50 protein-coding genes and 1 pseudogene are annotated in these 49,391 nt (G+C 27.2%); 6 read left to right on the top strand and 45 right to left on the bottom strand.

The genetic code is table 11. From position 1 onward, the window contains the following. Positions 1 to 87: 87 nt before the first annotated feature. The 27 genes from BM027_RS18405 to pseB all read right to left on the bottom strand — a co-directional run bounded on the left by BM027_RS18405 (position 88) and on the right by pseB (position 24,448). Positions 88 to 243, bottom strand: a complete 156-nt coding sequence (locus BM027_RS18405) for a hypothetical protein (RefSeq protein WP_242943262.1) — start codon at positions 241 to 243, stop codon at positions 88 to 90. A gap of 321 nt (positions 244 to 564) precedes the next feature. Further along, entirely contained in the window at positions 565 to 1,278 is a 714-nt protein-coding gene (locus tag BM027_RS01320; protein ID WP_175559917.1) for a DUF1266 domain-containing protein, read from the bottom strand. Positions 1,279 to 1,447: 169 nt separating this feature from the next. Further along, positions 1,448 to 2,917 (bottom strand): nicotinate phosphoribosyltransferase, encoded by a 1,470-nt coding sequence (locus BM027_RS01325; protein WP_090088045.1) that lies wholly within the window; start codon positions 2,915 to 2,917, stop codon positions 1,448 to 1,450. 2 nt (positions 2,918 to 2,919) lie between these two features. Continuing rightward, positions 2,920 to 3,468: a cysteine hydrolase family protein gene (locus BM027_RS01330; RefSeq protein WP_090088047.1), complete on the bottom strand. Its 549-nt coding sequence runs from the start codon at positions 3,466 to 3,468 to the stop codon at positions 2,920 to 2,922. 12 nt (positions 3,469 to 3,480) lie between these two features. Next, a complete protein-coding gene (locus tag BM027_RS01335; protein WP_090088049.1) occupies positions 3,481 to 4,278 on the bottom strand; it encodes a ribose-phosphate diphosphokinase in 798 nt (265 codons plus the stop codon). A 19-nt stretch (positions 4,279 to 4,297) separates the two neighbouring features. Further along, positions 4,298 to 5,188, bottom strand: coding sequence for an NUDIX hydrolase (locus BM027_RS01340; RefSeq protein WP_090088051.1), 891 nt, complete (start codon positions 5,186 to 5,188; stop codon positions 4,298 to 4,300). A 182-nt stretch (positions 5,189 to 5,370) separates the two neighbouring features. Further along, positions 5,371 to 6,339: an alpha/beta hydrolase gene (locus BM027_RS01345; protein WP_090088053.1), complete on the bottom strand. Its 969-nt coding sequence runs from the start codon at positions 6,337 to 6,339 to the stop codon at positions 5,371 to 5,373. A gap of 219 nt (positions 6,340 to 6,558) precedes the next feature. Beyond that, positions 6,559 to 8,799 (bottom strand): histidine kinase dimerization/phospho-acceptor domain-containing protein, encoded by a 2,241-nt coding sequence (locus BM027_RS01350; RefSeq protein WP_090088055.1) that lies wholly within the window; start codon positions 8,797 to 8,799, stop codon positions 6,559 to 6,561. Next, the gene (locus BM027_RS01355; RefSeq protein WP_090088058.1) at positions 8,777 to 9,469 is read right to left on the bottom strand and encodes a response regulator transcription factor; all 693 of its coding nucleotides are present in this window, start codon (positions 9,467 to 9,469) and stop codon (positions 8,777 to 8,779) included. Before BM027_RS01355 ends, BM027_RS01350 begins: the two co-directional genes overlap by 23 nt. Before the next feature lie 387 nt (positions 9,470 to 9,856). After that, positions 9,857 to 11,191, bottom strand: a complete 1,335-nt coding sequence (locus BM027_RS01360; RefSeq protein WP_090088060.1) for a CCA tRNA nucleotidyltransferase — start codon at positions 11,189 to 11,191, stop codon at positions 9,857 to 9,859. A 250-nt stretch (positions 11,192 to 11,441) separates the two neighbouring features. Continuing rightward, entirely contained in the window at positions 11,442 to 12,338 is an 897-nt protein-coding gene (locus BM027_RS01365; protein WP_090088063.1) for a MurR/RpiR family transcriptional regulator, read from the bottom strand. Positions 12,339 to 12,493: 155 nt separating this feature from the next. Next, positions 12,494 to 13,204, bottom strand: a complete 711-nt coding sequence (locus tag BM027_RS01370) for a pseudouridine synthase (RefSeq protein WP_090088066.1) — start codon at positions 13,202 to 13,204, stop codon at positions 12,494 to 12,496. A 779-nt stretch (positions 13,205 to 13,983) separates the two neighbouring features. Then, positions 13,984 to 14,253 carry a ground-like protein gene (locus BM027_RS01375; RefSeq protein WP_090088068.1) on the bottom strand — a complete coding sequence of 90 codons (270 nt, stop codon included), beginning with the start codon at positions 14,251 to 14,253 and terminating at the stop codon, positions 13,984 to 13,986. Positions 14,254 to 14,412: 159 nt separating this feature from the next. Next, on the bottom strand, positions 14,413 to 15,462 hold the full coding sequence (locus BM027_RS01380) for a hypothetical protein (protein WP_090088070.1): 1,050 nt from the start codon (positions 15,460 to 15,462) through the stop codon (positions 14,413 to 14,415). Beyond that, positions 15,443 to 16,339, bottom strand: coding sequence for an ABC transporter ATP-binding protein (locus tag BM027_RS01385; protein WP_090088073.1), 897 nt, complete (start codon positions 16,337 to 16,339; stop codon positions 15,443 to 15,445). Before BM027_RS01385 ends, BM027_RS01380 begins: the two co-directional genes overlap by 20 nt. Then, a complete protein-coding gene (locus BM027_RS01390) occupies positions 16,336 to 16,722 on the bottom strand; it encodes a GntR family transcriptional regulator (protein WP_090088075.1) in 387 nt (128 codons plus the stop codon). The genes BM027_RS01385 and BM027_RS01390 overlap by 4 nt, the downstream gene beginning before the upstream one ends. After that, positions 16,709 to 17,257, bottom strand: coding sequence for a hypothetical protein (locus BM027_RS01395; protein ID WP_090088077.1), 549 nt, complete (start codon positions 17,255 to 17,257; stop codon positions 16,709 to 16,711). The genes BM027_RS01390 and BM027_RS01395 overlap by 14 nt, the downstream gene beginning before the upstream one ends. Positions 17,258 to 17,737: 480 nt before the next feature. Further along, entirely contained in the window at positions 17,738 to 18,400 is a 663-nt protein-coding gene (locus BM027_RS01400) for an amino acid ABC transporter permease (RefSeq protein ID WP_423230309.1), read from the bottom strand. A gap of 12 nt (positions 18,401 to 18,412) precedes the next feature. Next, on the bottom strand, positions 18,413 to 19,195 hold the full coding sequence (locus BM027_RS01405) for a transporter substrate-binding domain-containing protein (RefSeq protein ID WP_090088166.1): 783 nt from the start codon (positions 19,193 to 19,195) through the stop codon (positions 18,413 to 18,415). 337 nt (positions 19,196 to 19,532) lie between these two features. Next, positions 19,533 to 20,075 carry a UDP-4-amino-4,6-dideoxy-N-acetyl-beta-L-altrosamine N-acetyltransferase gene (gene pseH / locus BM027_RS01410; RefSeq protein ID WP_090088081.1) on the bottom strand — a complete coding sequence of 181 codons (543 nt, stop codon included), beginning with the start codon at positions 20,073 to 20,075 and terminating at the stop codon, positions 19,533 to 19,535. A gap of 187 nt (positions 20,076 to 20,262) precedes the next feature. Next, positions 20,263 to 21,885 (bottom strand): motility associated factor glycosyltransferase family protein, encoded by a 1,623-nt coding sequence (locus tag BM027_RS01415; protein ID WP_090088084.1) that lies wholly within the window; start codon positions 21,883 to 21,885, stop codon positions 20,263 to 20,265. Between the two features lie 36 nt (positions 21,886 to 21,921). Next, complete coding sequence (locus BM027_RS01420; RefSeq protein ID WP_090088086.1) at positions 21,922 to 22,212, bottom strand: carboxypeptidase regulatory-like domain-containing protein; 291 nt, start codon at positions 22,210 to 22,212, stop codon at positions 21,922 to 21,924. After that, on the bottom strand, positions 22,199 to 22,408 hold the full coding sequence (locus tag BM027_RS01425) for a hypothetical protein (RefSeq protein ID WP_090088088.1): 210 nt from the start codon (positions 22,406 to 22,408) through the stop codon (positions 22,199 to 22,201). Before BM027_RS01425 ends, BM027_RS01420 begins: the two co-directional genes overlap by 14 nt. 19 nt (positions 22,409 to 22,427) lie before the next feature. Continuing rightward, positions 22,428 to 22,691 carry a hypothetical protein gene (locus BM027_RS01430; protein WP_090088090.1) on the bottom strand — a complete coding sequence of 88 codons (264 nt, stop codon included), beginning with the start codon at positions 22,689 to 22,691 and terminating at the stop codon, positions 22,428 to 22,430. A gap of 77 nt (positions 22,692 to 22,768) precedes the next feature. Continuing rightward, positions 22,769 to 23,074 (bottom strand): hypothetical protein, encoded by a 306-nt coding sequence (locus BM027_RS01435; RefSeq protein ID WP_090088093.1) that lies wholly within the window; start codon positions 23,072 to 23,074, stop codon positions 22,769 to 22,771. Between the two features lie 44 nt (positions 23,075 to 23,118). After that, positions 23,119 to 23,433, bottom strand: a complete 315-nt coding sequence (locus BM027_RS01440) for a hypothetical protein (protein ID WP_090088095.1) — start codon at positions 23,431 to 23,433, stop codon at positions 23,119 to 23,121. A gap of 16 nt (positions 23,434 to 23,449) precedes the next feature. Then, the gene (pseB, locus tag BM027_RS01445; RefSeq protein ID WP_090088097.1) at positions 23,450 to 24,448 is read right to left on the bottom strand and encodes a UDP-N-acetylglucosamine 4,6-dehydratase (inverting); all 999 of its coding nucleotides are present in this window, start codon (positions 24,446 to 24,448) and stop codon (positions 23,450 to 23,452) included. Positions 24,449 to 24,877: 429 nt separating this feature from the next. Between pseB and BM027_RS01450 the strand changes: the two are divergent. After that, positions 24,878 to 25,230, top strand: a pseudogene (locus tag BM027_RS01450) (SAF domain-containing protein); the annotation flags it as partial. A gap of 170 nt (positions 25,231 to 25,400) precedes the next feature. On the opposite strand, the gene BM027_RS01455 reads toward BM027_RS01450, so the two are convergent. Together BM027_RS01455 and BM027_RS01460 are read right to left on the bottom strand one after the other, a co-directional pair. Beyond that, positions 25,401 to 26,174, bottom strand: a complete 774-nt coding sequence (locus BM027_RS01455) for a hypothetical protein (protein WP_090088099.1) — start codon at positions 26,172 to 26,174, stop codon at positions 25,401 to 25,403. A 168-nt stretch (positions 26,175 to 26,342) separates the two neighbouring features. After that, on the bottom strand, positions 26,343 to 26,969 hold the full coding sequence (locus BM027_RS01460; protein ID WP_090088168.1) for an epoxyqueuosine reductase QueH: 627 nt from the start codon (positions 26,967 to 26,969) through the stop codon (positions 26,343 to 26,345). Positions 26,970 to 27,399: 430 nt separating this feature from the next. Between BM027_RS01460 and BM027_RS01465 the strand changes: the two genes are divergently transcribed. Further along, positions 27,400 to 27,807 (top strand): secondary thiamine-phosphate synthase enzyme YjbQ, encoded by a 408-nt coding sequence (locus tag BM027_RS01465; protein WP_090088101.1) that lies wholly within the window; start codon positions 27,400 to 27,402, stop codon positions 27,805 to 27,807. Between the two features lie 148 nt (positions 27,808 to 27,955). On the opposite strand, the gene BM027_RS01470 is transcribed toward BM027_RS01465, so the two are convergent. The 3 genes from BM027_RS01470 to BM027_RS01480 form a co-directional block, all read right to left on the bottom strand. Next, positions 27,956 to 29,086, bottom strand: coding sequence for a glycerate kinase family protein (locus BM027_RS01470; RefSeq protein WP_090088102.1), 1,131 nt, complete (start codon positions 29,084 to 29,086; stop codon positions 27,956 to 27,958). Between the two features lie 184 nt (positions 29,087 to 29,270). After that, positions 29,271 to 30,527 carry a GntP family permease gene (locus tag BM027_RS01475; RefSeq protein WP_090088104.1) on the bottom strand — a complete coding sequence of 419 codons (1,257 nt, stop codon included), beginning with the start codon at positions 30,525 to 30,527 and terminating at the stop codon, positions 29,271 to 29,273. Between the two features lie 401 nt (positions 30,528 to 30,928). Further along, entirely contained in the window at positions 30,929 to 31,993 is a 1,065-nt protein-coding gene (locus tag BM027_RS01480; RefSeq protein ID WP_090088106.1) for a CdaR family transcriptional regulator, read from the bottom strand. A 203-nt stretch (positions 31,994 to 32,196) separates the two neighbouring features. On the opposite strand from BM027_RS01480, the gene BM027_RS01485 reads away from it, so the two are divergent. Both BM027_RS01485 and BM027_RS01490 read left to right on the top strand, forming a co-directional pair. Then, a complete protein-coding gene (locus BM027_RS01485; RefSeq protein ID WP_090088108.1) occupies positions 32,197 to 33,186 on the top strand; it encodes a sulfide/dihydroorotate dehydrogenase-like FAD/NAD-binding protein in 990 nt (329 codons plus the stop codon). Beyond that, positions 33,183 to 34,460 carry an FAD-dependent oxidoreductase gene (locus BM027_RS01490; RefSeq protein WP_090088110.1) on the top strand — a complete coding sequence of 426 codons (1,278 nt, stop codon included), beginning with the start codon at positions 33,183 to 33,185 and terminating at the stop codon, positions 34,458 to 34,460. The genes BM027_RS01485 and BM027_RS01490 overlap by 4 nt, the downstream gene beginning before the upstream one ends. A gap of 717 nt (positions 34,461 to 35,177) precedes the next feature. Here the strand turns inward: BM027_RS01490 and BM027_RS01495 are convergent. Beyond that, a complete protein-coding gene (locus BM027_RS01495) occupies positions 35,178 to 36,053 on the bottom strand; it encodes a D-alanyl-D-alanine carboxypeptidase family protein (protein WP_090088112.1) in 876 nt (291 codons plus the stop codon). 215 nt (positions 36,054 to 36,268) lie between these two features. Here BM027_RS01495 and BM027_RS01500 point away from each other — a divergent pair, with 215 nt between their 5' ends. Together BM027_RS01500 and ytfJ are read left to right on the top strand one after the other, a co-directional pair. Then, positions 36,269 to 36,826 (top strand): DUF2953 domain-containing protein, encoded by a 558-nt coding sequence (locus BM027_RS01500; protein WP_090088115.1) that lies wholly within the window; start codon positions 36,269 to 36,271, stop codon positions 36,824 to 36,826. Between the two features lie 10 nt (positions 36,827 to 36,836). Further along, complete coding sequence (gene ytfJ / locus BM027_RS01505; RefSeq protein WP_090088117.1) at positions 36,837 to 37,319, top strand: GerW family sporulation protein; 483 nt, start codon at positions 36,837 to 36,839, stop codon at positions 37,317 to 37,319. A gap of 441 nt (positions 37,320 to 37,760) precedes the next feature. Here the strand turns inward: ytfJ and scpB are convergent, their stop codons facing one another. The 12 genes from scpB to BM027_RS01565 form a co-directional block, all read right to left on the bottom strand. Next, positions 37,761 to 38,366, bottom strand: a complete 606-nt coding sequence (gene scpB, locus BM027_RS01510; protein ID WP_423230306.1) for an SMC-Scp complex subunit ScpB — start codon at positions 38,364 to 38,366, stop codon at positions 37,761 to 37,763. After that, positions 38,353 to 39,105: a segregation/condensation protein A gene (locus tag BM027_RS01515; RefSeq protein WP_090088121.1), complete on the bottom strand. Its 753-nt coding sequence runs from the start codon at positions 39,103 to 39,105 to the stop codon at positions 38,353 to 38,355. The genes scpB and BM027_RS01515 overlap by 14 nt, the downstream gene beginning before the upstream one ends. Positions 39,106 to 39,788: 683 nt before the next feature. Beyond that, positions 39,789 to 40,979 (bottom strand): D-alanyl-D-alanine carboxypeptidase family protein, encoded by a 1,191-nt coding sequence (locus tag BM027_RS01520; RefSeq protein WP_090088123.1) that lies wholly within the window; start codon positions 40,977 to 40,979, stop codon positions 39,789 to 39,791. 138 nt (positions 40,980 to 41,117) lie between these two features. Next, positions 41,118 to 41,996 carry a tyrosine-type recombinase/integrase gene (locus BM027_RS01525; RefSeq protein WP_090088125.1) on the bottom strand — a complete coding sequence of 293 codons (879 nt, stop codon included), beginning with the start codon at positions 41,994 to 41,996 and terminating at the stop codon, positions 41,118 to 41,120. A gap of 166 nt (positions 41,997 to 42,162) precedes the next feature. Then, positions 42,163 to 42,792, bottom strand: coding sequence for a stage II sporulation protein M (spoIIM, locus tag BM027_RS01530; RefSeq protein ID WP_090088128.1), 630 nt, complete (start codon positions 42,790 to 42,792; stop codon positions 42,163 to 42,165). A 259-nt stretch (positions 42,793 to 43,051) separates the two neighbouring features. Further along, positions 43,052 to 43,477 carry a hypothetical protein gene (locus BM027_RS01535; protein ID WP_090088130.1) on the bottom strand — a complete coding sequence of 142 codons (426 nt, stop codon included), beginning with the start codon at positions 43,475 to 43,477 and terminating at the stop codon, positions 43,052 to 43,054. 277 nt (positions 43,478 to 43,754) lie between these two features. Further along, positions 43,755 to 44,555, bottom strand: a complete 801-nt coding sequence (locus BM027_RS01540; protein WP_090088133.1) for a metalloprotease family protein — start codon at positions 44,553 to 44,555, stop codon at positions 43,755 to 43,757. A 123-nt stretch (positions 44,556 to 44,678) separates the two neighbouring features. Beyond that, positions 44,679 to 45,842 (bottom strand): iron-containing alcohol dehydrogenase, encoded by a 1,164-nt coding sequence (locus BM027_RS01545; RefSeq protein ID WP_090088135.1) that lies wholly within the window; start codon positions 45,840 to 45,842, stop codon positions 44,679 to 44,681. 161 nt (positions 45,843 to 46,003) lie between these two features. Further along, on the bottom strand, positions 46,004 to 46,558 hold the full coding sequence (locus BM027_RS01550) for a nitroreductase family protein (protein WP_090088137.1): 555 nt from the start codon (positions 46,556 to 46,558) through the stop codon (positions 46,004 to 46,006). 104 nt (positions 46,559 to 46,662) lie between these two features. Continuing rightward, positions 46,663 to 46,950: a putative quinol monooxygenase gene (locus BM027_RS01555; RefSeq protein ID WP_090088139.1), complete on the bottom strand. Its 288-nt coding sequence runs from the start codon at positions 46,948 to 46,950 to the stop codon at positions 46,663 to 46,665. Positions 46,951 to 47,455: 505 nt separating this feature from the next. Then, positions 47,456 to 48,082, bottom strand: a complete 627-nt coding sequence (locus BM027_RS01560) for a DsbA family protein (RefSeq protein ID WP_090088141.1) — start codon at positions 48,080 to 48,082, stop codon at positions 47,456 to 47,458. Positions 48,083 to 48,105: 23 nt separating this feature from the next. Next, complete coding sequence (locus BM027_RS01565; protein ID WP_090088143.1) at positions 48,106 to 48,741, bottom strand: NAD(P)-dependent oxidoreductase; 636 nt, start codon at positions 48,739 to 48,741, stop codon at positions 48,106 to 48,108. Positions 48,742 to 49,391: the final 650 nt, after the last annotated feature.

Below are 49,391 nucleotides of genomic sequence, written 5' to 3' on the forward strand. Positions count from 1 at the left end.
ACTATTACAGTAAATTATATAAATGTTTAACTATTACTATGCGTTAATTGGTATATAATGTGTATTAAAGCTTTTTATTTTTCCATTTTAAAAGTCAATAATTTCTCTGAACATTTCTGTATTCTCATATATATTTATCTCATCACAAATTTCAATAATCTCTTTTAAGTTATTAAGTGAATCATAGTAACAGGATAAACTATTTTCATCAGTATATTGAAGATTTGGTATTCCTGAAACCATCTCTATAACATCATCTCTTATCTCTAGAGTATTATATTTAAAATATAATTTGCTTAATTTAAGTGTTTTAAACACTTAAATTTATTTTGGTTCTCCACAAGCACGCTTCACCATACCGTAAGTGAAAATAAATACTTCTCCGTACAGTATCTTTAGTCCTATTTTAAAATTCAAATTTCATTTACACAATGGAAAGAGGCCCATTCTTCTATTAATTACCTGACTCCTAATCAATGTGAATTAATAGCTAAAAATGCAGCCTAAAAAGTTCCACTTTTTGTGTTTAAAGTATTGACATAAATCCAATATCCCTTAAAATTTTTATTTGAAATTACACTTTTTCCAAACACTATCTGAATTTTTAAACAAAGCTTTTCCAGTACCAATAAGTTCGTCTATATCTCCTTCATATGCTATAGCACGTCCATAAGCACAAGATATGTAATATTCTTCCCAAGAATTAAATGAAGACTTGGCCATACTTACAGCCTTATTAATATAATTCCAAGCTTCTTCTTCAGTTATGTAATCTGCAGAATAACTCCATCTTGCAACAGTTACCAAACGATCTGTATCCCATGCAGCCACAGTTTTAACATTATTAAAGCTTTCATCCTTAAAGCCTAACTGAGCTTTCATTGTAGAATTGGCTTTATCATATAACTGAATAGTCTTATTTAAATCTGGATAATTTCCTCCTTCTCCAGATTTAATTACATTGTACACTTCATCAGCCTCTTCTCTATGACCTTCATTAACGAGCCATTCTAATGCTTCTATAGCAGTTTCTTTACTAGTAACATCCCAGCCTTCCTTTAAAACCTCCTTTACTCCTTCATTTGTTGTTTTTAGTTCATCAAAAGCCATATTATTTCTTGATGAAAGAACGGCTCCGTATGCTAAAAGCCTTTGTTTTTCATTTAGTACTTCATTCTTTTTTGAACTACTTGAATTGCTTGAAGCACAAGAAACAAATAGAATTGAACTAATTAGCCAAGCTACTACTATTGATGATAATTTTCTTAAGTTTTTCATGTTTTCCTCCCTAAAATATAAAGTAATTTGTATAATTTCTACAAGTATAATCACCATAATCAAAATTTCTACTTTATTATTATCGTATTTATACAGGAAAAATTTACATCTATTTCTTTATTTTTTAAATTCATTTTATTTTACCTGTTTCTATTCCTCAAAAATGTGGTTAAAAGTTTCCGTGCAATCTATCTCTTATTTCCGATAATGAATACTCTTTTATTAATTTACCATCCTTAAATACAATTTCTAATAGGTTATCCTTAAATTCATCTTGCTCTTTTATTGTTAATTCATCTTTATATAAAATATTTTGTCCCTCTCTATACACATAACACATTCCCTTTTGTGACTTTTTAAAATTGCCTGTATCAGTTTTAGGATCCTTAAAGATAAACTTTTCTTCTCCATCTATTACTGCATGAGTAGCCTTTAATGCAAATCCAAAAGTATCTCTAGTATTGTACTGATAGGTATATGATCCTATACCAAACACACAGTTATTTACTGCAAAGCCCTTTTCCTCTAGACCCTTACAAATTTCCTCGCATCTTTCCACAGTTATACTATCTCCATAAATTGTTCCAATCTTACTATTTAAGACCTTGTACCCTTTTGAATTAATTTCCCCTCCAAAAATATCCCATAGTAACTCAACAGTGCCCTTATATTCAGGACTATTCTTTAGCTCATCCTTGTATCCACAAATTATTTTTACTGGGTCTCCACTATCGCCTCTAATAACAATTTTTCCATTTCTCTTTATAATGTCTTCTTTCAATTTAGGAAGTATATTTGTTATTACATTCCAATAATCATAAGTGTCAGATACTATACTTAAAGTTCCACTTGGGAATACCTCAGTAATCAATCTCTTATAGGCTTCAAGCTCATCCGTACCATAGCTACTCATTATACTGTGCTCTGTAGATGGAGTTCCCAAGCCAACCATTTCTTCTTCTATATTGCAATTGTAATATTCTTCTAAATAGGCAATCGAAGATATTGTTGCCGTTCCCAAAAATGAAAGCAGATGCGCTGCACCACTAATCTCTGCACTTTCCAGAGAACTAAAACCTCTCATGCTAAAATCTCCACAGGCTTTTCTTATATCTCCAGTTTCTACAGTAAGATTAAAATAATTTTCTATTATTTCTCTATACCTATATGCAATAGTGGCACTTGTCATTGGTTGCCATATATTACAACTAATAAAAGTTTCTAAATAATTTACAAGCCATGCAAAATCTTCATGTGTATTAGTAATTTCAATCATTGGTGTTTTAATATTTACTCTTAAACCCTCTGCTACTGCTTTAATTTGTATTGGCAAATATCCTAAATCATGCAAAGCTTCAATGTGCTTTGTATCTGCTGCTATATCTCCCATAGTTTTAGAAATAATTCTTCTATACTCACAAACTACAGCTTCCTTCTCTTTATTAAAGAAGTTTTCATTAAAGTACTTAATTAAATACTTCTTTAAAAAAGGCTGAAGTCCAAACATAACAACTTTGTCCATATTTTCTTTTCTAGACATCCTAGGAGTCCAATAGCTTACTAATTTAGTCATTCCTTTTGCATAACACATATGATGAATTGTTTTATAAAAATCTGTTAATAATAATGGATTTATCATTTTCAATTCCCCCTATTAATTACTTTTACTTGCAAAGCTTCAATAACATCTAATGCCTTTTCATGTAATACATCATCAAAACTAGCACAAAGACTTGCATCAACTACAATATCAGCATTTTTATATTGTGACTGAAACATTACCACATTGCTAATTACACATATATTGGTAACAATCCCAATAATACCAATTTTATTAATATCTTCTCCTATTTCATTGGTTAATTTAATCATATCCTCTGGTGATATTCCAAAACCTTCTTTTGTATAATGTAATGTATTTTTAAGATTTATAAAATCATTTATTTTTCCATACAACTGATGTCCATGAGTATTTTTTATACAATGTGGCACAGGTAAATTTTTACCTTCTCTAGTTTCTAAATAATCTTCGTAATGAGTGTCATAGGTAAATAATACCTTATCACCATTTTGCAAATATTTAATAACCTTATCATATATAGATTGCTCTAATGTTTTAGCCTTTTCAAAGCCTAACGTTCCATCTACAAAGTCATTTTGATAGTCAATAACTACTAAAAGTTTAGCCATAATATATACCCCCTAAATTTCATACACTTTAATTTTTTCATGGTTTTTACTTAAAATACTATTGGTTGTATATATCTTTGTTATTAAATCGCTTGTTAATAAATCTCCTTCAAAAATTGTATTTTCACAATGCGTAACTACTAAGTATATTTCCGTTGCTCCCATATCCTTTAACTTAGACGCTGTTAGCATAAAGGTTCCACCCTTTGAACATAAATCATCTACTATAATAGCTTTAAAACTTTTGCTTTCAACGTTTCCATTAATTTGTAATTTTTTTATAAATCCTGTTTTAAAATCCCGCTCTTTGTTAGCAGTTAGAATTTTTTCATAGCCTATTTCTTTACCGTATCTCTTTGCTGCACCTGCATCTGGATAAACTAAATAGACATCTCCCTTCCCATTATTAACCTCTTTTAAAAGCTCTTTAGTTAAAGTTTGGGACATGTTAACTATCTTAACCCTATCTAATAATGCAGTGGATACATCTGAATGTGGTTCATAAATCGTTACACTCTCAAAATTCAAATTATTAATTAGTTTACATAAATGCTTTAATGTGAAAACCGTCATGCCTTCTGTTCTATCCATTCTGCTGTAAGGCATATATGGAAGTGTTAAATTACATTTTATTTTAAATTCATCTAAATGACTTTTCAAAAATATTAAATGAATTATATCCTCATCACTTTCAAAATTAACCCTAATTTCATTATCATTGCTTTTTAATTTTAAATTTTCACTATTAATTAAAGATTCACCATTTGGAAATTTCTTAACCTCTACTATCTCGTCATTTAAATAAATCATTTTATATCCTCCTCTATTTTTAAAAATTATGCTCCCAATTTTCATTAAACTTAAATATCTTAGCTGGTCTAAAAGGTTTACCTTCTATTTTTTCATCAGTTTCTATAATCATTTCTGCCATTTTTCTTCTGAAGTTTAAAATTTCTCTTCCCATTATTGCTTCATATACATTCTGCAATTCCTTTACGGTAAATAATCTTGGCAAAAGATTAAACGCAATTGGAGTATACTCTACTTTATTTCTTAATCTATCTAGTCCATAATCTAATATCTTATAGTGATCAAAAGCTAATTCCTCTGTAGAGTTATTTAATAGTTTATAAACTATTTCCTTTCTTCTAAAGACGTTTCTTTCGATTTTTTCTGTTATTTCATAATTAATTTCTATTTTTTTATCAACAGATTTAAGAGATAGAAAATGCTTATTTTCTACATATTTTTCATGTTTTTCACAACTAATAAGAGTCTTATCTATCCAAAACCACTCACTTTTCTTTAGAGAATCCACATCTTCAAACTTTATGCTATTCTTTTCTACTAAAGCAATATGTCCTACACTAATAACCCTTGTTCTTTTATCTCTATCAACGTCTCCAAAAGTATAGAGCTGTTCTGTATAAACATTATCTATTCCTGTCTTTTCCTTAAGTTTTCTCTTAGCACCTTCATCTAAGCTTTCTTTTATATCAAAAAAACCCCCTGGAAGTGCCCACTTTTCTATATATGGATAGTCAACTCTTTTAATTAAAATAACCTGCATTCCTTTTTTAGGTAGCTTTCGAAGATTATCTTCTTCCTTATCAGCTGTTGTAAATATTATCATATCATTTGTAACACTTGGTCTTTTATAATCATTCTCATTATAATTTTTTAAGAATTCTTCTTCCTTATCTATAAAATGTTTATCCAAACTTCTTTTCACCTCAACTTATTTTCTGTTAGATAATATCATATTGATACTATGTATTTATAATATGCTTTTTTCTATTATCTGTCAATAAATATTTTGAATTTTTATAAAATACATATAATAAGTCCTAATAAAAAAATGGCACTGTCTTAAAATAGACAGTGCCTACAAAAATAAAAAAATTAATTAACATACTTATCAATAAATTTTTTTATAGTAGTCCAATATAATTCTGGATTAATTTTGTGAGCCTTGCAATGTGCTGCTCCCTCTACTATTAATATTTCCTTTTTAGATTTGGCTGCATTATATACCTTATCTAACATAAAATATGGAACAAATTTATCTTCATCACCATGAATAAATAATATAGGAGTATTAGATTTACTTACTTGCTTTATAGCTGAAGCTTCCTTTAAAAAATACCCTGATCGTATTTTAGTAACAAGACTTGCTGCATGCATTATTGGAAATTTAGGTAATTTAAACATAAATTTTAATTGATATGAAAATTCATCCCAAGCTGATGTATATCCACAGTCTTCTATTACCGCCTTAACATTGCTTGGAAGGTCTTCTTCACCCGCTGTCATCATAACAGTACTTGCTCCCATTGAAATACCATATAACACAATCTCACAATTTTTGTCATGTTTTATTATATAATTAGTCCATTCAATAATATCTTTTCTATCATGCCATCCCATTCCAATATAATTACCTTCACTTTTACCATGGCCTCTTAAATCTGGTATTATAACATTATAGCCCATTTCATAAAAAACCTTTGCTCTACTCCCCATTTTGATACCTTCACCTGTATATCCATGAACAGTAATAACCCATCTATGTGAATCATTATAATTTAATATTTCATATCCATGAAGTCTTAAATTATCAAAAGATTTTATATATGAGTCTTTATAATTTGAAAGATTTAGAATCCATTCCATGTCTTCTACTTTACATTCTCCACTAGTTTCATCTTTATTTACTACTTCATTCTCACTATTTTTATTATTATCAAATATTGCATCTTTTGATACACTTGGATTAAGTGAAAAGTTGTAAAAATAATTTCCTGCCACTATAAGTAAAATTACAACTATTAATAATGTAATACCTATTATTATGATTATCTTATTTTCCATAATTATTACCTTTATCTCCTACTATTTAATTAAATCACATTCCATATAGCCTATTTGTTACATAACAATAATTTATCCGATTACTACCATTATTACTATTCATAACTATATCTATATTATCATATTTTTAATAGTTAGGCACATTAAAATGCATAACAAATTGTTAAGTGTTTAAACATATAAAGGGTGAGCATTATTTAAAATACTCACCCTATACATTTAAGCCTTCTTTAATTTTACTGATACCTTAAATAAATCTCCATCAACATTAAGGTCAAATTTTCCGCCTTGTAATTCAACTAAACTTTTAGCTATTGATAATCCAAGACCTGATCCTTCTGTTGTTCTTGAACTATCCCCTCTTTTAAATCTTTCTAATATTTCCTCTTCTGTAAAATTCAATTGATATTCTGATATATTTTTAAATATTATTTCTATATATCCATCAACTTCAAATACTTCAATATATACCCTAGAACCTTTCATAGAATACTTAAGTATATTAGATATTAAGTTTTGAAATACTCTAAAACTCTTTTTTCCATCAGCATATATAGTAAGCTTGCTTTCTGGTATATTCTTTATAAAATACAAATTAGCTTTTTCTATTTTATCCTCAAATTCACCTATAGTTTGCCTAATAAGCGCTACTGGATCTAATTTTTCCATATTTAATTCTAAAGTTCCTGATGATGCTTTTGAAGCTTCAAACAAATCTTCAATTAAAACCTTTAGTCTTAATGATCTTTCCTTAAGAATATCTAAGTATTTTTTCTTATCATCTTCAGAAATATTTTTCCTATCTAATAAGTCTATATAATTAATTATAGAAGTTAGTGGAGTTTTTAAATCATGTGATACATTAGTGATTAATTCTCCCTTCATCTTTTCACTCTTAACTGCCTTATCTACGGCTTTGTCTAATCCCTTTTCTATATTCACAATATTATTTGCTATATCTTTAAGAATTATTGCTCCTTTTACATCAATTTTATTATTATAATTTCCTTTTAAGATATTATCTGTACCAATTTTTATTCTATTAATGTTCCTTGCAACTGAAAATAAATATATTATTATAAATGCTGTGCCTAAAATAGCTGGTATCAATGCAAAGATATTATAAGGCCACCACCAATCATATCCTATTGAATATCCTTCTATCAATATTAGAATCACATACACAATAAATCCTATTATTGATATTATTAATCTTGAAGAAGTTGATTTTATTAAAAAACTTTCTTTCATTAAATCTTTCGATTTATAAAGTATAGATTTTTTACAAAGATAATCTCTTATATTTATTTCTTTATTTAATAAAAACAAACTCTTTATATCTGCTATTACTAAATATACTAAATATACTAAAATAATAACCATAAGAAATGTTGTCCAAAAATCTATACGAAAATAACATTTTCCGCAAAATAGATATCCTATCATATGTTTGAATTCATCAAAATATATTATGATTGCCAAAATAAATAAACATCTTATTTCAATAAATAATTTTTTGTAACATCTTATTATAAAATTATCTTTTAATATTATATATAATTCCTTTTTACACTTTAATGTTAAAATAATAATTATAAAAATATCTAATAAAGTTAAAACCGAAAAAATATATCCAATAAAACTATATTTGTTTTTTTCATTAATTTTATTACATATTTCATCACCACTTTTTAATGGATTCGATATCCTAACAATAACTTGTTTATTATTATAAAGATTATATGTTTCATGAAGAGATTCTTTTAAACTATTTGAAACATTAATTTCTTCTGGAACTTTATGATTAATTTCCAAAAACATCATATAATACTTATAATTACTTTTAGTGTCACTTATAATTTCATCTTTTGATTCACCTTTAATGTTTGTTATAGATTCTTCATTATCATTTTTTTCTATATAATATTCAATATTTGGATTTTTTGCAAGATTTGCATATTTATCATCTAAATGATTTTGTATCTCCTTTATTCCATCTTCTCTATATGCTTGATCTCCTTGTTTAAGCTTTTCTTCTAATTCATTTTTTCTATCTAATAATCCATTATAATATTCATTATGTTCTAGACTTATACGTTTTTCTTCATAGTCTTCCTGTGAATTATCATTTTCTCCAGAATCAAACATAAAACTTTTAATTTGATTAGTAACATCTTTCAAAATATTTTTATCAGTATTCTTTAAGTATGTTATTTGATTTTGTATAGCTTCCTCTTTTAAACTGCCATCTGATTGATTAATATAATAATTCATATCATTTGCTGAAAGACATACATCATTCATAACATCTACTAAAAACTTTTCAGTATTGGTATCTCCTTGACATATAATGAAATTATATGATATCCCTATAAAAATAGGTAACATAACAATACATAAGAGTAAAATCAATAAATTAGGACGCTTAATTTTCTTATTATTTTTCAATTTTGTATCCAATTCCCCACACCACCTTTAAATATCTTGGTTCTTTAGGATTTATTTCTATCTTTTCTCTTATTCTTCTTATATGAACAGTAACTGTATCCACATTACTAAAAGCAGGTTCATTCCAAACTCTTTCATAAATTTCTTCAATCGAAAAAACTCTATTAGGATTATCCATAAGAAGAGTCAAAATCTTAAATTCCAATGGAGTTAATTTTACATTTTCACCATCTACAAATACCTCTTTACTCTCCTTATTTAACTCTATTCCTCCTACTGTAATTACATTGCTATTTTCTTTTAGAGGAGAGAATCGAGTATATCTCCTTATTTGAGAATTAACTCTTGCTATTAGTTCTAATGGATTAAATGGCTTAGTTATATAATCATCTGCTCCTAAATTTAACCCTAATATCTTATCAGTATCTTCTGATTTGGCTGAAAGCATTATTATTGGAATTTGTTTTTCCTCTCTTATCTTAATAGTAGTTCTTGTTCCATTCATATTAGGCATCATTATATCCAGTATAACAAGGTGTATATCCTGCTCATCAATAATTTTTAATGCTTGTATACCATCATAAGCTTTGAAAATTTTATACCCCTCATTAGCTAAATAGACTTCTATTGCTTCAGTTATTGTTTTATCATCATCAACAACTAAAATATTGTAACCCTTCATTTGATCCTCCTTAAATAATTTAAATTTCATGTTAATTTTACCATATTTTATTGGTTGATAGAAAATGTAATCCCTTTAGACATATAAAAGAAAATAAACTAGTATACTGATTTGTTACTTTTTTAAATATGCCTTATTCTTATACTAAAATACAAATCTTACAAAACTATCCTCTAAATTCTTAAGAATTTCGAAAGAAAAAACTTACTTAAAATTATTTAGATATAATTTTAAGTAAGTTTTAATACTTTTTATGAAATTTATCATAAATTATATACCTAAGACCATTAAAAAATAACAGATAGTATATTGGAACTATCTGTTATTTCATATGACTACTTTTACACCAAAACTTAATACGAATTTTAAGAATCACTTGATAAATTTTCAGGACATCAACTTGTTTTTTGCAATTTTTAATAATATCTCTTTATTATTTAAATTTGGAGTTTCTATAACTAAATCTAATAAATAATTTAATATTTGCCCTATCTCTTTTCCTTTATTAAAGCCTATGTTTATTAAATCTTGCCCGTTAATTTCCAAATCTTTTAAATTAACGCACTCACTTTGTTCTATTATATCATTTAACTTGTTTTCTACATTAACTAGATTTAATATCCTATCTTTTTCATATATAGGATTTTGAGCTAATACATCTGCTCTTTGTACTTTTATTAAATCTCTTAATAAATCTTCCCCTATTTTGTTTAACATCCTCTTTACTGATAATTTAGTTTTTAAAGTACTATCATGATACTTTATTAAAGTAGTAACCTTATTTATTGTATCATTATCATATTTTAAATCTTTTAAAGCTTTTTCTGCCATTAGTACTGATTCTTTAGCATGACCATAAAAGTGAGAAATATTATTTTCATCACTAGTTTTTGTTTTTAATTTTCCTAAATCATGCAATAACATGGTTAATTTTAAGTATAATTTGTTTTCTATTAATTTTGTAGATAACAGTGTATGTTCATATAAGTTATAGATATGATATGGATTATTCTGTTCAAAATCATAAGTCTTATTAATATAAGGTATAATGTACTCTAATAAGCCCGTTTCTTTTAAGACTTCAATACTTTTGGTATTGCTTACTAACATCTTATTAAATTCTTCTCTAATTCTTTCTTTTGATATATTTTTAATATTATCTTTTAAAGTTCTTATAGAAAGTAGTGTATCATTTGAAATATCAAAATCTAATTGAGCTGAAAACCTAATAGCTCTTAACATTCTTAATGCATCTTCACAAAATCTTTTTTTAGGCTCTCCAACTGTTTTTATTATTTTACTCTTTAAATCTTCTACTCCATTAAAATAATCCACCAATCCATCTTGTTCGTTATAGGCCATTGCATTAATTGAAAAATCCCGTCTAGCCAAGTCTTCTTTTAAATTAGATACAAATTCAACTTGCTTTGGATGCCTATTGTCTTCATATTCTCCATCATTCCTATAAGTTGTAACCTCATATCCTTCTTTACCTATCATAACTGTAACTGTTCCATGTTTAATTCCAGTTAAGATTACTTTTTTAAATAATTCTATAACTTCATCTGGTTTAGCCTTAGTGGTTATATCCCAATCCTTAGGGGATTTTCCTAAAACACTATCTCTAACACAACCGCCAACTATATAAGCTTCATATCCATTATTTATTAAAGTATCAAGTACAAGCTTAACATCTTTAGGTATATTAATTTTAAAATTCATTTATATTATCCCCTTCATAAATTTTAATCATATTCATCAGATTTAAATTTATATTTATTTTCGAGAATTTACTTAAATCATTCACTTAATTTAAAATAACATTTCTTATCTAATTATAAATTATGTTCTGTTTTAAAACCGCGTTAATAAAACCTAAATTATAAATATTAAAAAAGTCTCAAAGAAAATTATATAAACATTCTCTTTAAGACTCTTTACTATTTATATTAAATAAATACTTTCGGCATAATCAATCATCTGCTACATTTCTATTATTATAAGAATATACATTGTATCCCTTCCATATTTGTTCTAGATTTCCAAATATATTTGAAATACTTTCTTTTTCTCTCATTCCAACCGCAATAATTAATGCATTTATTACAGATAAAGGTGCTACTAGAGAATCTACAAATGATGCCATATTGCTTTGAGCTATCAACGCATAATCAGATTTAGATGCTAAAGGTGAAAGTAAACTATCTGTTATTGCAACAACCTTTGCTTTTCTCTCTTGAGCAAAATCTAATACATCAATAGTTTTAGCTGCATATCTTGGAAAGCCTATTCCAATCACTAAGTCATTTTCTCCTATATTTATCATCTGTTCAAAAATATCTGAAATACCATAACTTACAGTTCTTACATTCTGTAAAATTATATTTAAATAAAATCCTAAAAATTCGGCTAAAGCAGTTGAGCTTCTAAGTCCTATTATGTATATTCTTTCTGCTTCAAATATACTTTTAACAACATCCTCAAATACATTGTGATTTATTTTTTCCAAAGTAGCTCTTATATTTTCCATATCTGCTTTAAGTACACCTTTTAAAGCATCACCATCAGTAAAATAATCATTTTGAAGTTCTAATCTTTGAACAGTTGTTAATTTATTTTTTATAAGTTCTTGAAGTGCTTTTTGAAGTTTTGGATATCCTGAAAACCCTAATTCATTTGCAAATCTTACAACTGTTGACTCAGATACTCCAACTGACACTCCAAGCTTTGCTGCTGTCATAAAAGCTGCTTTATCATAATTTTTTAATATATATTCAGCTATTAACTTTTGACCTTTACTCAATCTAGTAAATTTAACTTGAATTAATCTCATAAGGTCTTTACTATTTTCATTATTTATATCATCCATGTTTTATCACCCTATCGTTCCATATTGAATTATTCCCATATAGATTCTATCATCTTATCATAATATATTCAACAAATAAGTGGGACTTTTAGAAATAAAAAAGCTAATTTTGCAAGATGATTTTTTTTTACATTCATTTGCTAACTCATATTTGTTTATAATCTATTTATATAATTAAGCTCTTCTGAATTTAATTCTCTCCATTCTCCCTTTTTTAAATACTTTAGTTTTATATCTCCAATAGAAATTCTGTTTAAACCTACTACTTCATATCCTATTGCAGCAAACATCTTTCTTATTTGTCTATTCTTACCTTCATGAATTGAAACTTCTACTGTAGACATGCCTCTATCATAACTTAAAACCTTAATATCTGCTGGAGCTGTTTTATATCCACCAATATCTATTCCAGTATTAAATAATTTAATATCTTTCTCTAATACTTCTCCTTTAACTAAAGCTACATACTTCTTTATAAGTTCTTCCCTTGGGTGAATTATCTTATTATATATATCCCCATCATTAGTTAATATTATCAATCCTGAACTATCATAGTCCAGTCTTCCTATAGGATATATTCTCTCTTTAACATTAACTATATCTAAAATTGTCTTTCTTCCTTTTTCATCTTTAACTGAGGTTATATATCCTTCTGGCTTATTCAGCATAATATATACTTTGTTTTCTTCCTTAGTTATTATCTCCCCTTTATATTCAACTTTATCTTTTAAAGGATCTACTTTTATTCCAAGTTCACTTACTAAACTTCCATTAACCTTAACTTCTCCGCCTAGTATTATTTCTTCACATTTTCTTCTTGAAGCTACTCCGCAGCTTGCCATGTATTTTTGTAATCTTTCTTCCATAAATTTAATCACTCCATAAATTTTCTTATTCTTGACCATATATTTTATCATAATTATTTTTTAGGTTATGTTTTAAAATAGTGTTTATATTACAATATCAACATTTCCTTAAAACATAGCCCTTTTTTAAGATGCCTTGACTATATCTATTGTATTAATAAATATACCATAGTTTTAATAATAGTGGATATTAAATTAGGCTATGTTTTAAAATAATGTTGATATTTTAATATAAAGGCGAACTGGCATTGAAATTTGCTTTATAGAACTCTTAAGTGAAAATCAAAATTTTATATTTTGTTTTTGAACTTACTCAGCGAATGTACATGAGTCGAGTTTCCTTGAATATTTGTACTATTAATTGCTTGTCACAATCTTTGATTGGGAGCATGCATTAATAGGACTAATATTTATTTTAGAGTTCTTAAAGTGAATTCCTCTGTCCATGAGCTTTATATTATAATATCAACATTCACTTAAAACAGAGCCTTAAATTAAAATTTTAACAGCATTAAAGTATAAACAGAGTTCTCTGTTTCAGATTGGATTTTGACTACATCTGAAGCTTAGAACTCGTTATATATGGGCATAGTAACTCTTATCTTCATCTTTTAGGACATTTAGTGTTAGAGTCAGTAGCTATCGGAGAAATATAAGCTTTGTATTTTGAGACATATTCTTATAAAAGGAATAGAGGCATAAAAATGCCCCTATTCTTCACAACAAAGTAACTTTGCAGTTATATGCCTCTATCATTCTATTTCTTCTTAACTTAGTTTTTACCAGAAACCTCCGCATCCGCCACCAAAGCCTCTGCCACATCCACCGAAGCCGAAAAGAAGTAATATCCAGATCCAGCTAAAGCCTCCGCATCCGCCACCAAAGCCTCCGCCGCCAAAACCTCCGCATCCGCCACCAAAGCCTCCGCATCCGCCATTATTACAGCAAGGATTACAGCAAGGGTTACAGCAGCTGTTATTATTACAGCATCTATTACTGCATCTATTACAGCAGTCGCATTTACAACATTCACAACAATGTCTTGACATGTTTACCAACTCCTATTCTTAAGTTTAATATATATTATTCATAAATCACTTTTTGTGTTCTTTAGTTTATAAATAAAACTAAACTTAGTCTTAGGAGTTTTTTAAATAATTACTAGTCAATATGCGATGTGTATTGGACTGTTACTTTTTTTCATATGCTTAAGTTATTTTTTTTATTATTCTTTTTATTATTTTATATGATATTATACTCGCAATAGTTATAAAACTTATATCTGATAATAAAAGTATAGATATATCTTTTAAAGGTAAAGAAGCATTAAATCTATTTGAATTATATAAAATATGATTTTGAAAATCTGATAATACTATTAAATCTGCAAACATACTTATAATAATGGCTGAATATATACTTATTACATTTTGACTCCATTTAGATGAGAAAAGTCTATTGTTTGTTTCAAATCCACATTTTCTTTGCAATATTCTTAATACAATTAACATTATTGCTATTATAACTAAAAGTATTATACAATATATAAAGAAATTTTTTAAACGTACATTAATTCTACTATAATCTTCATTAAAAATAAGGAATTTATTTTTTATATAATTTATATTATTTATATATTTATCTACATCAAGTACATTCCGAAATACTCTAAAAATCCAATCTATCTTGTGCAATATTAATAAAAATGAAAAAAACATGAATCCCATAGATAAAGCAATTACTGATGCATTTGAAAATAAAGAGTCCACTATAAGTATAAACAGTATGCCAATTATACCTAAAAGAAATATCTTTATGCTTTCGATTAAAATAATAGTTGAATATCCATTAATTATTGTAAAAGATTCACTATGCCTTATATAAAAAGTAATAGCTATATAAATATAAGTAATTATAAATAGTACTAAGGTAATTAAAAAACATATTAGTTCATTGCTTCTAATTTGCTTTTTTGTATAAGGTCCACTAAGTAAAAACATATTCATATTTCTTTTATTTACACCCAATACTATAAAATATATGCTTAAAAAAATAACTCCAAGGATTACATAGCTAGGTAAATATGCTCCTCTAAACCCATCTCCATCCAATAATGATATATCCCCCATAGTCTGATAATATTGATCGTTCAAAATTTCATTTGCAATAAATCCCCAAATCATAATTCCTATTAATATTGGGACCTTTGCTGTATTAAACCATTGATACATTAATGCTTTATTTAAATATCTCTTCATCATTCTCCTCCTTATCCACCTTATAAATAAAGATATCTTCTAAGCTAAGATCAACTTCTTCTATAAAAAGTGGATTGAACTTTTTAAGGGATTCTAAAAACTCATCATCAAATTCATCAGTTATTATTGTAAATACTCGTCCAACTTTAGAAATCTTAAATATACCTTTTAAGTTTAAATCCTCTTCATAAACAGGTTGGTCAAAGGCAACTTGTACTTTTTTAATCTTATTTTTCATATTATCTATTGAATTTTCATAAGAAACTATTCCTTCTTCTAATATGGCTACTTCATCACATATTCTTTCTAGTTCATTTAAATGATGAGAACTTATTATAATTGTTGTATCATTTTCTGAAACCTCATTTAAAAATATGTTTAATAATTTATTCTTTAATATTGGATCTAATCCAGATGTTGGTTCATCTAAAATTAAGTACTTTGATTTTATTGAAAAAGCTAACATTATTGAAAGCCTCATTTTCATACCTTTTGACAACTGAAAAACAAGCTTAGTTAAAGGTATTTTAAAAACATTATTTAATTTATTAAATTTCACTTGATCAAAACTTGGATATGCATATTTATAATATTTTAAAACATCTTTTATTTTAAAATTGTAAAAAAACGTATTTTCATCAGCTACAAATCCAATTTGAGATTTAACAATTGGATTATCATAAACTACATTTCCATCATATTTTATATCACCTATAGTTGGAAGATAAATTCCTGTTAAACATCTAATTAAAGTAGTCTTGCCAGCTCCATTAGGTCCTATGAGTCCAAATATTTTACCTTTATTTATTTTTAAGTTAATATCCTTTAAAATATGTTTACCATCTATCTCAAAGGATAAATTATTTACTTCGATCATACTTTTTCACTCCTAATCTCAGAAAATATTTGTTTTACTATATTTATAAACTCCTCTTTATCTATTCCTGAATAGCTTGCCTCAAGTATAATTGTCTTTAATACTTCCCTTATATACTCCATCTTTTTTTCATCCACACTACCTTTATAATTAGCTGTTATAAAAGTTCCCTTTCCCCTTAAAGTTTCAATAATTCCCTCTCTTTCAAGATTCCCATAAGCTTTACTTATTGTATTAGGGTTTATAGTTAATAATACTGCCATTTCTCTAACTGAAGGCAACTTTTCTCCAGACTTTAGTGCGCCTTTTAAAATCAGCTCTTTTATTCTAAATTCTATCTGCTTATATATAGGTGTACTACTTCTTGGATCAACCCTCAACATTCGTTTCACCTTCTTCTGCATTGCTTGGATTGTGCTCTACAATATAATCAATAACAAAACCCTCACCTTCATCGACAATTACAAAATCAAAAATTATATTTCCTTCTTTGTCACCGTGTTTAGAATGCCTATATCCTCCATCGTACTTAACATTAGCTAATACCCTAACCGGTTCCATTATTGTCTTTTTATTAGATTTCACTAAACTATTTGATTTAATTATATAATCATCTAAAATAGATTTTTTTTGTTTTTCATTTAGTTCTTTTACTTCTTTTAAATTAAAGTCTAAATAATTTATCTGAGAATTACTTATTCTTTTTCTTTTTGAAAGACACTCTTTAAGTTCATTTGTTTCAGAAAAAACTCCCTTTTCATCGAGTGCAATAATCACATTATTATCTAACTGCTGTAAAACTTCTGATGAACTATTAAACTTCTTTTGTTTTTTATAAATATTATCTGAACTTATACATAATAACGAAGTTCCAACAATAAACACACCTAAAATAACTATTACTGTTGATTTTTTCATTTAAATATACCCCCTCTATTAAATAAAAACATTTACAAAGTATCAAGTGTACTATATCATATAGTACACTATTATTATAAAAATAACTAAGGATTTAATCAACCATAGAATCCTTAGTTATTTCTTAATATTTTCTTAATGTATAAAAATTTACCTATTTTTCAATGTCCGCTTTACAAAAATATCAACACTCTGCTAAAACATAGCCTTATTTTTAAATTTATATAATTAAAATAAGGACTTCTAAAAGCATTTAAGGCATATTAAAATAAATAACAAGTAAATCAGCTAGTCTATTTTGAGTCATACTGTGTCGATAAAATCAACCCATAGCTTGCTATGCGTTAATTTCATCTCCTTGTCTGACTCAAAATATACGTCGCATCTTTGACTTGTTATTTTCTTTAATATGCCTAACTTTTAAAAATCCTTACAAATATATTATTGTAATTTTAATAATTTTTGATTTTAGACATCTTATTAGGCTTTAATTCCATAAGATAATTTCTTTTCTACAAGCTTTGAAATTAAACTTAAAACAGTTATAAGAATTAAATACATTAATGCTACCATTGCATATAACTCAAACGTCTTATAATTTCTTGCAATTATTATTTGACCGCTTTGTGTAAGTTCTCTTATTCCAATTACTGATAGAATAGATGTATCCTTAACTGTAATTATAAATTGATTTAGTATTGAAGGTATCATTATCTTAAATGCTTGTGGTAGAACTATAAGAACCATAGCTTTAGGATAATTTAATCCTAAACTTCTTGCAGCTTCCATTTGTCCATTATCTACCGCAAGTATTCCACCTCTAAATATTTCAGATAAATATGCACCAGCATTTAAACTTAATACAAGTATTCCTGCTTTTATAGGATCAAATCTCATTGCAAATAATGCACCTAACCCAAAATATAAGAATAATCCTTGCACAATTAAAGGAGTCCCTCTAATTAAATATGTATATACAGTAGATATTCCTCTAAGTATTTTATTTTTAGATATACCTAATAATCCTATTATTACTCCAATTACACACGCTATAATTATTGAAAATATAGCTAACTTTAATGTCACAGCTAACCCAGTCAATAGACTTGGTAAGCTTTCTTTAAACAAACTTAAGAACATAATTTACTACCCTTCCTAGCCAACATATTGATTAACTATTTTATCGTATTCCCCATTTTCCTTAATTTTCTTTAGACCTTCGTTAAATTTATCTAATAATTCTTTGTTTTTACCCTTTGCAACTGCAAATCCATAATTAACAGTAGTAACCTTATCTCCAGCAAGTTTTAATACCTTTGGATTATCTAATTTGATTTTGTAAGCTATTACAGGATAATCTTCTAAAGCAAAATCAGTATTTCCATTTTGAACTGCTAAGCACATTGAAGGTGAATCTTCAAAATGTTTTACATCTAATCCTAATTTTTCTGCATTATCTAAAGCATATTTTTCTCCAGCAGTACCTTTTTTAACTGCAACTGTCTTACCTTGTAAATCCTTTTCTCCATTTATAGTCGTGTTATTAGTAGAAACAAATATTGATAAACCAGAATCAAAATATTCATTTGAAAAGTCTAAAACTTCTTTTCTTTCATCTGTAATACTAATACCAGCGATTGCTCCGTCTAATTGATTTGAAGTAAGTCCAGGAATAATCCCATTAAAATCCATTGGTTTTAATTCATATTTAAAGCCTTCTTCTTTTGATATTGCGTCTAAAAGTTCAACATCAATTCCTTTATAAGTTCCATTTTCTTCGAATGAGAATGGTGCAAATTTTGCATCACATGCAATTATATATTTTCCACTTTCACCTTTTGCTGAATCATCAGCCTTTTTAGTAGTACTACCACAACCTACTAGGAATACGCCTAATAAACTTGTAACAGCTATACTTTTGATTAATTTTTTCATCATGCTTCTTTTCATTAAAATGACCTCCTAAACTTTAATTTGATTATGTAACCTTTAACCCATTGGTTTCTCTCAAAAGCCTAATATACCAAAAAAAGCCCACTAAATTTATTCAAATTAATCTAAATTCAGAAAGCTCCATTGCTTTTATTTTGTTTTAAATAACTTACTGTACTTGTATTTTAACGTCTAAATAACAAATTGTCAATATTTTATCACTTTTTTTAAATAATTTAGGCTTTTTTGAAAATATTTACACACTTTTAGCTACTTATACTGAGTTATTTTGATAAAACATTAATTATTAATATAAAAATTCATATAATAGTCTAGTCTTTACTTATGATATTACTACTTTTTCAAAACTATAATTATCCTTTATTTTATCCCACTTTTCCTTAGTTATTCCCAAAACCACAACATCATGAAACCTTCCATTTTTGTAAATATGTTGTTTGAATATTCCTTCTACTTCTGAACCCATTTTCTTATGTATATTAATTGCATGCTTATTAAATTCCATTAAATCACACCATACTTTATTAAACTTAATGTGTTCAAATACATACTCATAGACATTGTATTCAACAATTGGAGCAATCCCAATTCCTCTAAAATTTAAATCTCCTATATAATACTCCCAACTACACCTTTTATTAAAAAAATCTATGTGATTTAAATTTACAATTCCTATCTTATCTCCATCTTTATTCAATGTCCAATATCTACATTTCTTATCATTAGTTATTTTTTTAAACCAGTCTAATTGCTTTTCCAAAGTTAATTTTGGATCTGTATACATATATTTTGTAACTTCTTCTTTCATTCTCCATTCCATTATTTGTGGTAAATCTTGAATGGTTATTCTTTCAAAACTAATCATAAATTTACTCCATTTAATCAATTATTTTTTAATATGAATCTGAATCTGATTTTAGAACAATATCAACACGGTTTTAAAACATATCCATTTTTTTAAATATGCCTTAATTAAATATGCCTTAATTAAATACTAAAGCTCAGATGGAGTTCTTTAGTCATAAAAACTGTTCTTCATCTGAGCCTTAGTGTTACTTTGTATTAATTTCTTCTATAGTTTTAGTATATAAATTTTTAACTTCTATTAACATTTTTCTTAATTCACTGAAATATTTTTTAAAGACATCACTTTGATAAATTATGTCTGCAGATAATTCATTATATTTCACTGCTGGCATTCTAAAATATTTTTCCTTTATATCAAATAAAAAGGTTTCAAAATATCCTTTAAAATATAAATTTTTCGGAGATTTAACAAAATCATCTACTATTTCTAATATTTCTCCAAGCATCTCCACAGCTTTCTCAAATGATTCCTTTCTTTGTAATATGGTTTCACAACTTATTATTGCTTCTTCACATTTTATTAGTACTGAATCAATATACTCAATAATATCTTTAAATACTATTTTTTCATCTATTTTAATTGGTTCTTTATTCCCTATAGAACTTTTTATAATTTTAAATTTATTACTTTTTAAAATATCTTCTAATTCCTTATGAATTGTACCCTCTATCTTTGCACCATAAGAACAATTTATAAATTTACTATTCATTTCACTTAAGCAAGACTTTATATAAAACTCCATATTTTTTTTATACATAAGCAATAAGTTATCAGTTAATATTGAATTTCCAAATACATCTTCAGTTTCAATAGCAGTTTTCTCATTATAATTTTTATCTGTATCTAGAGAAGAATTTAATGAATGATGTTTTCCAAAAGTATAAGCAAAGTCTTGTCCTACAAATATTATAGGATTACAACCAAGTAATATTGCAGTATCTACACTACTGTGTGCAACTGATCCTCCAACAAAAAACGTTCTTATATTTTCTAGTTTTTCTATATTTTTAAGAACTCCTTGAGTAGTATATACCTTGCTTCCGTTATATTCTCTAACTAACTTTTTATTACTTTGTTCACAAAACATTAAAGGAACATCAATATCTTTATATTTCTTTAGCATAGTATACGTTATTTCCTGAGGATCTATTGATACTATTAAATCAGGCTTTATTCCATTTTCAATTAAAGGCTTTAACGTTCTATTTCCTGCTACAATAAAAAACTTATTTAACTTGTCCTTAAATTTAACCAAATTTTCAATATTTTTATCTAATGATGGTCCTGCTGATACAATTATAGCTGGAACCCCTTTATTACTCATAAAATAATCATCAATAGGGGTAGATTCTTTAAGCACATTAATTACTGAAATAAGATTTTCTAAAGATATCTTTTTAAATTCTGTAGATGTGCTCATAAATACTGCCAATCTATAATAGGTATCATCTACAAAATTTATAAAAGCATCATAATCACTAGGATACGCCTTCGAATAATTATTATAATCATGAACATATAAATTAATGAAATTCCTATAATGTACCTCTTCACTTAATATTCTTTCAAACTCATCACTATTATTTTTAGTAAAATGTACTAAAGTAATATTAGTGTCCTTTATTACTTTACTATATTTTTTATAAATGCCTTTATTAGGCTCTATTATAAAAATCTTATTTCTCTCACAGGTAACTTTTTTTAATTCCTCTATATATTCACCTTCTCCAATACCAAATATAAATATTAAAGAATCAAATTTCAAATCATCAAGTTCTGCTAATAGTTTGTCTACTTTCTCTTCCATAGAAACTCCCTTTTCAATTAAATACTAAAATTTATTTTATACTGAACTATATATATTAAACTCATAATAAGCATTAAAATTACATTTAATAGCCACACTAAAATCTCCTTTGGCATCGGTAAAAGTACAGCCAAGTATTTTCTTAATAGTTGTTACTTCTACAATTTCTATACAAGCTCCAACTGATGGAGATCCATCAGGATTTTTAACCGTGCCTTTAACTAAAGTACTTTTTACCTTCTTTAGTATAACCTTAACATGAACTATTTTATTTTTGCACAAACATCTACCAGGTATAACTATTTTATTTTTATTACTTACTTTCATCTTTCTTCACATCTTCAGTTTCTACTAATGCATCCTCATCACCTGACTTTTTTACAGTTATATTCATAACTATATTTTGACTTTCCATCATTTCCTCTGCACTTACTGTATTGCTACTCTCTTTTCCATTAACAGTAACTGCTGAGACATCTAATTTCTTATATTTACTTTTATCAAACTCTTTTAACTCATCCATATTTATCCTCCTTGTATAATTATAAATTCATATAACTTATCCCTTTAAGATTACAATCAAAAGCAGTTAATTTATAATATGCATTTCTATCTTTAACTTCTATTATAAAGTCACCTTTGATATCTGTAATTGCATAACCAATATAATACCTTTTATAACAATTTATTATTTTTTCTACAATTATAATTGCATTTGATACTAGTTCACCATCCGAATATTTAACTTTGCCTGTTAAATATAGTCTGTTAAATTTATTTTTGTATCCACATATATTAGAATACATAATCTACACTCCTAAAACTAATTAAAGAAGTAAGAGCATATTTAATACTCTTACCCCAATAAAGTTAAAATTTATTGTTAGTTAGGTGTATCATAATAATCAAATCTATATTTTGCTGTACCTAATAATGTTGGTAAGGATACTCCATATTCTCCACTAGCATCTGTAAAAGTAAGTCCTAGTGAGCTAGATGCACCACCAGTAGCTATTTTAATAACTTCTACAGCAGCAGATACCAATGCTACTCCTGCTGAATTTTTAACAAATCCTTTAAATAAAGATCTATACCATGATAATAAAGTTCCTAAAGTAGCGAGAGTTATTGCACCATCGTGCATACTACCGGCAGTAACTAGTACCTTTTTAGGTCTATAAGATGCCATAATATTATTTCCTCCTTTGTAATCAGATATATTATATAATATTCTTAAATGCTACAATTGCCACAAGTTAATGGATGGTATATTTCAAATATATAGTTGTTATATTTTTTGACATGTAATAATATGAAAAACTCTCCCTTATGATTAGTTGTAGTAAATCCAATTTCTCTTTTTATATGCTTTAATCCATAATAATACTCCTCATAAACCATTATTACAGCATTTTCTATTTTACTATTACTATCATCTTTTATAGATCCAATAATTAATGATTTGTTATCTCTTTCTATTACAATGTTTTTATTAACTACACGTTTATTAATAAAGTCACTTGGCTTAAATATAACTGAACTATTCATCTTATTTCTCCCTTAACTACAAATTTTTTAATGCTTTCTTTAATTCATATGCATTAAGCCACTTTGAATTAGTTGATGAATTATATTCAAATCCTTCTTGAACTGCTTTTCCAGTAGAAATTAGATATTTTTCACTATCCCACCAATCAAAATATGGATATATAATATAATGATTATTATATTCAAATGTATTCCTAGAATCATCTTTAGTTATCATTACTTCATGCAGTTTTTCTCCTTCCCTAATGCCCACATTTTCGAGTTCACATCCTTCTAACATTGCATTAGCCAAATCTGATATCTTAAATGATGGTATTTTAGATATATACGTTTCCCCACCTTTACTTTCTTTTAATGCCTTTAAAACTAAGTCTATTCCTTGGTCTAGGGTAATCCAAAATCTTGTCATTCTTTCATCAGTTATTGGTAACTTATTTTGTCCACTTTGAATTATATTTTTAAAAAACGGAATTACAGAACCTCTACTTCCTGCAACATTACCATATCTAACAATTGAAAATACTGTACCATTACCGCCTGAATATGAATTAGCTGAAATAAATAACTTATCCGAAACTAATTTAGTTCCTCCATATAAGTTAATTGGATTTACTGCCTTATCTGTTGATAATGCGATTACCTTATTAACTTTTTTATCTATAGCAGCATCTATTATATTTTGTGCCCCATAAATATTAGTTTTTATAGCCTCAAAAGGATTATACTCACAAGCTGGCACTTGCTTCATTGCTGCTGCATGAACAACATAATCAACATTTTCAAAAGCTCTATTTAATCTATCCTTATCTTTTACATCTCCTATAAAAAATCTTATCTTCTCTATACTTTGAGGAAATGTACTAATTATCTTTTTTTTCAATAAATCTTGTTTGTATTCATCTCTTGAATACACAATAATCTTTTTAGGATTATATTCTCTTAATAACCTAAAAATAAATTTTTCTCCAAATGAACCTGTTCCTCCAGTTATTAGCACAACTTTATCATTTAACATCTACATCTATTCGCCTCCTAGAGTTACTTTAGGAATATTTTTAAAAATCGCTTTGCTTTAAAACCGTGTTGATATTGTTATATAAAGCTCATGGACTGTGAAATTTATATAACAATATCAACACTCTGCTAAAACATAGCCTTAAAAATAGTAGACCAGTATGCTTGTCTATTATTTTCTTTCATGTCCCTTACTATTATCAGTAATATGATTTTTACTTACATATTGCTACAATAACCAACACTTAGACTCTAAATTAACATATTCTTTTAAAACACAAATCTGTATATTTTTTTAATTATTATTATATAAATAATAATTCTTTTACTTTTTAATAAATATGGATTTATTTATTCTGGTTAAATATATACATTAATTAATCTTTATCAAAATGCATACACTCCTTGGGAATGGCAATCTAAATTAAAAAAAGTAGCTGAAAAGCACATGACGCTTAAAATAACTGATGGAGGTGCCGATTCTAAATTTTCTATGGAACCTAAAGAATTTAAAGGAATGGTTTACAATATAAGGATTGTTGAAAAAGCTTTAGGCACTGTAAACTACGATCTGACTGAAAAACAGGTAAATTCAAGAGAACATTCAAGAAGTCTTTTCGTTGCAAAAGATATTAAAGAAGGCGAAATTTTCACAGAAGAAAATATTAAAAGTATAAGACCTGGTTTTGGTTTAGAAACAAAATATATTGAAAATGTTTTAGCAACTGTAGCAGTAAGGATATAAAAAAAGGAACCCCACTGACTTGGAATTTGTTGAAATAAAAAATACCTATTTTAGCAACTAGATAATATAGAAATTTTAAACGATTAAACTTTGAACATTCTCATATTATAGTTATTAAGCACTTAGTAATAAACACGCTGTCTCTAAAGATAATTACTTTGAGACAGCGTGTTTATGCACATTCTATTAATATTTTTTATCATATGTTTTAATCTATTAATTCTAAGACTGGTCTATAACCAACTGTTTTATAACTTACTTCTTTTTTTACATCGTTAAAATACGTATTAGAATAAAAACCTCTTATTACACATGAATTTTCACCCTTTTTATAGGTATTTTGTGTAAGACTACACATTTCATGCCAATGCCACAAATTATTATTTTCTCCATTTATCTTATCTATATTATTATTTTTGACCTTATCACTCTTATCATATTGGGTTGATATTGGAAGTCCTAAAATTTCATCTTCGTTTACTATATATTGGTTCCATTCATTATTCTCACTATCTTTCTTTTTGTCTCCACCTTTTAAAAGTCTTAACATATATTTTTTACCTTCAATCATAACGACTTTACCAAATACTAAATTTTGATTATTTAATTCATTCCAAGACATTCCTATTAAAATATTTCTATCACAAATTAAAAGTTTTTTATTATTTTCATTAATCTCTACCCAAGATAAATTATTAATATCATTTTTATCACTATCTTTTATTTCTATCTTTTGTCCAATATATTCATGAATATCTTCATAATTAGTAAAATTTTTTGGGCATTTTTGCTTTACTCCATTTAAATATAACGTACCAAGCTTTCTTATATTTCCTGTTTTATATATATCATTTTTTAACGCATCTATTTGTACTTGCTTATTCTTTTTTGATTTTTTCCCCATTACAGTACCACTTAGAACTGCTATTGCAGCAAATATGGCTCCTGTACCTATTAATGTATTCTTTTTTCTTTTGTCCATATGTTTTCCCTACCTTTTCTGTAATTATATTGTTTATATATTATACCCAATTATATATTAATTTAATATAGTTTGTTCTTTAGATTTTATAATTATATTTTAAACTACTTCTAGAGATGATAATACATATGACTATGTCATTTCATCGTAAATTTAATAACAATAAGATTATACCTTTTCCCTTTCATTTTTAGAAAATACACATCCACAATAATCCTGCCTATATAAGTTATACTCTTCAGAAAGCTCTATGGAACGCTTATATCCATTTTTCTTTTTAAAATCTGAATAAAGATATTTTATTCCATACTCATTGGATAACTTTTCTCCAATTTCATTTAATTTCTTTGCATTCTTATAAGGACTTATTGATAAAGTTGTTGTAAAATAATCATAATTTCCTTCTTTTGCAATAAGTGCTGCTTCACATAATCTCAATTCATAGCACTTAAAACATCTTTCTCCACCTTCTTTTTCTAATTCCAATCCTTTTGCTATATTATAAAAACTTTCGCTATCATATTTACCTTCAATAAACTTTACTTCATACTTAGTCTTAAGCTCTGAAATAAAAATCTTTTGTTCTTCAACTCTCTTTAAATATTCCTCTTTAGGATAAATATTAGGATTATAATAAAAAATAGTTATATTAAAATAATTAGATAAATACTCCAAAACATAACTACTACATGGGGCACAACAACTATGCAGTAACAGGTTTGGAGCTTCTTCATTTTTAATTAGCTTTTTTATTAAAGAATCAAGTTCTTTTTGATAATTTATATTTATATTCATATTTTCCATGTAACTCTCTTTTCTATTTTAAATTTCTAATTTTATGTATTATAAACATATAACTTCGTATTTTATTTTCTTATATATAAATTATATTTCTACATAAGAAAATAAAATCCTTCATAATTATCTAATTAGTATTAAACAAATTTTAAAATATGTTATGCATATGCACTAAACTATTTGGAATATATATACTAATATAAAACAATTTCTCAATTTTCATGTTATAATATATAGTATTTAAAGAAAATTTTACCTTATATTTAAGAAAATATTTTATTAAATACATATATTCTAATTAATTTAATTCATTATATTATTATTGTAATCATGCAATTTTGCTAAAATCAGATGATTAATCTTTGTTAGAATATATATTAATTATATTATCACTAATTAAGAAACTTTAACTAGGGAGGCTTTATTTATGGCAAATCTTTTTACTCATTCATTATCTATCAATCTTAGGCAAACCATGGTAGATATTACACACCACATAAAAAATGACATTGAAATTAGTAACATAAAAAATGGAATTGTATTAATTTATTCTCCTCATACTACTACTGGAATTACTATAAATGAAAATTCTGATCCTGATGTTGTGCTTGATTTAATCTATGGATTTGAAAAAGTCTATCCTACTGATGATCCTAATTACAGGAACTTTGAAAGAAACTCTCATTCCCATTTAAAATCATCTACCTTAGGAGCTTCTCAAACTCTTATTCTTAATGAAGGAAATTTAATTTTAGGGCAATGGCAAAATATATACTTCTGTGAATTTGATGGTGCTAAAAATAGAACTTTTTATGTCAAAATCTTAGAAGGATAAAAATAATAAAACAAAGCACTTGATCTAAATCAAGTGTTCTATCTGAATTGTAACTTTAATATAATACCTTAAATCAACTCATTGTGCTAGTTAAAATAGACCTATTTTAACCAGCACAACGCGTTAATTTACTATTATCTAATATAAACTAGTATAAATTAATAATTCTAACTACATTCTCGACGCATCTTTCCAAGTTATCTTTTCCAAGTTCTAAAGCTTCATCTAAACTAGTTACTCCTGTTAGAATCCCAAATATTGCATGTATTCCTTCTGGATATAAGTTTTCTACACCTTCACCTACTTTGCCAGCAAAAGCTAATACTTTAACATTTGCTTTTTTAGCAACTTTAGCCACTCCTATTGGAGTTTTTCCAAAGATAGTTTGAGCATCTATACTTCCTTCTCCTGTAAAAATATAATCTGCATCTTTAACTTTTTCTAGTAAATTAGTATGTTTTATAACAATCTCAATTCCTCTTTTTAGCTCTCCATTTAAGAATGCTAATAATGCTCCTCCAAGTCCACCTGCTGCACCTGCACCTTCAACATTTGCAATGTCTTTTCCTAAGCATTTTTTAATTACATTAGCATAGTGAACTAAGTTACTATCCAACGTCTTAACCATATCTTTTGTTGCTCCCTTTTGTGGTCCAAATATTGCTGATGCTCCTGTTTCTCCAATTAAAGGGTTAGTTACATCACAAGCAACTTCTATAGCTACATCCTTTAATCTACTATCTAAATTAGATAAATCTATATTTTCAATTTCAGCTAAAGCACCACCACCAAACTTAACTTCTTTTCCGTTCTTGTCTAATAGCTTTCCACCTAATGCCTGAATCATTCCAGCTCCTCCATCATTAGTAGCACTTCCTCCAATGCCTATAATAATGTGCTTAACTCCTTTATCTAATGCAGCCTTTATAAGTTCCCCAGTTCCATAAGTTGTTGTTATTAATGGGTTCCTTTCTTCTCTCTTAATTAGTTGTATTCCACTAGCTGTTGCCATTTCTATAACCCCTGTAGTCCTATTTCCAAGTATTCCGAAATAAGCTTTAACTTTATTTCCTAAAGGTCCAGTAACTTCTACATCATATATTTTTCCACTTGTTGATTCAACTAATGCATAAGCAGTTCCTTCACCACCATCGGCCATAGGAACTTTTATACACTCAGCGTTTGGTATAACCTTTTTTATTCCTCTCTCCATTGCATCACAAGCTTCCTTTGATGACATGCTTTCTTTAAATGAATCTGGTGCTAATACAAACTTCATATATACTTAACTCCTTTTTAACTGATTCTAAAAATTCATTTTATCTTAGGTATATTCAAAAAATGAGATTTTAGTTATCTCTAAATTATTGCTACTATAATTTTATTTGAAATCTATGTATTAAGGCATATGAAATAAAATAACGATTCGAATATGCCTAATATAGATTTTATTCTTTATATGACTAGAGTATTATTCCAAATATTATTGTTGATACTATAGTCATAACTAATCCAACTACAGCCTCAAATGGAATAATCTTCAATCTCTCCTTCATATCCATGTTTATACTACCGCCAGTTGCATGGAAAAAACTTCCGTGTGGTAAACTATCTAAAACAGTTGCTCCGGCATGCATCATAGCTGCTGTTGCTAATGCTGATATTCCAAGTTCCATTGCAGTTGCTCCAAAAACTGAACTTGCTACTGCTGAACCTGAAGTTGTAGATGCTGTTGCCGCTGCCATAAGTATTCCTGATACTGGTGCTAAAGCAAAACTTGGTAATCCTAATGTATTAATTCCTTGGATTATTACATCCTTTAATCCTGAATTTGATATTATCCCTGCAAGGGTTCCTGTTCCTATTAAAAGAATTGCAACTCCACTCATCTTTCCAAGTCCAAATGTTGCATACTCATTAACATGTTTAATTTTTCCCATAGCTAATGCTCCACATATTCCTCCAACTGGAAGTGCAATTAATGGATCTATCGCTATTCCAATTATTGGTCTTAACATAAGTAATACTATTGCTACTAATGGTCCAATAATTGCTGGTAAGAAATTAGGTTTTTCTTCTACTTCTTGTGTTAACTCATCTTCACTTACAAAGCTTCCTTTTTTCTTTAATTTACTTGCAATTATACAAGTAATAATAACTCCAAATATAGCAGGTACTATACCAGCTATCATAACATTAGTTAATGATATTCCTAAATTATCAGATACTGCAATAGTATTTGGATTTGGTGACATTATGTTACCTGCCTTACCTCCACCAATCATCGCTAATAGTATTGAGGTTTTACTTAAGTTTGCTCTACTTGCTATAGCTAAGGCTATTGGTGCAACCGTTATCACCGCTACGTCAATAAATACGCCAACCATTGTTAAAACCATAGTAGCTATTGTTAAAGCAATTAATGCCTTTGATTCACCAATCTTCTCTACAATAGTTTCTGCAATCTTTGCAGCTGCTCCTGATTTAATAAGTACTCCTGCTAAAACTCCTGCTGTAAGTATTCTAAGTATTGCTGGCATCATATTTTTAGCACCAGTCATCATTAGAGTTACTGTACCAGTTAATCCTGCTCCTCCTATAAGTCCTCCTACTAAAGCACCGATTATTAATCCATATGCTGGATGAACTTTTTTAATGATTAATACAATTGCAATAACTAGAGCAATTATTGCTCCTAAAGCTGTAACTGTAACTTCCATTTTTATATCTCTCCTTTATTAGTTAATTAATTTATCCGATAGCTAGCATCCGTAGCACTCCTACTTCTACAAGTGGGAGATAACGACTGTACGCTCCTGGATAACGATTTTTTAATTTCAGATGGAGTCAAAACCCCAACTGAGACTAAGGACTCTGTTTATAATTGCATTGTTAATACGTTTACTATTATTAATAACGTTTACTATTTTATATCATATTATGGATAAATTCATTATACTTAAAACAAATTTAATATCTATTTTTTTATGCATATGCACAATAGATATTGTTTTCATATTAGGTATCTGAAAAAAGTAACAGTTCAATTTGCAAGATATAATGAAATATTAACTAGTTATTTTTTGAAGATACCTTATTAAAATAGGATATAAACTAAATTCTATGAACTCAGTTTATATCCTATATATGCCGTGATTAATTGAAATAATTCTAAGTAATTATCAAATTTTAATCCTGTAATTTCTTCAATTTTATCTAATCTATAATTTAAAGTATTTCTATGTATATGTATTTTATTGGAAGCCTTTATTTTCTCACCATTCATATCCATATATACTAAAAATGTTTCTAAAAGCTCCATGCCTTTTCCTTCTTCTAAAATCTTTTCTATGACTTCTTTTCCTTTATCTTCATTTAAAAATAATTCAATATTTTTAAAGAATTTCACACTATCATAAGTATATATGTTTTTACCTTCATATAATTTACTTCCTATATTAAGTGCCTTTACACCATCAATCAATGAACTCATTATTATCTTATTAAATCTTCCAATCCCAATCTTCACTGATAATTTTTGTATTTTTTCTTCTAATCCAAAAATTCTTTTCATTGTAAATTTATTATAAATTAACAAAACTACAATTCTATTTGAAGATATATTAATGCTATACTCACCATCTTTTAGAATCTTATTAATTAAAATATTTACTTCTTTATATCTATCTTTTTCATACTGAATTACTGCTATAATTCTTTCTATCTTAACATCAATTCCCAATGAAGTTCCCCTTTGAATGAAATCTTCATGATATTCTATATTATTGTTTATCCATTCATATATAAACTCTTCTGTTAACTTTTGTTTTATAACATGCTCATTTAAAGCATACTCTTGACTTATTAATAATTCAGCTGTTACACTTACTAATTGTCCAAAAGGCCTCACCACATCAGGCAAACCAGTTATTCCAATAACTCCTACAACTTTATTTCTAAAAAATATTGGAGTATTAACTCCTGCTTTTGTATATTCATAATCTTCAAAAACTTCAGCAGTTTCCTTTGTTCTCAAAGCATCTAAAGCACCTTCATGTAAGCTTCCTACTCTTGATAAATCACCACTTCCAATAATAAATCCCTCATTATTCATTATATTAACGTTATATGGTATGACTTCCATCATCTTATTAACTATATTTTGAGCTAATTCTTTACTTAGCATAAAAATCCTCCTTAATGTAGATAAGGCATATTCAAAAAATAACAAGTAAATCAGCTAATCTATTTTAACTTGTTATTTTCTTTCACCTGCCTAACATTAAAAATTATATCACTTTAGCGAATTTTGTCACACTATATTTGTATCAAAATAATTCAAAAATTATAAATTATTATAGAGAAGCAATTTTATCTAAAGGAGAGAAAATGATAAAAGAAGCTATAGATTGCATAGATGCAGGAACTGAATATTGTCCATGTAAGTTAGCGGAATCTGGAGATTGTTTATTATGTTCGCAGTTACAAGGAGAATGTTTTTGTGATTGCTTAAATTGGAAGGGGGTTTGCATATATCAAGAATTATACAATAACGGCAATAAGGCTAAGGAAGGTAGAAAAAATTACACCTGTGTTGTTAAAGAAGTAACTAATTATAATGACGAAGTCGTTATGATTAAGTTTGAGGCTCCCCATAAATTAGCTATAGATTTAGTTAGACCTGGGAGCTATGTATTTGTTAGAACTGATGAAAATAATTATTTTGATATTCCTATTTCTATTATGAATTCAAATATAGAAAATAATATTATAACTATTTTAATTGAAATTAGAGGAATAAAGACTAAAAATATTCTTAATATAAAAGAAAAAGAAAACATAGTAATTAGAGGTCCTTATTGGAATGGAGTTTTTGGACTAAAAAATATAAATGCTCAAAAAGGAGGTAAATCATTAATACTTGCAAAAGGAATTGGTGTAGCTCCGATGATGCCAGTAATAAGAAAACTAATTGCACAAGATAACGATGTAAAAGTAGTAGTAGATAAAAATCCATTTGAAAATACTTTTGGAGAAGAATTTTTATCAGAATATTCATTAAAGGCAAATGAATATGATTTATTAGAACAAGGTAAACTTTCAGATCATTGTAAAGTTATTATAAAAGAAGCATTAAAGGAAGGTGTTAAATATATTCATATAGCTGGTGCGGATATTTTAACCTATAATGTTATTCAATATCTAGATAAATTAGACAGAAAGGATGTTTTATTATCTTGCTGTAATAATTTTAAAATGTGTTGTGGTGAAGGAGTTTGTGGTGCTTGTACAGCAAGATTTTCTGGTCATAGGGTAAAAAGATTTTGCAAAGAGCAGTCTAATCCAAGGAGTATATTTGAAGGGAGAAGATTTATATGAAGGTTGTTATTATTGGGGGAGGTTGGTCTGGATGCGCCGCAGCAATCAGTAGCCGTAAAGCTGGGGCAGAAGTTGTTATAATAGAAAAAACAGATCTTTTACTTGGATTAGGCAATGTTGGTGGAATAATGAGAAATAACGGAAGGTATACAGCTTCTGAAGAACTTATTGCTTTGGGTGGTGGTGATTTAATAAAAATTACTGATAAGATGGCAACTCATACAAATATTGATTTTCCAGGTCATAAGCATGCTACATTATATAATGTAAATACTATTGAAGGAGAGGTTAGAAGACATTTAGAATCACTAGGAATAAATATAATGATAGAAAGCAGGGTTAATGACGTTAACTTTGATGGTAAAAATATAAAAGGTGTTTACCTAAGTGACGATACTTACATTGAAGGAGATGTATTCATTGAGACTACTGGAACTACAGGTCCTATGGGTAATTGTTTGCGTTATGGGAATGGATGTTCAATGTGTATTTTAAGATGTCCTGCATTTGGACCTAGAATTAGTATAAGCGAAAGATGTGGTGTTTCTGATATTCAAGGTGAAAGAGATGATGATATACTTGGTGCATTTTCCGGTTCTTGCAAATTAGCAAAAGAAAGCTTATCAGAGGAAATAAAAAATCAATTAGATAACGAAGGTGTTGTAGTATTAAAGATTCCTGAAGAAGATGTTAATTATGGAAAACTTAGTACTAAGGTTTGCCAACAATATGCATTAAAAGAATTTGCTGAAAATATAGTTTTGCTAGATACTGGTCATGCTAAATTAATGACAACTTATTATCCTTTAAAAAAATTGAGAAAAATTAAAGGCTTAGAAAATGCCAAATATGTTGATCCATATGCTGGCAGTAAAGGTAACTCTATTAGATATCTATCAGTTGCACCTAGAACAAATGACTTGAAAGTTTGTGGCGTAGATAACTTGTTTTGTGCTGGAGAAAAAAGTGGCCTTTTTGTAGGACACACTGAAGCTATTTGTACTGGTAATTTAGCTGGTCATAATGCTGTGAGGTTAAAAATGGGTATGCCATTACTTATACTTCCTTCTTCTATTGCAGTTGGGGATATAATAAGTTTTGCAAATGAAAAAGCTAATACAAGAGAAGGCAGAAAAAATAGGTATACCTTTGCTGGAGCAGGTTACTTTAAGAGAATGCAAGAATTAGGTCTTTACACAACAAATATAACTGAAATAAATGAGAGAGTTAAAAAAGTTAATTTAGATAATATTTTCGAAGAAAAATTATGCTAAAAATTATATAAGGTATATGAAATAAAATAATGAGTTAAGACTCTAGATAATTTTGTGTTATCAACAGATTAGTTATTAAAATATTACTGGGAATTTTTATTTTCAGTAATATTTTTTTATATTTATTTAATACATATTATAAATTAATACTTATAATATAATTTTACAACTCTTTCTATGTGAACTCAAAAACAAGAGCTCTTACATTTCTCGTATTTTTGAATACAAAAAAACAAAGCTTTTATATAGAAACATAATCTAAAAATAACTGTTATAGTAAAAATATTTCTATTTTGACTATATGCAATACAGTATACTTTTTACTATGTATAACCATGTAAAAGCCTTATTATATATAAATATAAAGTTTTTTACTTATATGTCACTATCATATAAGACTTTGCTTATATGATCCAGTATGCTGAAACTTTTCAACATTATGTGTTTTCTTAATTCTTATTTATCTTACCATATGATACATAATATTTCAATATATTTTATAAAAATAGTTTTTACATGATTTATTTCATTATAAGCCCTCTAGTATATTCTATCAAGGAATGCTTTCGACATATTGATAAGTTTCTTTTTGCTAAAATAACAATAATGTTTATAATCTGCCATATAGTGCATTAAATCGAGAAAATCCCAAATATGTTGATTAATATGCTGGCAGTAAAGGCAAAAATAGGGAGCACTTTTATGTGCTCCCTATTTTTATTCTATAGATTGGGCGCCTACGAGTTCTTTAAAATTTTGATTTTCAAATGCAACTGTTTCTAAAACATGCTTATATATCTTTTGTGTTTGTTCCCATCTATCTGGGCAATTTAATACCACTATTATTATGTCCTTTCCTTGATTGTTTACAGAAGAAACTAAGCACTTACCTGCTCCTCCTGTATAACCTGTCTTTACTCCATTAGCTTCTGGTATAAGCCAAAGTATTTTATTTATGTTATTATAATCTCTTGTAAAATTATATTTATCTTTTGCAATTTGCTTTGATCCAACAACTTCTCTAAACAAATCATAATTCATACCTTTAGAAGTTAATATTGCTAAATCATATGCTGATGAATAATGTGAATTGCTATCTAGTCCATGTGGAGATTCAAAGTGAGAATCTAATATTCCTATCCCTTTTGCATAATGATTCATTATTTCAGCAAATCCTTCTACTGATCCACCTAATGCTTCTGCTATAGCTATTGCCGCATCATTTCCAGATTTAAACATTAGTCCAAAGACAAGTTCTTTTAAAGTAATTTCTTCTCCTGCCTTATACCCTACTTTAGAGCCTCTAACGCCTGAAGACTTTTTACTTATAGTAACTTTCTTATCTAAGTCACCTTGTTCAATAGCAATAATTGCTGTAAGTATTTTTGTTGTACTTGCCATTGGCACTATCTCATATCCATTTTGTTCAAAAAGCACTTCACCAGAATCCCTATCTAAAGCAATTGCACATCTTGCGTTAACTCTAAAATTATTTTTTATTCCACTATCTGCTTGAACCGTTTTTGAGAAAATTTCAAGCAATATAATACTTATTAATATTACTAATATATTGTTTTTAATAATTTTTCTCATAACACTCACCTTCTTATATTACTATTTGCCGACGCAGTATGACGCAAAATAGACAAGCATACTGGTCTATTATTTTTTTCAATGTGCCTTAATTACTATTCATTCGTAGTTTTCCTTTAAACTTAAATTTTAAACCTATACTTCTAAAAAACTTAGTTTTATTTTTGGATAATTTGGCAATACTTATAAAACGTATAAAAATTGGAGGTATCTTTATGAAATTATTTCCTATTTTCTTAATAATTTTCCTGATAATTTTAATAATTATTTTAATACCTTTCCCATTAAAAATTAGTATTTACTTTTCTAATGAAGATTATTATATAAAATTATATAAATTTGTAATAGTGTCAAAAGAAAAATCAAAAAATGAATCACTTAAAAAAAAGGGAAAAAAAGAAAATCAGAAAAACCCTTTATTCAATACCTTTAAAAAATTAAATAAGAAATATTTGATTAATAAGCTGTATCATACAAAATTCAAACCATGGATTAACTTAAAAGGGCAATTAGATTATTCTCTTGGAGATGCTGCTCATACAGCAGTTTCATACGGAGTATTATCTCAATTGTGTCCTTTAATATATTTAATTTTTAATATTCTATTCAAATCTCATAAATTTAAATTTAACATGAATCCAATATTTAAAGATGAAATTTTAGTAAAATTTGAAATTTCAAGTATAATATTCTTTTCAATTGCAAACATTATAAATATATTAATCATTGTATGTAAATGCATGATTTATTCAAAGGAGGTGGACCCTTTATAAGGGTAATATTATGGCAAGTGAACAACCAGTTGAAAATTTAATGAGAAGTACAATGGAAAATCTTAGAGACATGATTGATGTGAATACAGTAGTTGGTGATGCTGTAGAAACAAAAGATGGAACTTATATCATACCTGTTTCAAAATTAAGCTTTGGTTTTGCATCAGGTGGTACAGAATATTCTACTTTAGATCAGCATTTAGATAGCAATTCAAAAATTCCTTTTGGTGGAGGATCTGGTGCTGGAGTTTCTGTTAAACCAGTTGCTTTTTTAGTTGTTAAAGAAGATGGTATAAGAATGCTTCCAGTAGATCAAAATTGTACTTATGATAGAATTGTTGATACTGTTCCTCAAATTATAGATATGGCAAAAGATTTAATAAAAGATATGGAAAAAAAGAATAAAAAAGATAAATGTGGTAATAATACTAATGTCGATGTTGATATCACTACGGAATGTAATCCTTCCTCTAGTGATACTCAAAACGATTAAAGAATAACTCCTAATTTTTTAATTTCATACACATTAACATTAATAGGTGTGCTGATTAATTTCAGCACACCTATTTTTATGATTGACTTTGTTTTAATGTAGTGTTGATATTGTTACATTTTTGTGAAGTGTGCATTAGAATTCGACTTTTAGAACTCTTAAGTGAGAGTCCAAAAGTAAATGTCCAAATTTTACATTTGGAAACATGAACTTTCCCTGTGGGCATTTTATATTTGGTATTTCGAACTTACTCAGCGAATGAATATGAGTCGAGTTTCCTTGAGTATTGTCACATTAGTTGCTTGTCCAAAACTTGTTTTTGGAACAAGCTGGAATGGGACTATACTCATTTAGATGTTCTTAAGTTCAATTCTTTAGCATGCTGAACAATATGTAACAATATCAACACGGTTTTAAAACATAGCTTTATAATTTAATAACCTAACTTAATTCATCTTGTAATACATCTTCAGTATATTCATTATCATCTTCTCCAAAAAAATCTAGTAATGGAAGTTGTTTTAAATCTTCAATTCCAAATTGTCTTAAAAATTCTTCTGTGGTTCCATATAATATAGGCCTTCCTGGAACTTCTAACCTTCCAACTTCCTTAACAAGATTTCTTTCTATCAACTTTTGAATAGCACTTTCAGACTTAACTCCTCTTATTTCATCAATATCAATTCTTGTTATTGGTTGTTGATATGATATAATAGCTATACTCTCTAATGAAGCTTGTGACAAGGATTGTCTTTTACTTTTCTTTAAAAGTTTTTGTATATAATCACTATTTTCATCTTTGGTAACTAATTGATATGCTTTCTTTATGAAAATAAGCTTTATACCTCTTTCTTGTTTTTCATACTCATCTATCATATCTTGTATGGTTGCTTCAACAATTTTAGATTCTTCTTTAAGATAAGTTGACAAATCCTTTAAACTTAAAGGCTCTCCACTTGCAAATAATAATGCTTCAATTCCTGATTTTAAAGACTTTTTCTTAAAATCTTCTACAAATTGTATTTGTAATCCATTATTCTTGTCCATCATCTTCTCTCCTCTCAATTACTATATTGTCGAAATTATCACTTTGATAAACTTTAACTACCTTTTGCTTAACCATCTCAAGTAATGCTAAAAAGCTCACAATACATTCTAATTTGCATTCACAATATTTCATTATATCTGAGAATCTATTAATTTTATTTTCCTTTAGCATAGCTAAAATATATTCTAGCTTGTCCTCAACTTTGTATTTATCTACAAATATTTTCTTTTGAATTATATTGTTTTTATTTTGCTTATTATTATAAATTTCCAAAAGGTTATTATACATGTTGTATAAATCTAAAAGTGTTATATTTTTAAACAAATCCTCTTTAATTTGAGTATCTTTAATTTCTTCTATTATTTCAGGTTTTTTAGTGTATAATTCTCCAGAATTAATGTATTTTTCTTTAAAAAACTCTGCTGCTTTCTTAATCTTTTTATATACTATAAGTTTTTCAAGAAGATCTTTTTCTTGATCTTCCTCTTCTTCCTCATCTTTTTTTACTTTTGGTAACAACTGTTTAGATTTTATTTCAATTAAAGTAGCCGCCACTACAATAAATTCAGAAGTTATTTCTAAATCCATCACCTTCATATTATCAAGGTGTTTTAAATATTGATTTGTTATCTTTGATATTTCCACATTATAAATATCCATTTGATTTTTTTTAATTAGATGGAGTAATAAATCAAATGGTCCTTCAAAATCTTTAATTTTAATATTAGGGAAATCCATATATTTCACCCACCTTTTTACAGTATGGATATCTGTTATTTTAATTCTCTCTTTTACATAATAACAATTTTACAAGTTTTAAACAACATTTTGAATCAAACTATATATTAAATGTCCTAAATTTGATTTAATCACGAAAAAAGTATGGCACAAAATAGACTATACTATACTATTTACTATTAATTTTTTGAAATACTTAAAAACATTTTTAAGTATACAAGGCTCTGTTTTAGAATAGTGTTGATATTGTTATATTTTTGTAAAGTGGACATTGAAATTTGACTTTTAGAATTCTTAAGTGAGAGTCCAAATTTTATATTTGGTGTCTCAAACTTTCTCTGTGAGCATTTTACATTTGGTATCTCAAACTTACTCAGCGAACGAATGTGAGTCGAGTTTCCTTGAGTGTTGTCACCTTTTCTGCTTGTCCAAAGCTTGACTTTGGAGCAAGCTAAAAGTGGACTATACTCATTTAGATATCCTTAAGTTCAATTTCTTAGTTCACTTTACAATATATAACAATATCAACACGGTTTTAAAACATAGTCTTTAGATAAAACAAAAATAAAGGTTATAGTAACAAAATCACTATAACCTCTTTCATATGACTTAGAGCATATTCAAAAAAATAACAAGTCTGTTTTCTAATATATTTGACTTGTTATTTTTTTTCATATACCTAACTAAATACCTTTTTCAAACAAATTTTTAATATTATATTTGATATTATCAAATATGTTTCCTTTCTTAATATCTCTATCAGAATATATATCTACTTCTCCTACCTTTTCTTCTCCTAAGTAAACTTCACATTTACCAACAATTTCACCATTCTTATATTCTGGCTTTAATTCATCAATTATTATTTTCTTTTCTAATTCTCCACTACTTCCCTTAGGTAATATAGCTGTCAAATCATCTTTTGCTTTAGCCATGAAGAATCTATCTGTTTGTTTATCCATAAGAACTTTTTCTACATCTTCGTCCTTAGATAATACTTTTTTGCCTTGATACTTTGAAAAACCATGATTTAATAATATTCCGGCATCTCTATTTCTTGTTTTGTAAGTTGGAGCACCCATAATTACTGTTAACATTCTTACTCCATTTCTAGTTGCAGTAGCTGAAATACAATACTTTGCTTCATTAGTAAAACCTGTTTTTAACCCGTCACAGCCTTCAAAAAATCTAACTAATTTATTATGATTTACTAATTCAATGGGAGATTTTCTTCCTTCTGAAATAGAATCCATATAAGTCCCTGTGTATTTCAGTATTGTTGGATGCTTTAATAATTCTCTAGACATTATTGCTATATCACGAGCTGTTGATAAATGCCCCTCTGCTGGTAACCCATTACAATTTTTGAATGTTGTATTGGTCATTCCAAGCTCTTGTGCTCTTTTATTCATTGATACAACAAAATCTGCTTCTGTTCCTCCAATATATTCACTCATAGCAACAGAAGCATCATTTCCTGAAGCTATAGCTATTCCCTTTAGCAGTTCAGCCACAGTTCTTATTTCACCCGTATCTAATAACATTGTACTTCCGCCCATTTTTTTTGCATTTTCACTACAGGTTACCTTATCATCTAATGTAATCTTTCCACTATCTACTGACTCCATAGCAAGTAGCATTGTCATAATCTTAGTTACAGATGCTGGGGCAAATTTTTCATCTGGATTTTTTTCATAAATAACTTTGCCTGTACTTGGTTCAATTAATAAAGCTGATTTAGCCTCAATTTGCATTCCCTCAGCTTTAACTCCGTCCTCCATTACAGTTGCATTTACAGAATTAAGAGGCATTAATAATACTGTAAAAATTAAGATTAAAGCAAAAGATATTACTCTTTTAATATTATTTTTCATCAATCTTCCTCCTTTCTGAATTAGTATTACCAAAAGGAGAAATAATATTATAATAAAATCTAAAATAACCAAAGATTTGACAAATTTTTTTATTTATTCTTATAAGTTATTAAATACTTAATTGGGATTTTTTAACTATTAAGCTCTTGGATGGGTATTCATATATATATAATTTATCTTGTCATTGTTTATTATTTCGTAATAAGTATCCATATATGTTAATACTTGATTTCCAAGTAGCTTTTGTACTGCTCTTACATTTGCACCATTTTGAAGCAAATGAACTGCAAAGGAATGTCTAAAAGTATTTAAATTTACATCCTTATCTATTTTTGCTTTTTTAGCATATTCTTTAACTATTCTCCAAATACCCTGCCTTGTTAATTTATTACCATTTAAATTAACAAATAGGTTTGGTACCCCACATTCTGCAATTTTATATCTTATACTTAAGTACTCATTTAAAGCTCTACATGCACTTCTTCCTATTGGTATTAATCGTTCAAAGTTTCTACTGTCAGTACATCTTACAAAATGCAGTTCAAGATTTATATCATCTACATTTAAATATATAAGTTCAGACACTTTCATTCCAGTAGCATACATTAATTCTAATAATGCATTATCACGAATTCCTTTCGGACAATCCTTTTCAACTATTCTAATTATATTATCTACTTCTTCAACAGTTAAAATTTGAGGTAACTTCCTATTGTTTTTTGAACTTTTATATTCTATCTTTGGTATCTCTTTAATTAAAGACTCATTTTTTAAATAAGAGTAAAAGCTTCTAAGACTTATAACTATTCTATTTATAGATCTTTCTGATTTTCCATTTTCTAATAGGTATTGTATATATCCCATAACTGTTAAGTTATCACTTGTATATATGTCTATTTCCTTTTTCTTTAGAAACTTAAGATACAGTGTCACATCTGTTACATAAGCATATATAGTGTTTTCACTTTTCCCACTATTAAACAAATATTCTTTATAGTTGCTTACATTATCTATCATTACTCTCTCCTATACCATTAATTATGATTATTATTCGACAAAATTGCCTTTTTTCCTCTTTTATAATCTATATCTTAAGTTTATATCTTTTTATACATTCATTTACTTCTAGGCATATTCAGAAAAATAATAAATCAGTATGTTAATATATTTTCTTTCATATGTCTTAATAAAATTTAGTAACTACAAATTTTATTAAATTAGGGGATACATAAGTTTCTATTAATATTCCTATTGTAAAAACAGCTAAAATTATAATTAATTTATTTCCTATAAGATTTAAAAATGGATCTTTGACATTAGTTCTTTTAAAAAATTTCCCTTTAAATCGTTGTGTAGAGAAAGATAAAGCTATAACACTTAATGCTATAAAACAAGGAATATATATTAAATTTTGAGGAATTACAGAAACTAATGCTAGTCCTATACCCTTTCCTTCAAATGTTGTCATTATAAAAGAAAATGTATAACCTAATGTAAATCCTTTTAACATATCTAAAATTAATATGAATGGCATACCAAAAAAGGTCAATCCAAATATAAATATTGGTATAATTATTAACATATTTTTCTTTATAACATTAAATAACAAATTTCCATAATCAATAGGCGTGTCCCCTATAGAAGATGTAAAACCTGAAAAATAACTTATTAAATCATTTCTATTTGATTCATTCATGTATTTAACTGCATACAGTCCAAATGATATCCCTAAACAGAACATAATTAACACCATAAAAAAATATACTTTTTTATCCCTAAAGGTTTGGTTTAGCTTATTTATTATAAAATTCATCTCTTATTCCTCCTTAAGTTACTCTACCTTATACTATGTTTCATATTTCCAAATTATTCATAGCACTTAACATTATCTATGTTGATTAAGGCATCTTCAATCTAGCTGTTAAAATTGCTATATACTTCATGGATACTTACATAAAGCATATTCAAAAAAATGAAGCTATTATTAATTTATACAAAAAAGAGATGACTTTTATGCAGTCATCTCTAACTTTTTTTATTTTTATCTCTATTTTGATATAGTTTTGATCTTTTTATTCCCAACCAAGAACAAATGCTTTATCATTTATTCTAATTGACTTTCCATTATTCTTTTCTATTAAAATCTCTTCTATATCATTTGTTTTTTTCTCTGTTATGTTTTTTATTCCAGATGCTATACCTACACGTTCAAATCCATCATACCAAATCACATTATCCTTATCTATTGTGATCTTGTCTCTAATTTTTTTGTATTTAAATATGCTTGCTGCAATTCCGCCTATACAAATTTTATTTGCAATGTCATTAATAATATTATCTATAGTATTTGCTATATTAGTAGCCCAATTACATTCTTCTTTTACACGATATAAATCTTTTATTGCTTTAACACCTTCATCTAGTGTAAAGTGTTCTTTTTCTTCAAATTCCTTAATCATTGCTCTACATATTTCCTCAACATATTTCCCATTATCCATAATATATCGCTCCTCTTCATATTTGATTTATCTTTTTATCAGATACTCAATTAGGCATATTCAAAAAAATAACAAGTCAAATTATACTTTGTAGGTATGATTAGTATATTCATATGGTAATGCTTTCTATTTAGTGTGTCAATATTCTTTTTTATTATTCTTGCCTACTAAAATTATAAGCTAACAACAAATGAATAAGTTAAAAAAGTAAATGCACTAGTTCAAGAATCTTAATTCCATCTACTAGTGCATTAAATATTATTTTTTTGAATGTACCTTAATTCTTTATTAATGATAGCAGTAAACTTATTATATAAGTTATACTTGAAAAAATCAGCGATACTATCAGAAATCCTATTAGTACAATGTTATATTTCAATATACTTTCAGCAATAACAAATTTTGAAAAGCCAAGCACATTAAGAACTAATATTATTAGGAATATTATAAATAATCCCTTAGAAGCCCCTTTAATATCCGCAGAGCTTAACGATATATGTGATGAAATACATATAGCTAAAAATAAAAACAATATAAAATATGGATTAGCAAAGTTCTTAATTGAAAAAATTATTTTTATTAAATTAATATAAGAATCCAATATTCCCATTAAAGCAACATCATTTATTTTAGTTATGTGTAAATTATTCATAGATATAGTTATAAATTCAATATATGTCTTAGGAATTATGGTGTACATTAAAGCAATTATAACGGAAATTCCTCCGAATATAGGTGCAATACCTATAAAAAAATTACCTATTTGTTGATATATACTATTAGGATTATAACCATGATTTACATATCCAAGCACACCATTTTCATCTCTCTTTTGTATTAGTACGATTTTGTTAATTTTATGTCCAAATAAAACACAGAAGATAGCATGAGAAATTTCATGTATAGGCACACCTATAATAGCGGTAATCGCAACAGCCTTCCATGCGAAACTTTTTTGAAAATTTTCTATTGAACGATTTCTTAAAAATCCAAGAATAAATCCTACAAGAATTATCATTCCTGTAATATATAGTGTATCTACCAATGTCTTAATTATTAAGTTTATTAAATAATTCATTTAATTGCCCTTTCAAATTCTTTCGTACTTCTATTTTTTATAAATTTCTTTTGTTTTTAAAGGGATATCCATGCTTTATAAGACTCCTAAAAGCAAAACTATATCCCTATAAATCATATCCTGTTATAGAGCAGCTCTATATATTTTTAATACATCCTGTGCAGCTAAAGGCTTGAAATTTCCAAGATTTCCTCTTACAGTAGCTTGTTTGGCCATCTTTTCTAATTTTTCTTCCCCAATTCCAACTTCACTTAATGAAGAAGGTATTCCTAATAACACAAAATACTCTCTTGTTCTTTTAATAGCATTATGAGCAATTTCATATTTATCACCACTAGGATCAAGACCCCAAACATTAACTCCATATTCAACAAAATTGTTTACTGTATTATCATTTAGTGCATATTCCATCCAATGTGGAGTTAAAATTGCAAGGCCAACTCCATGGGTAATATCATAAAATGCACTTAATTCATGCTCCATTGCATGAACACTCCACTCTGTTTCTTTTCCATAACTTAAAAGATTATTTATAGCAAGACTTGAAGCCCACATTAAATTTGCTCTTGCTTCATAGTTTTCAGGCTCATCAATAGCTTTTTTACCATAATTTATACAAGTTTTAAGAAGGGCTTCTGCCATTCTATTTTGTAAATAAGCTTCTTTAGTATTACTAAAATATACTTCAAAAATATGACTCATTATATCTGCTGTACCTGCTGCTGTTTGATTTTTAGGTACTGTAAATGTATAAGTTGGATCTAATATTGAAAATTTTGGAGCCATATCTTTATGAACAGTTGCTAATTTTTCACTGGTTTCTAAATTTGTAATTACTGCTCCTGCATCCATTTCAGAACCTGTAGCAGCTAATGTTAGTATACTTGCAATTGGAAGAACTTTATTTATTTTACTTGAATCTACAACTATATCCCATGCATCTCCATCATAGTAATATCCTGCTCCTATGACCTTTGCACAGTCAATTGTACTTCCTCCCCCTACAGCAAGTATAAGTTCTATTTTATTATCTTTGCATATTTCAATTCCTTTTCTTACACTTGATACTCTTGGATTAGGCTCTACTCCTGATAATTCCCAATAACTAATTTCATTATTTTTGAAGATATTTGTAATCTTATCATATAATCCACTTTTCTTTATGCTTCCTCCCCCATAAACAAGTAATACCTTAGTTCCATAATTCTTCACATTCTCTGCAAGTACATCTATTTTATCTCTTCCAAAAAATATTTTTGTTGGTATTGAATAATCAAAATTTAACATTTTATACTCTCCTTCTAATATCATGTGTAGCATACGCTAAACTTATTGTACTTTTAAAAATAAGGCTATGTTTTAAAACCGTGTTGATATTAAAACATAGCGAAATATAAAGTCATCTGTTTAACATTATACTATAATAACATCGTTCATTTAAATATAAATTATCTAATATAGTTTATAACATCTCTATTTCTTTTTGATATTCCTAAAATATTGTCATTAGTTTTGTATCCTATTGCTACAGCATAAAATGGCTTATATCCATTAGGCAATTCTAATTTTTTTACCTCATCATTAAGTGTAAAGAAAAACCTAACAAGTCCTATCCACACTGCTCCTAATCCAATGCTTTCACAAGCTATCAGCATATTTTCTATTGCTGCTGAACAATCAACTAAAGACGAGCTAACCTCTTCCTCCCCTGAAACCATTATTACAGTAGGTGCATTATAAAATATATTTGTAGAACTTTTCCCAATATTTACTATACGTTCATTGTCATTTTGAATCATTACTTCTTTTGACTTATCACTTATAAAATTAATCATTTCTTTATCCTGTATTACTGTAAAATGCCATGGTTGTAAATTGTTTGCACTTGGTGCTTGTATACCAGCATCTAATATTGTTTGTAATTCTTCTTCCCCTATTTGTTCATCTTTATATTTTCTTGTACTTCTTCTATTTCTTATTGCTTTAAGTACTTCGTTTTCCATATTATTACACTCCTTTATTAATTAGTTAATTTACTTTTTTTTTAAACTTATGGACTAAATCATTGACTGCTTTAATTAAACAGGCAATATACTTTCATAAGGTTTTAAAACATTTTTTTGCAAATACTCATTTCTGGCTTCTTATCCATGTACTCATTCATTTGTGGGACTATCCTTTTAAAGTGCTCTGAAGACATATGATTATTTAAATCTTCTATTGTTTCCCATTCTTCTATCATTATTAATACATTTGGATTTTTCTCATCTTGGTACATTTCATACTTTATACAATCGTCTTTTTCTACTGTTGTTTCTACTAATTCCTTTGCTAATTCTAAAATTTTATCAATTTTATCTTCTTTGGCAAAATTTTTTGCTATAACCTTTATCATATAATTCCACTCCTTTTATAATTTATCCTATTATTTTTATGTTAAACTCCTATAATTTCTTTAACTCTAGGAACTTCATTTTTTAATATTTGTTCAATCAAAATTTTAATAGTCCTTATGCACTTGGACAATTGCCATATATGCCCTGAAGCTGAACTCTTACAACTCCTGGTTATTAACAAACAACTTATCTTATAACTATTTTCAACACTTTTTACAAAATACCACCGCATTTATTTATCACATTCTACATGCTATGATTTTACTATAATATTCACTTTATTCAAGTACGCACTTTTTTAGCACATAGTTACCAAAATGATACTAAAGGTAATTTTTATTCAAAAGATCATGATATTAAATTGTAAAATTTAATTTATAATAAAAGTAAGATGTCAACATAAAAGTACATGAAGTATTTCATCTAATTACTTCATGTACTTTTTCTATTTTACAATTATTTGTTATATTTATATCTTCACTTGTACCATATCAAATAATAGCTTTATAAAGAAGATAAGATTTTATCTAATTCTTCAAACTTCTTATAGCCTTGTGAGATTACTCTTGATTTATCTCCTTCTACTGCAACAATTGTTGGAAAACTCATTGCCCCAATTAATGTAACCATATTAAAATATTTAAAAGTCTCTTCTGTTAAGGCTTCTGATAAAAATTCTTTTTCAAACTCTTCTTTAGATATATCAAAGCTTTCAGCTATTTGAATATATGTTTCTAAATTATTAGTATCCTTTCCTTCTACGAAAAAGGCTTCTTGAATCTTCTTAAGAAAGCTAAAAGCTACATCCTTTTTCAATCTTTGAATTAAAACTACTGCTTTTGCTCCTGGAAAACTATCTAAAACCATATCAGTATTTTCTAATATATTTTTATTAAATCCTTCTCCAAATTTTTTACCTGTTAATTGTTCTATTCTTGTATTATGGCTTTTTATATAATCACCTAAACTATCATTAATAATTTTAGAATCATCACCTATCCACATTCCTCCAGGTAAAATGTTAAAATCATAAACTTCCTTGTACTTTTCTTGTATTTTAGTTATAACATCGCTAAAACCATAGCACCAACCACACATAGTATCCATAATGTAATATATTTTTGTTTTCATATTTTTCTATCCCTTCAATTAAATTAATAGCCTACTGTAAATCTTCTGCGAGAGAACTTAGGCTTTTCAACTTCCTCTAGCATTGCAAACGCAAAATCTTCAAATGAAATATGGCTAACACCTTTTTCATCTATTACTAGATTATCTTCACCAACACGATAAACTCCTGTCCTTTTTCCTGGTTCAATAAATGCAGCAGGACTTAAATTGGTCCAATTAAGCTTTTCTTCTTGTTTATACTGTTCTAATGCATCACCATGAGCTAATGCAATTGGTTTCCAATCAGAAGGGAAATCCTTTGTTTCAACTAGCTTCACATCTCCTTCCACAAGAAGGCTTCCAGCTCCTCCCATTGATAGCAGACGAGGTACACTGGCCTTCTTTACAGCATTTATTAAGCTTTTAGTAGCATCTACTAAACTTTTTTCCTCCCCATGTTTTGGACCAAAGGCACTAATAACTATATCATTTCCTTCAATAGCCTTTGATATGTTTTCTTCATCAAATATATTTCCTTCAACAAGCTTTAAATTAACTTGCTCTTTTTTAATTTTTGATAAATCATGAACTATTCCTGTTACTGTATGTCCTCTTAATAATGCTTCTTTTAAAATAACCCTTCCCACATTTCCATTTGCTCCAATTAATGCTATTTTCATAAATAATCATCCTTTCAATATGAATTTATTTTCTCGGAGTTGTAACTTTAGAGGTTACAACAAATATAAAAAAATAATAGTATATCAGGTGTAACCTTACTAGTTACATCACTGTTAAAAATTTAAAAACAAATCCTATTTAATCTTTTACCGTAGCTCTTCAACAACATCTTCTATTGTAATATTCTTTAATATATAAGTTCCAATAAAGTTTGTTCATTAATATAAATTTTAGAACACTTATAAATACTATGATTTAACTACTATAGTGAGGAACTTATATAGAAAATTTATGATATATATGCTTCTAACTAGATATTGCTAATTAAAGATATAATTTTCTATAAAAATTATATAAAAGATTATAAATGTATTAACTTAATTAGAACATATATATATATATAATTTACGTTTTTCCATAGATAACATTGATAATATGTGAACTGCTACAGAAAATCTACTACTTATTTTCATATTTAATTTCTCCTGTTGTAACCATTATAGTTACAACAGGAGAAGTTGTCAATATACTTTAGTAAAATTTTTATTATGCATCTATAATAGTGCATTTTTACTTGAATAATTTTACAGTTGAATAAACAAAGAGATTCCTAAGCTATTTTTAAGTACTCAAAAATTTTTGCTACCGG

It is taken from the genome of Clostridium uliginosum, from assembly GCF_900112485.1.
In the GTDB taxonomy this organism is placed as follows: domain Bacteria; phylum Bacillota; class Clostridia; order Clostridiales; family Clostridiaceae; genus Clostridium; species Clostridium uliginosum.

Bases quoted from the DNA above. Each gene is read 5' to 3' on its own strand.
- BM027_RS18405 (WP_242943262.1), bottom strand. From the start codon at position 243: ATGGTTTCAGGAATACCAAATCTTCAATATACTGATGAAAATAGTTTA.
- BM027_RS01320 (WP_175559917.1), bottom strand. From the start codon at position 1,278: ATGAAAAACTTAAGAAAATTATCATCAATAGTAGTAGCTTGGCTAATT.
- BM027_RS01325 (WP_090088045.1), bottom strand. From the start codon at position 2,917: ATGATAAATCCATTATTATTAACAGATTTTTATAAAACAATTCATCAT.
- BM027_RS01330 (WP_090088047.1), bottom strand. From the start codon at position 3,468: ATGGCTAAACTTTTAGTAGTTATTGACTATCAAAATGACTTTGTAGAT.
- BM027_RS01335 (WP_090088049.1), bottom strand. From the start codon at position 4,278: ATGATTTATTTAAATGACGAGATAGTAGAGGTTAAGAAATTTCCAAAT.
- BM027_RS01345 (WP_090088053.1), bottom strand. From the start codon at position 6,339: ATGGAAAATAAGATAATCATAATAATAGGTATTACATTATTAATAGTT.
- BM027_RS01355 (WP_090088058.1), bottom strand. From the start codon at position 9,469: ATGAAGGGTTACAATATTTTAGTTGTTGATGATGATAAAACAATAACT.
- BM027_RS01360 (WP_090088060.1), bottom strand. From the start codon at position 11,191: ATGAATTTTAAAATTAATATACCTAAAGATGTTAAGCTTGTACTTGAT.
- BM027_RS01365 (WP_090088063.1), bottom strand. From the start codon at position 12,338: ATGGATGATATAAATAATGAAAATAGTAAAGACCTTATGAGATTAATT.
- BM027_RS01370 (WP_090088066.1), bottom strand. From the start codon at position 13,204: ATGGAAGAAAGATTACAAAAATACATGGCAAGCTGCGGAGTAGCTTCA.
- BM027_RS01375 (WP_090088068.1), bottom strand. From the start codon at position 14,253: ATGTCAAGACATTGTTGTGAATGTTGTAAATGCGACTGCTGTAATAGA.
- BM027_RS01380 (WP_090088070.1), bottom strand. From the start codon at position 15,462: ATGAAGAGATATTTAAATAAAGCATTAATGTATCAATGGTTTAATACA.
- BM027_RS01385 (WP_090088073.1), bottom strand. From the start codon at position 16,339: ATGATCGAAGTAAATAATTTATCCTTTGAGATAGATGGTAAACATATT.
- BM027_RS01390 (WP_090088075.1), bottom strand. From the start codon at position 16,722: ATGTTGAGGGTTGATCCAAGAAGTAGTACACCTATATATAAGCAGATA.
- BM027_RS01395 (WP_090088077.1), bottom strand. From the start codon at position 17,257: ATGAAAAAATCAACAGTAATAGTTATTTTAGGTGTGTTTATTGTTGGA.
- BM027_RS01405 (WP_090088166.1), bottom strand. From the start codon at position 19,195: ATGATGAAAAAATTAATCAAAAGTATAGCTGTTACAAGTTTATTAGGC.
- pseH (WP_090088081.1), bottom strand. From the start codon at position 20,075: ATGATTAGTTTTGAAAGAATAACCATTCAAGATTTACCACAAATAATG.
- BM027_RS01415 (WP_090088084.1), bottom strand. From the start codon at position 21,885: ATGGAAGAGAAAGTAGACAAACTATTAGCAGAACTTGATGATTTGAAA.
- BM027_RS01420 (WP_090088086.1), bottom strand. From the start codon at position 22,212: ATGAAAGTAAGTAATAAAAATAAAATAGTTATACCTGGTAGATGTTTG.
- BM027_RS01425 (WP_090088088.1), bottom strand. From the start codon at position 22,408: ATGGATGAGTTAAAAGAGTTTGATAAAAGTAAATATAAGAAATTAGAT.
- BM027_RS01430 (WP_090088090.1), bottom strand. From the start codon at position 22,691: ATGTATTCTAATATATGTGGATACAAAAATAAATTTAACAGACTATAT.
- BM027_RS01435 (WP_090088093.1), bottom strand. From the start codon at position 23,074: ATGGCATCTTATAGACCTAAAAAGGTACTAGTTACTGCCGGTAGTATG.
- BM027_RS01440 (WP_090088095.1), bottom strand. From the start codon at position 23,433: ATGAATAGTTCAGTTATATTTAAGCCAAGTGACTTTATTAATAAACGT.
- pseB (WP_090088097.1), bottom strand. From the start codon at position 24,448: ATGTTAAATGATAAAGTTGTGCTAATAACTGGAGGAACAGGTTCATTT.
- BM027_RS01455 (WP_090088099.1), bottom strand. From the start codon at position 26,174: ATGGACAAAAGAAAAAAGAATACATTAATAGGTACAGGAGCCATATTT.
- BM027_RS01460 (WP_090088168.1), bottom strand. From the start codon at position 26,969: ATGAATATAAATATAAATTATCAAAAAGAACTTGATTCTTTAATAAAA.
- BM027_RS01465 (WP_090088101.1), top strand. From the start codon at position 27,400: ATGGCAAATCTTTTTACTCATTCATTATCTATCAATCTTAGGCAAACC.
- BM027_RS01470 (WP_090088102.1), bottom strand. From the start codon at position 29,086: ATGAAGTTTGTATTAGCACCAGATTCATTTAAAGAAAGCATGTCATCA.
- BM027_RS01475 (WP_090088104.1), bottom strand. From the start codon at position 30,527: ATGGAAGTTACAGTTACAGCTTTAGGAGCAATAATTGCTCTAGTTATT.
- BM027_RS01480 (WP_090088106.1), bottom strand. From the start codon at position 31,993: ATGCTAAGTAAAGAATTAGCTCAAAATATAGTTAATAAGATGATGGAA.
- BM027_RS01485 (WP_090088108.1), top strand. From the start codon at position 32,197: ATGATAAAAGAAGCTATAGATTGCATAGATGCAGGAACTGAATATTGT.
- BM027_RS01490 (WP_090088110.1), top strand. From the start codon at position 33,183: ATGAAGGTTGTTATTATTGGGGGAGGTTGGTCTGGATGCGCCGCAGCA.
- BM027_RS01495 (WP_090088112.1), bottom strand. From the start codon at position 36,053: ATGAGAAAAATTATTAAAAACAATATATTAGTAATATTAATAAGTATT.
- BM027_RS01500 (WP_090088115.1), top strand. From the start codon at position 36,269: ATGAAATTATTTCCTATTTTCTTAATAATTTTCCTGATAATTTTAATA.
- ytfJ (WP_090088117.1), top strand. From the start codon at position 36,837: ATGGCAAGTGAACAACCAGTTGAAAATTTAATGAGAAGTACAATGGAA.
- scpB (WP_423230306.1), bottom strand. From the start codon at position 38,366: ATGGACAAGAATAATGGATTACAAATACAATTTGTAGAAGATTTTAAG.
- BM027_RS01515 (WP_090088121.1), bottom strand. From the start codon at position 39,105: ATGGATTTCCCTAATATTAAAATTAAAGATTTTGAAGGACCATTTGAT.
- BM027_RS01520 (WP_090088123.1), bottom strand. From the start codon at position 40,979: ATGAAAAATAATATTAAAAGAGTAATATCTTTTGCTTTAATCTTAATT.
- BM027_RS01525 (WP_090088125.1), bottom strand. From the start codon at position 41,996: ATGATAGATAATGTAAGCAACTATAAAGAATATTTGTTTAATAGTGGG.
- spoIIM (WP_090088128.1), bottom strand. From the start codon at position 42,792: ATGAATTTTATAATAAATAAGCTAAACCAAACCTTTAGGGATAAAAAA.
- BM027_RS01535 (WP_090088130.1), bottom strand. From the start codon at position 43,477: ATGGATAATGGGAAATATGTTGAGGAAATATGTAGAGCAATGATTAAG.
- BM027_RS01540 (WP_090088133.1), bottom strand. From the start codon at position 44,555: ATGAATTATTTAATAAACTTAATAATTAAGACATTGGTAGATACACTA.
- BM027_RS01545 (WP_090088135.1), bottom strand. From the start codon at position 45,842: ATGTTAAATTTTGATTATTCAATACCAACAAAAATATTTTTTGGAAGA.
- BM027_RS01550 (WP_090088137.1), bottom strand. From the start codon at position 46,558: ATGGAAAACGAAGTACTTAAAGCAATAAGAAATAGAAGAAGTACAAGA.
- BM027_RS01555 (WP_090088139.1), bottom strand. From the start codon at position 46,950: ATGATAAAGGTTATAGCAAAAAATTTTGCCAAAGAAGATAAAATTGAT.
- BM027_RS01560 (WP_090088141.1), bottom strand. From the start codon at position 48,082: ATGAAAACAAAAATATATTACATTATGGATACTATGTGTGGTTGGTGC.
- BM027_RS01565 (WP_090088143.1), bottom strand. From the start codon at position 48,741: ATGAAAATAGCATTAATTGGAGCAAATGGAAATGTGGGAAGGGTTATT.